A 57,394-nucleotide genomic window follows, 5' to 3' on the forward strand; every position below is an offset into this window, starting at 1 on the left:
TTCCAGAGGCCCGGGTCCTCGAAACCGAGCGCCCAGAGGGAGGTGTTGCGCACCCCGTACTTGCGTACCGCCGCCAGCTGCACGGAGGCGCCCCGCGCGTCCTGGTACCAGACGGCCCTGGGCTCGTCCCCGTCCCGGTACGTGAAGTGCGGGGTGCCCGACGCCTGGTCGAGCGCATAGGGCGCGCCCACCTTGCGGCGCAGCGCCTCGGCCTGCTTCCAGGTCACGTGCCGGGCTGAGCGGCTGCCGTCGGCCGGCCAGTCCCAGCCGTAGCCGGGCAGCGCCATCTCGATCTTTCCCGGGGGAACGACGGCGGTCGCCCGGCGCAGGATCTCGCCGTACCAGGCCGTACTGGAGAGAGGGCCGGGCGGGCCGCCCGACCAGTGCAGGTCGTACGCCATGATGCGCATCCGGTCGGCGGCCCGGCCGATCGCGGCGTAGTCCCAGATCCGGCCCGTGGCGGCCGTCTGCGGTGAGACGGTGACGACGCACTGCTTCCGCGCGGTGTGCAGTTTCGCGCAGAGGCCGGTGACGAAGGCAGCGTAGGCGGACCGCACTTTCCGGTACTCCGGAGTGGCGGTGGTGGTGATGGTCTCGTAGTCGAGGTCGATGCCGTCATAGCCGTGGCTCCGCGCGAGCCGGACCAGGGCCGCGGTGTGCGCGGCGCGCAGTGCGGGTGTGGTGAGGATCCTCGCCAGTTCGCCCGGCTTCATGGTGTCCATGTCCATGACCGTGGGGACGACGTCGATCCCGGCCCGGTGCAGTCCGGTGATGATGCGTGCGTCGCCCGCGCCGGGATGTCCTTCGATGCGGTCCGCGGCTGCGGCCTTGTACCAGAAGGGGCTGACGGTGTGCAGCTGACCGGCGTGGCGGAGGGCGTCCTGATAGGCGTTCTCCTGGTCCCAGTAAGGGAGCCAGGCCGAGGCGGTCCGGTGGGCCGCCCCGGTGTCCGGGGTGTCGCGCGGGCCGGATGCGACGGCACTTGCGGGGAGCGCCGTGGCCAGGGCGCAGACGAGGGCCGCCAGCGAAAGGGCCTTGCGGGATGTGCGCGCAGTGATCATGGGCAGAGAGTGGCGGCCGTTGCCGGGTCCCGCCCTGCGGGATGCTCCGTCCAGGTTCTAACGTGACCCGGATGACGACATATCAGGGTGACCACACCGACCTGCCCGGCAGCACGGGCCCGACCGCCACAACTGACGCCGAACCAAGCGGCATCGGACCCGTCAGGACCTCGTACGCCCCCGCCCACGACGGCGATCCCGACCCCGGCGAGATCGTCTGGACCTGGGTGCCGTACGAGGAGAACGACGGCCGCGGCAAGGACCGCCCGGTCCTGGTGGTGGCGAGGGAGGAGGCGGACACCCTGCTCGCCGTCCGTCTCTCCAGCAAGCCGCACGACCGGGACCGGGAGTGGCTGGCGATCGGCGCCGGACCGTGGGACCGCGAGGGGCGCGAGTCCTGGGTCGATCTGGACCGGGTGCTGCGGGTGCACGAGGGCGGGATGCGGCGCGAGGCCTGTGCGCTCGACCGGCCGCGGTTCGACGCCGTCGTGCAGCGGCTCAGGGAGCGCTACGGCTGGAGCTGACCGGCACCGGTCAGCCGTTCTGGGCCGTGCCGTCCGGCGCCATGACGACTGACCGGCGCAGGTCGTGACAGGGGCGCCCCGGGTGGCCGAGCGGCACCCGGCGGACGGAGCCGGGCCGTGATGGTCCCGGGAACTCCCGGGCAACAGTGTTTCCGGCCGCCCGGGGCGCTCTTGTGCGGACCGTCGGCAGTGGCTTAGGTGGAACGGACCGTTTTCCGGAAGGCACCGGACAACGGCTGAAGGTATCTTCGCCACGAGGAGCCGATCATGACCATGCCGCTGCTGACCGAAGTCGATGCGGAGCACCTGCTCCGATGTATCTGCTTCAAGACAGGACCGCCCCGTACCGTCGGGGTCGAGCTCGAATGGCTCGTCCACGACCTGCACCGCCCCGATTCGCCGGTGTCCGAGGACCGGATCCGGCGGGCACAGACGGTGGTGCGCGCCCTGCCGCTCGTCTCGGCGCTCACCTTCGAGCCCGGCGGGCAGCTGGAGCTCAGCTCGCAGCCCGCCGCATCACTGACCGAGTGCGTCGACTCGGTCTCCGCCGACCTGACCGCGGTGCGCGGCGCGCTGCGTGGCGAGGGGCTGGTACTCACCGGTCTCGGCCAGGACCCCTGGCACCCGCCGCGCCGGCTGCTGCGTGAACCGCGCTACGACGCGATGGAGACGTATCTGGACCGGCACGGGACCGCCGGCCGGTCCATGATGTGCGGTTCGGCCTCCATCCAGGTCTGCCTGGACGCGGGGCACGCCGAGCCGGGGCCGCTGGGCTACGGCAGGCGCTGGAAGCTGGCGCATCTGCTGGGCGCGGTGCTGGTGGCCGCGTTCGCCAACTCGCCGCACCGCCAGCGCCGTACCACCGGCTGGCTCTCCACCCGGCAGTCCCAGTGGGCCGACATCGACCCGGTGCGGTCGCTGGCGCCGGACGACGGACTGGAGCCGCGGGAGGCCTGGGCCGCGCACGTCCTGGACGCACCGGTGATGTGCATCCGGGCCGACGTGGGGCCCTGGCCGGTGCCGGACGGCCTCTCGTTCCGGCAGTGGCTGCGTACCGGCCTGCCCAGGCCGCCGACCCGGGAGGATCTGGACTACCACCTGACCACGCTGTTCCCTCCGGTGCGGCCGCGCGGCCATCTCGAACTGCGCATGATCGACGCGCAGGCGGGCGAGGACGGCTGGACGGTGCCGCTCGCGGTGACCGCCGCGCTCTTCGACGACCCGGCCGCCGCCGAGACCGTGTACCGCGCCGTCAAACCCCTCGCGGAGACGGCGGGCCGGGCGCGCGCGCCGCGCAACCCGCTCTGGGAGGCGGCGGCCAGGACCGGCCTCGCCGACCCCGAGCTGCGCGCCGCCGCGGTGCTCTGCTTCGCCGCCGCGCAGGAGGCGCTGCCCCGGCTCGGCGCCGCCACCGCGGTGCAGGACGCGGTCGCCGCCTTCACCGAACGCTATGTCGCACGGGGCAGGTGCCCCGCCGACGATCTGCTGGATCCCGACCACGGGAAGGATCTCCGCCCATGACCGCCGACCCCACCGCTGTGCGCCGCAGCGCGCTCGACGCGCTCACCGCGGCGCGCAGCCGTACCAGCGCTCTGACGGACTGCGTCGAGGACAGCGAACTCATCGCGCAGCACTCGCCGTTGATGTCCCCGCTCGTCTGGGATCTGGCTCATATCTCCAACCAGGAGGAGCAGTGGCTCCTGCGGGCGGTCGCGGGCCGCGAGGCGATGCGCCCCGAGATCGACTCGGTCTACGACGCCTTCGAGCACCCGAGGGCGACCCGCCCCACGCTTCCGCTGCTCCAGCCCGCCGAGGCGCGGCGCTACGCGTCGGAGGTACGGGGCCGGGTCGTCGACGTACTGGAGAGCGCCCCGCTGCACGGACGGCCGCTGGTCGACGCCGGGTTCGCCTTCGGCATGATCGCCCAGCACGAGCAGCAGCACGACGAGACGATGCTCATCACCCATCAGCTGCGCAGCGGCCCCGCCGCACTGACCGCCCCCGCGCCGCCGCGTGCCGACAGCACCGGTCTTGCGGACGAAATCCTCGTTCCCGGCGGCCCGTTCACCATGGGTACATCGGACGAGCCGTGGGCGCTGGACAACGAACGGCCCGCGCACCAGCGGCTGGTGCCGGCCTTCCACATCGACACCACCCCGGTGACCAACGGCGCGTTCCTGCGGTTCATCGAGGACGGCGGGTACCGCGACGAACGCTGGTGGACGGAGCAGGGGTGGGACCTGGTACGCGGCCATGAGCTGGCCGCCCCGCTGTTCTGGCGCAGGGAGGGCGGCCAGTGGCTGCGCCGCCGCTTCGGCGCCGTGGAGCCCGTCGCTCCCGACGAGCCGGTGCTCCATGTGAGCTGGTACGAGGCGGACGCCTATGCCCGCTGGGCGGGGCGGCGGCTGCCGTCCGAGGCCGAGTGGGAGAAGGCCGCACGCCACGACCCGGCGACCGGCCTTTCGTACCGCTACCCCTGGGGTGACGAGGACCCCACCCCCGAGCGGGCGAACCTGGGCCAGCGCCACCTCGGCCCGGCGGCGGCGGGCAGTTATCCGGACGGTGAATCGCCGCTCGGGGTACGGCAGTTGATCGGCGATGTGTGGGAGTGGACGGCCAGCGACTTCCTGCCCTATCCGGGGTTTGTCGCCTTCCCCTACCGCGAGTACTCGGAGGTGTTCTTCGGCCCGGACCACAAGGTGCTGCGCGGCGGCGCGTTCTCCGTCGGCGAAGTGGCCTGCCGGGCGACCTTCCGCAACTGGGATCTGCCGGTGCGCCGTCAGATCTTCGCCGGGTTCCGGACCGCGAGGGATGCCTGATGTGCCGTCATATCGCCTGTCTGGGGCCGTCGGAGCCGCTGGGTGAGGTGCTGGTGCGGCCTCGGCACGCGCTGGTCCGCCAGTCCTGGGAGCCGCGCAGGCAGCGCCACGGGACGGTCAACGCCGACGGGTTCGGGGTGGGCTGGTACGCCGATGACGACCCGGTGCCCGCGCGCTACCGGCGCGCCGGACCGATCTGGGCCGACCTCTCCTTCGCCGATCTCGCCCGGGTCGTACGCAGCGGGGCGGTGCTGGCAGCGGTCCGCGACGCCACCGAGGCGGGCGCCGACGGGGAGGCCGCGGCGGCGCCGTTCGCCGCGGGTCCCTGGCTGTTCAGCCACAACGGCGCGCTCACAGGCTGGCCCGTGAGCGCGGCACCGCTCGCCGCCACGCTCCCGCCGGCCGAGCTGCTCGGGATGGCGGCGCGCTGCGACTCCGCGCTGATCTGGGCGCTCGTCCTGCACCGGCTGCGGGAGGGCGATCCGCTCGGCCAGGCGCTGGCCGACAGCGTCACCGACCTCGCGGCGGCCGCGCCCGGCTCACGGCTCAATCTGCTGCTCACCGACGGCACCGCCATCGCCGCCACAGCCTGGGGCGACACACTCTGGTACCTCACGGAGCCCGGCACGACCGCCTCCACCGCCTCCACCACCACCGGCAGCACCGGCAGCACCGGCAGCACCGGCGCCGACGCCGGCCGCACAGTCGTCGCTTCGGAGCCGTACGACGACGGTCCGGGCTGGCGCGAGGTCCCCGACCGCACCCTGCTCGTGGCGACCCGTACCGATGTCCAGCTGACCCCACTCAAGGAGCCCACGGCGTGAGTCCGTTCCAGCTGACCCGCACCCTGCCCGAGGACGCGACGGACGCCGCCCTGCGCGCGGACGTGCTCCAGGGCCTGACCCGTACGCCCAAGACACTGCCGCCCAAGTGGTTCTACGACGCGCGGGGCAGTGAGCTGTTCGAGGAGATCACCGCGCTGCCCGAGTACTACCCGACCCGGGCGGAGCGGGAGATCCTGCTCGCCCGTGCGGGCGACATCGCGGAGGCCACCGGCGCCCGCACCCTGATCGAGCTGGGTTCGGGGTCATCGGAGAAGACCCGGCATCTGCTCGACGCGCTGCCCGCGCTGGAGGCGTACATCCCGGTGGACGTGAGCGGGAGCGCGCTCACCGCGGCGGCGGAGGCGCTGCTCGCCGAGCGGCCGGGGCTCGCCGTGCACGCGCTGATCGCGGACTTCACCCGTGAGCTGGCACTGCCGGCCGCCCCGGGGCCCCGGCTCGTCGTCTTCCTGGGCGGCACCATCGGGAATCTGCTGCCGCCCGAGCGCGCCGCGTTCCTGCGATCCGTACGGAATCTGCTCGATCCGGGCGACCACCTGCTGCTCGGTACGGACCTGGTCAAGGCGGAAAGCGTGCTGGTCCCGGCGTACGACGACACGGCCGGTGTCACCGCCGCCTTCAACAAGAACGTACTGAGCGTCATCGACCGGGAGTTGGGGGCCGACTTCGATCCGGACGCCTTCGACCATCTCGCGGTCTGGGACAGCGAGAACGAGTGGATCGAGATGCGGCTGCGGGCCCGCGGGGCGTTCACCGTGAAGATCCCGGAGCTGGATCTGGCGGTGCCGTTCGCGGCGGGCGAGGAGATGCGGACGGAGGTGTCCGCCAAGTTCCGCCAGGAGGGGGTGCGAACCGAACTGGGCGCGGCGGGCCTGGCATTGGACCACTGGTGGACGGATTCCGGCGGGCGGTTCGCGCTGTCGCTCAGCGGTCCACCAGCTCGTCCGTGAGGAGTTTCGACGCCTTCTTCGCGGCTGTTCCGGCGTCCTGCCCTGTGAGCACGTCTGTCATATAGGGCTTGATCGGGTTGTCCGCCTCGACCGCCGCCCAGCGCGGCGAGTTCGGGGTGGCCCGGCCGCGTGCTGCGCCCGCGGCCATCGCGGCGGTCCCCTCCTCGCCCTTGACCACGCCGGCGAGCTTGGCCTTGTTGGGGACATAGCTCATGGTCCGGGCCAGCTCGGTCTGCCACTTGCGGCCGGCCAGGGCTTCGACGACTCCGACCGCCGCGTCACCGTGGGGTGCCTTGTCGGGAATGATCAGGTCGGAGCCGCCGGTGAACACCGCCGACGGCCTGGCCGCCGTCTTCCCGGGGATCGGGAAGAAGCCGAGCTTGCCCTTGAGCGCCGGATTGCTCTTCAGGATGGTCTGCGCGGTGCCGGGCACCGCGATGATCTGCGCGACATCGCCGCCCGCGAACACGTCGGCCTGCTGCGGATGGGCCTCGTCCGCGTTCTTGGGCCCGTTCCCGAGGCCCTGGAGCTCCTTGTAGAAGTCCATGCCCCTGATCGCGGCCGGACTGTCCAGGGCCCCGGTGAAATTACCGCCGGCCTCCTCGGCCAGTTCACCGCCCTCGTCCCAGATGAAGCCGGAGAGGGTGTACCAGTCCTGTCCGGCCAGGTAGATCCCCTGCCGGCCGCCGTGGTCGAGCACCTCGGTGTCCTTGATCCACTGCGCGCGGGTCTTCGGCGGTTCGGAGATCCCGGCGTTCCGGAACAGGTCCTTGTTGTAGATGACGACGCGGTTGGCCGCGTACCAGGGGATGCCGTACTGGGCGCCGTCGATGCTTCCGGGGTCGGCGAGACCGGGCAGCCAGTCCGAACTGCCGAGGTCTCGGGCCGATTCGAGGGTGAGGTCGCGCAGCCCGCCGCTCTCCGCGTACATCGCGACCTGGGTGTTGCCGACCTCGATCAGGTCCGGGCCGTGGCCGGACCGCAGGGCCGCCGTGACCTTGGCGCCGATTCCGCCCCACTCCTGGATCCGGACAGCCAGCTTGACGTCCTTGTGCTCACTCTCGTACTCCCTGGTGAAGCGCTGGACGAAGCCGTCGGACGCGCTGCCCTTCATCAGCCACACCGTGACGGTGGTGGTGCTGTCCCCCATGCCCGGCAGCCGGCCGCAGCCGGTGAGCGCGGTGGCGGTGAGTGCGGTGGCGAGCAGGACGGCGCGGCTCAGGCCGGGACGGTTCTTCACGGAGGTCACCTCTGTCGTAAGGACACGGCAGTTCATGACCCGACGTGGGGGAAGCGCGGACGGCTTGAACGGGTTGGCTGGATTTTGGTACAGACCAATCCTCGCGGTCAAGGCCCGGGGCGCCCGCACTTGCGATGACCGCCGGGGTACAGCGGCCCGTCAGCCCCGCGGCCCGGTCGGCGGCGCGCGGAGTACGGCTCCGTACGGCACCGTGGAGGGAGGCGACGAAAGGAGCGGGTCATGTCGGACCACACCTACCGGGTGACGGAGATCGTCGGTACCTCGCACGAGGGCGTGGACCAGGCCATCCGCAACGGTCTGGGGCGCGCGGCCGGCACGCTCAGGGGCCTCGACTGGTTCGAGGTCACCGAGGTGCGCGGGCAGATCGTGGACGGCCAGGTCGAGCACTACCAGGTCGGCCTGAAGGTCGGCTTCCGGCTGGAGGACGAGGGGTGACCCGGCGCACTCCCCCGCCCGGCGGAAGAGGCTGGGGAATGCGCGCCCGGCACGGACGTTGAACCCGTTGTGAGTTCTGCGATCTCCTCGACCCCGTTCTCCGTACTGGACCGCTCCCGTACCCGCGAAGGGCGTGACGGCCCGGAGGCCCTGCGCGACACCGTGCGCTTCGCGCAACAGGCCGAGGCGCTGGGCTACCACCGGTTCTGGGTCTCGGAGCACCACAGCGTGCCCGGCGTCGCGGGCTCCGCACCCACCGTCCTCGCCGCCGCCGTCGCGGCCGCCACCTCGACGATCCGGGTGGGCACCGGCGGGGTGATGCTGCCCAACCACCGGCCGCTCGTCGTCGCGGAGCAGTTCGGTGTGCTCGAAGCGCTCTTCCCGGGCCGGATCGACATGGGCCTGGGCCGGTCCGTCGGGTTCACCGACGGCATCCGCCGGGCACTGGGGCACGGCAGGCAGGACGCCGAGGACTTCGCCGCCCAGCTGGCGGAGCTGCTGGGCTACTTCTCCGGCGACCAGACCGCGCACCCCCAGGTCCACGCCCGTCCGGCGGAGGGGCTGCGGCTGCCGGCCTTCGTCCTGGCGACCGGCGCGGGAGCACAGGTGGCGGCCGGGGCGGGACTGCCGCTGGTGATCGCCGCCGTTCGCGGCGAGGACGAGATGCTGCGCGCCGTCGACGGCTACCGCGACGCGTTCCGGCCTTCGGCCTGGGGCGAGCGCCCGTACGTCGTGCTCTCGGGCACCGTCGCCGTTGCCCCCACCACCGAGGAGGCACGCCGGATCCTGCTGCCCGAGGCCTGGTCCACGGCCTACTCGCGCACCCATGGCATCTTCCCGCCGCTCGCCCCCGCCGAGCGGATCACCGGTCTGCGGATGACCGAACGGGAGCGGGCCCTTTTCGACGAGGCCCGGCGCGGCCAGCTGCACGGCACCGAGGACGAGGTGGCGGACGGTCTGGAGAAGCTGCTGAGCCGCAGCGGCGCCGACGAGTTCCTGGTCACGACCAGTACGTACGACCGTACGGCGCTGCTCGACTCCTACCGGCGGCTGGCGCGGATCACCGGCTGACACACCGGGCCGCGGCCGCTGTCCCCGCACTACCCGGCGACCGTCCGGCCGCCCTCCAGCAGGGTCTTCAGTGCCGAGAGGATGAGGACCCAGCCGCCGCTGACGCCCTCCAGCATCTTGCTCGCGGGGCTGTCGAAGCCGTCGTGCGTGATGGTCAGCTTGACCCCGGCCGACGGCACTTCGGCGGGCTCGATGTCGAAGGTGACCCTGGATCGCTCCTTGCTCGCCTCCGCGAACTCCTCGTCCGACACGTCGTCGGACATCTCCCGGTGCATGGACTGGAACGTGTGCCAGGTGTACGAGAGCCGCTTGCCCGGTTCGGCCTCGATGACCCGCTGGCCGAGGTCCTCGAAATCCCCGTCGGGACCCATCTTCCACTCGACCACCGATCCCGGCTCCCAGTCCGAGCGTGGCCCCCAGCCGTCCATGTACTGCTTGATGAACTCCCAGTCGGTCAGGGCCTCGTAGAGCTTCTCGGGGGTGGTGCGGATATAGGTGACGTAGACGAATTCCGGCTTGTCCATGGCTGGTCCTTCCAAGGTCTGTCTGAGCTCCGAGAGCGCCGTCAGCCGCCCGCGTTCGTACCGGCCGATCCAGCGGTCGGCCATCTCCTGGATGGGCACGGGGTTGAGGTAGTGCAGCTTCTGCCTGCCATGTCTGACGGCCGTCACCAGATGGGCCCCGGCCAGCAGCGCGAGGTGTTTGCTCACCGCCTGCCGGCTCATCTCCAGGCCCTCGCTCAGCTCCCGCAGGCTCTGCCCGTTCCGGGCGTTGAGCCGGTCGAGCAGCCGCCTCCGGTTCGGATCGGCCAGTGCCCGGAACGCCTCATCCATGCCCACACCCGAAGTATAGGCAACCATATGGTTGCCTATCAACCGGAGGTTCCCCGTCCGGGTGCCGCTCCCGGCTCTGCTACGGTTTCCGCATGTCAGTGATCCGTTGGTATCAGCGCTATGAGCCGGCTCCGGGTGGAGCCGGAGGTCACGTGCGCTGACCGACCGATCACCCGGAGCCAGCAAGGCAGAGACGCATCGTCTCTGCCTTTCGTCGTACAGGCGGGCTGGTACCGGGCGGGCGTGCACCGCACGCACAGGGCCTCCCGCCGCAGCAGAACGGGAAGCCCTCATGAACACCTCCACCACCGAAGCGTCCGACACCGGCGACCTGCGGGTCACCGGCTTCCAGCGCCTCGTCGCACCGTCGGCCCTGCGGGACGAACTCCCCCTGGACGCCGAGCGCGTGGCGCTGGTCCGCGACAGCAGGGAGGCGGTGCGGTCCGTACTCGCCGGGGAGGACGACAGACTCCTCCTCGTCGTCGGCCCCTGCTCCGTCCACGACCCGGCGGCAGCACTGGAGTACGCCCGGCGGCTGGCGGCGGCCGCCGCGCCGCTGAGCGGTGAGCTCTGCGTCGTCATGCGCGTCTACTTCGAGAAGCCGAGGACGACGCTCGGCTGGAAGGGGCTCATCAACGACCCCGGCCTGGACGGCACACACGACGTGGAGCGGGGACTTCGCACAGCCCGCCAGGTGCTGGTCGACGTGCTCGGCACCGGGCTCCCGGTCGGCTGCGAGTTCCTGGAGCCGACCGGCCCGCAGTACATCGCTGACGCGGTGACCTGGGGCGCGATCGGCGCACGGACACCGGAGAGCCAGGTGCACCGCCAGCTCGCCTCCGGGGTGTCGATGCCGGTCGGATTCAAGAACGCGACGGACGGCGACGTCCAGGCCGCGGTCGACGGCTGCCGGGCAGCGGCAGGGAGCCATGTCTTCTTCGGGATCGACGGCGAAGGCCACGGCTCGGTCGTCTCGACGTCCGGCAACCCCGACTGCCATGTGATTCTGCGCGGTGGCCGCGGCGGGCCCAACTACGGCCCGCAGGACATCAGCGACGCCCTCGCACTGCTGGACAAGGCGGGGATGCCGGGCCGTCTGGTCATCGACGCCAGCCACGCCAACAGCGGCAAGGACCCGGTGCGCCAGGCGGAGGTCGTACGGGAGGTCGCCGACCGGGTGGCATCCGGCGAGGAGGGCATCGCGGGGCTGATGGTGGAGAGCTTCCTGCTGGAGGGCCGTCAGGAGCCGGGCCCGCTCAGCACGCTGACGTACGGCCGGAGCGTGACCGACGCCTGCGTGGGCTGGGAGGAGACCGAGCGCCTGATCGGCGAGCTGGCGGCGGCCGTCGTACGGCGGCGCGGTCGCTCACCGCGGCAGGCCGGGTAACGATGTGAGGGACACCGCTGCCCCTCGGCTCTGAGGGCGAGACCCCGCAGCCAGCAGAGCCGCCAGAGACAACAGGGGGATCCCCGCATGACCGGCAGCCAGGCCGCGCCCCCGCCGCAACCCGCGCGCCCCACGGCGCGCTGGCGGGCCTGGCTGCTGGAAGGGCTGGTCGAGCAGTCGGCCCGGCACCCCGGCCCGCACGGCACACCGCCCGCCGAGAACAAGGGGCATGCCTGGTGGCGGGTGATGTGCCTCACCGGTGTGGACTACTTCTCCACGCTCGGCTACCAGCCGGGCATCGCCGCACTGGCCGCCGGTCTGCTCTCGCCGCTCGCCACCCTGGTGCTGCTCGCCCTGACACTCGGCGGCGCGCTCCCCGTGTACCGGCGGGTGGCCCGCGAGAGCCCGCACGGCGAGGGCTCGATCGCCATGCTGGAACGGCTGCTGCCGTGGTGGGCGGGGAAGCTCTTCGTCCTCGTGCTGCTCGGCTTCGCGGCGACCGACTTCATGATCACCATCACTCTGTCGGCCGCAGACGCCTCCGCGCATGTGGTGGAGAACCCGTTCGCACCGCACTGGCTCCAGGGCGCCAATCTCTGGATCACCCTGGCGCTGGTCTCCGGTCTCGGCGCGATCTTCCTCAAGGGCTTCCGGGAGGCCATCGGTATCGCGGTCGTCCTCGTGGGGATCTATCTGGGGCTCAACCTGGTCGTACTCGCCAACTCGGTGTGGAACGTGGCCACCCACCCCGTGGACGTGAGCGACTGGTGGCAGGCGGCGAGGGCCGCGCACTCCTCGCCGCTCGCGATGATCGGTGTGGCGCTGCTGGTCTTTCCCAAGCTGGCACTCGGCATGTCCGGTTTCGAGACCGGGGTCGCCGTCATGCCGCAGGTCAGGGGCGACGCGACGGACACGTACGCGAAGCCCGCCGGACGGATCCGGGACACCCGCAGGCTGCTCACCACCGCCGCGCTGATCATGAGCGGGTTCCTGCTGGTCTCCAGCCTGGCCACCACCATCCTCATCCCCGCCCCCGAGTTCAAGGCCGGCGGCAAGGCCAACGGGCGGGCCCTCGCCTATCTGGCGCACGAGCATCTGGGCCAGGTCTTCGGGACGGTGTACGACATCTCCACGATCGCGATCCTGTGGTTCGCCGGCGCGTCGGCGCTCGCCGGGCTGCTCAACCTCGTACCGCGCTATCTGCCGCGCTACGGGATGGCGCCCGAGTGGGCGCGCGCCGTGCGGCCGCTCGTCCTCATCTTCGTGGCGATCGCCTTCTTCGTCACCTGGCAGTTCGACGCGAACGTCGACAAGCAGAGCGGCGCCTACGCCACCGGGGTGCTGGTCCTGATGCTGTCCGCGTCCTTCGCTTCGACGGTCGCGGTCCTGCACCGGGGCCGCCGGCGCGCCGCCGCCGGCTTCGGTCTCATCACGGCGGTCTTCGCATACACCCTGGTCACCAATGTGATCGAGCGCCCCGACGGGCTGAAGATCGCCTCCCTGTTCATCGTCGCCATTCTGCTGACCTCGTTCGCGTCCCGGGTGCACCGCGCCTTCGAACTGCGCGCGGCCGACGTCACGTTCGACGACACCGCCGCCCGGCTGGTGGACGCGGCCGCACGGCTCGGGCCGCTGCGCGTCATCGCCAACGAGCCGCACGAGCGCGATGCGGCGGAGTACCGCGCGAAGGAGGGCAGCCAGCGCGAGGAGACCCACATCCCCGAGGGGAGCCCGGTCCTCTTCCTCGAAGTCACCGTGCAGGACTCCTCCGACTTCACGGTGAGCATGCCGGTGACCGGCGGCGAACGGTACGGGGTGCGCATCCTGCGCGTCGTCGGGCCCGGGGTGCCCAACACCATCGCCGCCGTACTCCTCCAGCTCAGGGACCGCACCGGCCGGGTACCGCACGCCTACTTCAACTGGACCGAGGGCAGCCCGGTCGGCCATCTGCTGCGCTTCCTGGTCTTCGGCCACGGCGAGGTGGCCCCGGTGACCCGTGAGGTCCTGCGCCGGGCGGAGCCCGATCCGGCCCGGCGGCCCCGCGTCCACGTCGGCTGACCCGGCGCACCGGGCACCGTCCGGCCGGACCTCGCCGGGTGACCGCGCCCGTACGCGCACCCGCATCCGCGCCCGCGCGTCAGCATCGCGTCAGTACCGGGCAGCCGCGCGTCAAGTGTCCGTCAGCGGCACACCGGCCGCCTCCCCCTGCGGGCATAGCGTCATCGATGCAGCCACGGCCCGACCCGGCCGGGGCACCGACCGTCTTCTTCCTCCAGGAGAGCCGCCATGTCCACGAGCACCCACGCCGACGCCACCGAACCTCCCGAACAGCCCCCGGCCGGGCCTCTCTTCGTTCCCGTCCGGCCGGGACCCGCAGGCTGCTCGGCCCGTGTCTTCCGCACCCCGCCCGGCGCGCGCACCGCGGTCGGCTTCACATCGGAGGCGCGGCTGCGGAACACGCTCGGCCGGGACCAGGCGTGGATCAGGCTCTCCGAATCGGCACTGCGCGCCCTGGTCGGGCCGCTGGGCGTCGCCGTGCTCACCGTCGACCCGCAGTTCTCCGCGCCCACCGCGACCCGCTCCGGCCGCGTCGAGCGGCGCACCGGTGTCCCGGCCGGCACCGGAACAGCCGCCGTCACCACCCGCCTCGATCTGCTGATCGGCTGAGGGGGAACCATGTCCGTTCCTGTCGCTGTATCCGCCACCGCCGCCTCCGCTCCGTCCTCGGCCGCCCCGGAGACCGCTGCCACCGATCCCGCCGAGGCCGGTGCGCTGTCCGTCTGGCCGGCCTCCGCCCGCCCGCTCCCCGACGGCGATGTCACCGTCGGCGGGGTCTCCCTCGCCGAGGCCGCCGAGGAGTTCGGCACGCCCGTCTACCTGCTGGACGAGGCCGAGGTCCGGGAGCGCTGCCGGGCCTACCGGGCCGCCTTCCCCGACGACGAAGTCGTCTACGCGGCCAAGGCGTTCCTGTGCCGGGCCGTCGCCCGCTGGGTCCACGAGGAGGGTCTGGGGCTCGACGTCTGCTCGGCGGGCGAGCTGGAACTCGCCGTCGGCGCCGGCTTCCCGCCCGAACGGATCGTGATGCACGGCAACGCGAAGAGCCCCAAGGACCTCAGTGCGGCGGTCCGGCTCGGCGTCGGAGTGATCGTGGTCGACAGCGCGTCGGAGATCGCCCGGCTCGCCGCGGCCGTGCCGCCCGGCCCGCCCCGGGCGGTCATGGTGCGGGTCGTCCCGGGTGTGTCGGCCGGCGGGCACGCGGCGGTCCGCACCGGCACGGACGACCAGAAGTTCGGCCTCTCCCTCACCGACGGGTCCGCCGCGCACGCCGTGACCAAGATCCTCGGCCAGCCGGGACTCGACCTCGTCGGGCTGCACTGCCACATCGGCTCCCAGATCACGTCGGCCAAGCCCTATGCCGCCGCCGTCCGGCGGATGGTGGGGCTGCTGGCCCGGGTACGGGACCAGCACGGTGTGACCCTGCGCCGGCTGGACATCGGCGGTGGTCATGCCATCGCCTACCGTCCGGGCGATCAGAGCCTCGGTCCGGACGCGCTGGCCTCCCGGGTCCGCGCGGAGCTGGCCGACGGCTGCGCACGGGCCGGGCTGCCGGTACCGCGGCTGACCCTGGAGCCGGGCCGGGCCATCACCGGGCCCGCCGGAGTGGTCCTCTACCGGGTGCTGTCGGTCAAACGGACCGGGAAGCGCACCTTCGTCGCCGTGGACGGCGGAATGAGCGACAACCCGAGGCCCGCGCTGTACGGAGCCGGGTACGCGCCCCGGCTCGTGGGCCGCCGCTCCGCCGCAGGGCCCGCCGAGGCCACCGTCGTGGGGCGGCACTGCGAGGCGGGCGATGTCGTGGCGGACCGGGTGCCGCTGCCCGCCGACGTACGGCCGGGCGATCTGCTGGCGGTACCGGCCGCGGGGGCGTACCACCTGTCCATGGCATCCGGCTACAACCTGATCGGCCGCCCGCCGGTGGTCGCGGTGCGGGACGGGGCCGCCCGGGTGCTCGTACGCCGGGAGTCGCTGGACGACGTACGGCGCCGGGATGTCGGCCTGTGACGGCGGCCGCGCAGGGCAACCGCCACCCGGGTTCTCCGGTACCGCGGCACTAGAATTCCGGTATGCAAAGCCCTCATGACCCGTATGTCCGTGTCCGTGATGCCCGCGAGCACAATCTGCGCGGCGTCGATGTGGACATCCCCCGTGACTCCCTGGTGGTGTTCACGGGGGTCTCGGGCTCGGGCAAGTCCTCGCTGGCCTTCGGGACGGTCTACGCGGAGGCCCAGCGGCGGTACTTCGAGTCGGTCGCCCCGTACGCCAGGCGGCTCATCCACCAGGTGGGGGCGCCGAAGGTGGGCTCGATCAGCGGTCTGCCGCCCGCGGTCTCGCTCGAACAGCGCAGATCGGCGCCCACCTCCCGGTCGTCGGTCGGTACGGTCACCACGCTCTCGAACTCGCTGCGGATGCTCTTCTCGCGTGCGGGCGACTATCCGGCGGGGGCCGGGCGGCTCGATTCCGACGCGTTCTCGCCGAACACCGCGGCCGGCGCCTGTCCGGAGTGCCACGGCCTGGGACGGGTGCACCGGACCGGCGAGGCACTGCTGGTGCCGGACCCCTCACTCTCCATCAGGGAAGGTGCCATCGCGGCGTGGCCCGGGGCCTGGCAGGGCAAGAACCTCCGCGATGTACTCGACGCACTCGGGTACGACGTGGACCGGCCGTGGCGCGAACTGGAGCAGCAGGACCGCGACTGGATCCTCTTCACCGACGAGCAGCCGGTGGTGACCGTGCACCCGGTGCGGGACGCGGGGCGCATCCACCGCCCGTACCAGGGCACGTACATGAGCGCGCAGCGGTATGTGCTGCACACCTTCGCGGACTCGAAGAGCCAGTCGCTGCGCGCCAGGGCCGAGCGCTTCCTGACGAGCGCCCCGTGCCCGTTGTGCGGGGGCCGCCGGCTGCGCCCCGAGTCGCTCGCGGTCACCTTCGCGGGCCGTACGATCGCCGAACTCGCCGCGCTCCCGCTGTCCGGTCTGGCCGGGGTGCTGGCCGGCGAGCACGACAGCGAGACGGCGAAGGTGCTGACCGCCGATCTGCTGGCGCGCATCGCGGTCGTCACCGAACTGGGCCTGGGGTACCTGAGCCTGGACCGGAGCACCCCGAGCCTTTCCTCGGGTGAACTGCAACGGCTGCGGCTGGCAACGCAGTTGCGGTCCGGCCTCTTCGGTGTCGTGTACGTGCTGGACGAGCCGTCGGCGGGGCTGCACCCCGCGGACACCGAGGCGTTGCTGGTGGTTCTCGACCGGCTCAGGGAGACGGGCAACTCCGTCTTCGTGGTCGAGCACGAGCTGGATGTCGTACGCCGTGCGGACTGGCTGGTCGATGTGGGACCGGACGCGGGTGAGCACGGGGGCAGGGTGCTGCACAGCGGGCCGCCCGGACTCCTCGCGGACGTGGCCGATTCGGTGACCCGGCGCTATCTCTTCGACGAGTCCCCGGCTCCGGTGCGCTCGGCGCGGGAACCCTCCGGGCTGCTGGAGATCGGCCCGGTGACCCGGCACAATCTCGACGCCCTGCGGGCCACGGTCCCGCTCGGTGTGCTCACCGCGGTGACCGGCGTATCGGGCTCCGGGAAATCCACCCTGGTCGGTGAGATCACCGAGGAACTTCCGGGTGTGAAGAGGCTGGTGACGGTGGACCAGAAACCGATCGGCCGTACTCCCCGGTCCAACCTCGCCACGTACACCGGGCTCTTCGACACCGTACGGAAGCTGTTCAGCGCCACCGACGAGGCGCGGGCCCGCGGATACCGGGCGGGCCGGTTCTCCTTCAATGTGCCGGGCGGGCGGTGCGAGACCTGCCAGGGCGAGGGGTTCGTCTCCGTCGAGCTGCTGTTCCTGCCCAGTACCTACACGCCGTGCCCGGACTGCCACGGCGCGCGCTACAACCCGGAGACGCTGGAGATCAGGCACCGGGGGCTCTCCATCGCCGATGTGCTCGATCTGACGGTGGAGGCCGCCGCCGAGTTCTTCGCCGGTACGCCGGCCGCCGCACGCAGTCTGCGGACGCTGCTCGACGTGGGGCTCGGCTATCTGCGGCTGGGGCAGCCCGCGACCGAGCTGTCGGGCGGTGAGGCGCAGCGCATCAAGCTGGCGAGCGAGCTCCAGCGGGCCCGCGGGGCGCATACCCTGTACGTCCTGGACGAGCCGACCACCGGGCTGCACCCGGCCGATGTCGAGGTGCTGATGCGGCAGTTGCACGGTCTGGTGGACGCGGGCCACACAGTGGTGGTGGTCGAGCACGACATGGCGGTGGTGGCCGGCGCCGACTGGGTGATCGACCTCGGGCCCGGCGGGGGCGGTGACGGCGGGCGGATCGTCGCAGCGGGCCGGCCGGCCGAGGTGGCTGCCGCGCCCGGCAGCCGGACCGCGCCGTATCTGACGCGAGCGCTGCGCGGGGTGTGACGGGACACCGTACGCCCTGTCACACCCCGCGCAGCGGCCCCGGAACGAGCAGAGCCGGCGGGATCAGCGGCTGACCTTGCGAGTGGCGCGCAGCCACTCCTTGTTCATCGCGGTGATCGACGGCAGCGGGATGCCCTTGGGGCAGGCGGTGGCGCACTCCCCGGTGAGCGTGCAGCCGCCGAACCCCTCGTCGTCCATCTGCGCGACCATGTCGAGGACCCGCGTCTCACGCTCGGGAGCCCCCTGCGGAAGCACGTTGAGGTGGTTGACCTTCGCCGATGTGAACAGCATCGCGGAGCCGTTGGGGCAGGCCGCCACACAGGCACCGCAGCCGATGCACTCGGCGTGCTCGAAGGCGAAGTCGGCGTCCGGCTTCGGTACGGGCGTGGCGTGCGCCTCGGGCGCCGCGCCGGTCGGGACGCTGACGTATCCGCCGGACTGGATGATCCGGTCGAAGGCCGAGCGGTCCACGACCAGGTCCTTGACGACCGGGAACGCCGAGGCGCGCCACGGTTCGACGTCGATGGTGTCGCCGTCCCGGAAGGAGCGCATGTGGAGCTGGCAGGTGGTGGTGCGCTCCGGGCCGTGGGCGTCACCGTTGATGACCAGGCTGCACGCGCCGCAGATGCCCTCGCGGCAGTCGTGGTCGAAGGCGACGGGCTGGTCGCCCTTGAGCGTGAGTTCCTCGTTGAGGGTGTCGAGCATCTCCAGGAACGACATGTCCGGTGAGATGTCGTCGACTTCGTAGGTCGTCATGGCGCCGGGGGCGGCCGCGTTCTGCTGGCGCCAGACGCGCAGGGTGAGCTTCATGCGTAGCTCCGCTGAGTGGGGTGGACGTACTCGAAGACCAGGTCTTCCTTGTGCAGGACGGGGGCGTCGCCGGTGGCGGTGAACTCCCAGGCGGCGGCGTACGAGAACTCCTCGTCGCGCCGCGCGGCCTCCCCGTCCGGGGTCTGCGACTCCTCGCGGAAGTGGCCTCCGCAGGATTCCTCGCGGTGCAGCGCGTCGAGGCACATGAGCTCGGCGAGCTCCAGGTAGTCCACGACGCGGTTGGCGCGCTCCAGCGACTGGTTGAACTCCTCGCCGGTGCCCGGCACCTTGATGCGGCGCCAGAACTCCTCGCGGATCTCCGGCAGCCGGTCGAGCGCCTTGCGCAGGCCGTCCGCCGTACGGGCCATCCCGCAGAGCTCCCACATCAGTTCACCGATCTCCCGGTGGAAGGAGTCGGGGGTGCGGTCGCCGTCGACCGAGAGCAGCAGGTTGAGCCGGTCCTCGGTCTCGGCGACGGCCTCGGCGACCGCCGGGTGGTCGGCGGTGACCTCCTCGTGGTGCGGGTTGCGGGCGAGATAGTCGTTGATGGTGGACGGCAGGACGAAGTAGCCGTCGGCGAGCCCCTGCATCAGTGCGGAGGCGCCGAGCCGGTTGGCGCCGTGGTCGGAGAAGTTGGCCTCACCGACCGCGAACAGGCCGGGGATGGTGGTCTGGAGGTCGTAGTCGACCCAGAGGCCGCCCATCGTGTAGTGCACGGCCGGGTAGATGCGCATCGGTGTCTCGTACGGGTTCTCCGCCGTGATCTGCGCGTACATGTCGAAGAGGTTGCCGTACTTCTCCTCGACCGCCCTGCGGCCCATGCGCCTGATCGCGTCGGCGAAGTCCAGGTAGACGCCCTGGCCGCCGGGGCCGACGCCACGTCCCTCGTCGCAGACGTTCTTCGCGGCGCGCGACGCGATGTCGCGCGGTACGAGGTTCCCGAACGAGGGGTAGGTGCGCTCCAGGTAGTAGTCGCGCTCGTCCTCGGGGATCTCGTTGGCGGGGCGGTCGTCGCCCTTCGCCTTCGGTACCCAGATCCGGCCGTCGTTGCGCAGCGACTCGCTCATGAGGGTCAGCTTCGACTGGTGTTCGCCGGTGCGCGGGATGCAGGTGGGATGGATCTGGGTGAAGCAGGGGTTGGCGAACCAGGCGCCGCGCCGGTGGGCGCGCCAGGCCGCGGTGGCGTTGGAGTTCATGGCGTTCGTCGAGAGGTAGAAGACGTTGCCGTAGCCCCCGCTGGCCAGCACCACCGCGTCCGCGAAGTAGCTGGAGATCTTCCCGGTGATCAGGTCGCGGGCGACGATCCCGCGGGCCTTGCCGTCGACGACGATCAGATCGAGCATCTCGGTGCGCGGGTGCATCTCGACGGTGCCCGCCGCGATCTGCCGGGACAGCGCCTGGTAGGCGCCGAGGAGCAGCTGCTGCCCGGTCTGGCCGCGGGCGTAGAAGGTACGGGAGACCTGGACGCCGCCGAAGGAGCGGGTGTCCAGGAGTCCGCCGTACTCACGGGCGAACGGCACGCCCTGGGCGACGCACTGGTCGATGATCTCCACCGAGATCTGGGCGAGCCGGTGGACGTTGGACTCGCGGGACCTGAAGTCGCCGCCCTTGACGGTGTCGTAGAAGAGCCGGTGCACGGAGTCGCCGTCGTTGCGGTAGTTCTTGGCGGCGTTGATCCCGCCCTGCGCGGCGATGGAGTGGGCGCGGCGCGGCGAGTCCTGGTAGCAGAACTGCACGACGTGGTAGCCCTGTTCGGCGAGAGTGGCACCCGCGGAGCCGCCCGCGAGCCCGGTGCCGACGACGATGACGGTGTGCTTGCGGCGGTTGGCGGGGTTGACCAGCTTGGCCTCGAAGCGGCGGGTGTCCCAGCGTTCGGCGACGGGCCCCTGCGGGGCTTTGGTGTCGGCGGCCGGGGTGCCGGTCGTGTACTGCGTGTAGTCGGTCATGTCAGCTCACGACTCCGGTCATGACGGCGACGGGTACCGAGATGAAGCCCACCGTCAGCACCAGCGCGAGGATGTTGGCGATGGCCTTGAGCACCCGGTCGCGGGTGGCTTTCCCGGCGCCGAGGGTCTGTGCCGCGCTCCAGAAGCCGTGCCTGATGTGCAGGCCGAGCGCGAGCATCGCGACGATGTAGATGACGTCGCCGTACCAGGTGTGGAACGTCGCCACGACGTTCTCGTACGGGTGCCCGGGCTGGGCGTTGTTGTTGACGGTGAGGGTGGTGAAGTCCAGCAGGTGCCACACGATGAACAGCACGATGATGATGCCGCCCCAGCGCATGGTGCGGGTGGCGTAGCTGGACCGCGGGCGCTTGTGTGCGTACGCGACCGGGCGGGCCCGCAGGTCGCGGCGGCTGAGCTGGTAGGCGCAGACCGCGTGCAGCACCACAGCGACGACGAGCACGACGCGGATGATCCAGAGCGCCCACTCGTAGTGCAGGAAGGGCTCGCCGATGGTGCGCAGCCAGTGCGCGTAGCTGTTGAACTGCCCGGAGCCGAAGAAGATCTTGAGGTTCCCCAGCATATGGACGACCAGGTACAGCAGCATGATCAGACCGCTCACGGCCATGATCGTCTTCTTGCCCACGGTCGATCCCCAGACCGATCGCGCCATGGACGGCCGTTGGTCCGTCTTTGTTGCCAGTGCCATGTCAGAAGACGTTACGGCTCCGGATGGCCAGAGGTCCAAGACATGATGCGGCTCATCTCCATAGGCACTGGCTATCGTGGTCGGCTACCGTGGGAGACATGCAGCTCCAGCAGCTCGGCTACTTCGTCGCCGTCGCCGAGACCCGCCACTTCACCCGTGCCGCCGAGGAGCTGCATGTCGCCCAGCCCTCGCTCTCCCAGCAGATCAGGGCGCTGGAGAAGGAGCTGGGCGCCGAGCTGTTCAGCAGGGCCCGGGGGAACATCACCCTCACCGACGCCGGCGAGACGCTGCTGCCGCTCGCCCGGCGGATCCTCGCCGACGCCGAGACGGCCCGCCACGAGGTGCAGGAACTGGCCCAGCTGAGGCGCGGCCGGGTGCGGCTGGGCGCGACGCCGAGCCTCTGCACCGGCCTGCTCCCCGATGTCCTGCGCACCTTCCACGACCAGCACCCCGGCATCCAGCTGATGATCGAGGAAGGCGGCTCGCACGACCTCGTACGGGAGCTGGCGCGCGGCACGCTCGACCTCGCGCTGGTCGTCCTCCCGCTGCCCACGCCCTCGCCGGCGCTCACCACCGTCGAACTGCTCCAGGAGGACCTGGTCGTCGTCTCGTCGCCCGCGGCCACCGCACCGCGCTCACCGCTGCGGGTCGCCGATCTGGAGGGCGAGCCGATGGTGATGTTCCGGCACGGCTACGACCTGCGGGACCTCACGCTGTCGGCCTGCCGGGCCAAGGGGTTCGAGCCGTACTTCACCGTCGAGGGCGGCGAGATGGACGCCGTGCTCGGCTTCGTACGGGCCGGACTCGGCATCGCGGTCGTGCCCAGCATGATCGCGGCACGGGCCGGTCACGGGCTGCGGGTCACCCCGCTGGCCCGCCCCGGACTGCGCCGTACGATCGCGCTGGCCCACCGCAGCGATGTGGCGCCGCCGCGTGCCGCCCGGGTCCTCCAGGACATCCTGCTGAGCGGCGCAGGGCCGGCCGGCCTGGACCGGTGAGCTCCGGCCGGGCCGGACCGGTTGAGCCGACCCCGGCCGGCCGGGCCGGATCAGTGAGCCGCGCCCGGCCGCGTCACACCGCGTCGGCCAGCGACAGCGTGTGGATCCGGTCGGGTGCGCCGGGCCGTGCGTAGTACCAGCCCTGGGCCGTGTCGCAGCCCAGCTCCTTCAGCTGGTCGGCCTGCGCGCCGGTCTCCACGCCCTCGACGGTGACCGCCAGCTTCAGGCTGTGCGCCAGCGCGACGATCCCCTCGACGATCCTGAGGTCGACCGGGTCGGCCGGATGCTGCTGCATCGACTGCGTGAACGACCGGTCCAGCTTCAGCACGCTCACCGGCAGCCTGCGCAGATTGGCGAGGTTGGAGTAGCCGGTGCCGAAGTCGTCGAGCGCGATGTCCACGCCCATGTCGGCCAGTTGCCGCAACGGCTTCAGCAGGTCGTCGTCGGCGCCGATCAGCGCCGACTCGGTGACCTCCAGGCAGAGCGCGCCCGGATCGAGGCCGGTGCGCTCCAGGACCGCCACCGTGTCGGCGACGAGCCCCGGGTGGTAGAGCTGGGTGGGCGAGAGGTTGACGTTGATCCGCAGTGGCCCGCCGTCGCTGTGCGCGGGGTGCAGCTGCTGCCAGCCCCTCGCCTGCCGTACGGACTCCTCCAGCACCCAGCGGCCGAGCGGCACGATCAGTCCGGTGTGCTCGGCGAGCGAGATGAACCGGTCGGGCCCGAGTATCCCGTGCTGCGGATGCGACCAGCGCACCAGCGCCTCCGCCCCGTGCACGGTGCCGTCGCCGAGGTGCACCAGCGGCTGGTACTCGATGAAGAACTCGCCGCGTTCCAGAGCCGCGGGCAGCGCGGTGGTGAGTCCGTGCCGGGTGATGGCGCGGGCGTCCGCCTCGGCGTCGGCCAGCTGGAAACGGTTGCCGCCCGCGGCCTTCGCCCGGTACATCGTGATGTCGGCGCTGCGCAGCACCTCGGCCGCGCTCTGTGTCCCGGACAGCCCCTCGACCACCCCGATACTCCCCCGGACGGTCAGCTCCCGGCCGTCGATCCGGATGGGGGCCGCCAGCACCGACAGGATGCGTACGGCCAGTTCCTCGACCTCGTCGGCGGACTCGTACCCCGTGGTGAGCGCGACGAATTCGTCACCGCCCAGCCGGGCCACCATCTCGCCGGACGCCGTCGCACAGCTCTGCAGCCGGTCGGCGACCTCGACCAGCATCCGGTCGCCCGCCGAGTGCCCGAGGCTGTCGTTGATCGCCTTGAAGCCGTCGAGGTCCAGATAGCAGAGGCCGAAGCGCATCCGGTCGGGTGCGGTGACCGCCTTGTCCAGCCGCTCGAAGAAGAGGGTGCGGTTGGGCAGTCCGGTCAGCGCGTCGTGCGTCGCCTCGTACCGCAGCCGCAGATTGAGCAGCCGCCGCTCGGTGGTGTCCTCGATGAGCGCCAGCTGGTACTGCGGCTTGCCCTCCGCGTCCCGCAGCAGCGACACCGTGAGGTTGGTCCACAGGACGGTGCCGTCGTTGCGGTAGTACGGCTTCTCGACCCGGTAGTGCTCACGGTCGCCGCGCACCAGCTCGGCGTGGAGCCGCCAGACCTGCGGGGCGTCGTCGGGGTGCACCCACTCGTTGACCTTGCGGCTGCGCACATGGTGGTCGACCCCGCCGAACATCCGCAGCAGGGCCGCGTTGATCTCCAGGATGTTGCCGTCCAGGTCGGCGATGCCGATACCGACCGCCGCGTCCTCGAACACCGCGCGGAAACGCGTCTCGGTGACGTGCAGCGCCTTCTCGGCGGCGCTGCGCGCGGAGAGCGCCGAGCGGGCGATGGCCTCCTGCTCCGCGAGGGTGCGTTCGCGCAGCGCCTGGGCGAACCCGGCGGCCAGGGAGTGCTGGAGGCGGGCACAGCGGTTGCGGATCTCCTCGGCGGTCAGGTCGGGGCCCGTGTCGAGCGCGCCGCAGTAGAGCACCAGATACGAGTCGACCACCCCGAGAGTCCGGCTGAGGGCGTCGGGGTCGGTGCAGTGGGCGGCCACCAGATCGCCGCCGACCCGGTGGGCGGGCGCCGGGTCGAAGGGCCAGGCGTGCAGCGCCTCGCTGAGGCCACGCGCGAGCGGCAGCAGATGCTGCTCGAACTCGGGCCTGGTCAGCGAGGTGGCGGTGGACGGGAAGATGGCCCGGCTCCAGATGGTCGCGAAGCGGCCGATTCTGTCCTCGGGACTGTCCTGGTCGGCCGGGGACGCCGACTTCTGCCTCGGCAGGTTCACGGCCTGAGTCCCACTCCCACGACACCCGCGAAGGCGTACGGGTCCTCCTGGTCGACCGGGGTCTCCGGCCGCCACTCCGGCATGGCGACCAGTCCGGGCTGTACGAGTTCGTACCCGTCGAAGAACCGGGCGACCTCCTCGCCCGAGCGCATCACCAGCGGGTTGCGGATGCTGCGGTAGACGCCGACCGCACCGCCCGCCTGCTCCTGCGGGAGCGTCATCCGCTCGTACGACGCGTGGGTGAGGATCAGCAGGCTGCCGGGCGCGAGGGCGTCGCGCAGGGTGGCGACCGCCGTGTACGGGTCGTCGGCCTCCTCGATGAAGTGGAGTACGGCCACCAGCAGCAGCGCCACCGGGCGGTCGAGGTCGAGCAGGGCCTCGACCTCGGGGCAGTTCAGGATGTCCTGGGGCTTGCGCAGGTCGGCGGCGGCCACCGCGGTCAGGTCGTTGCCTTCGAGCACGGCCTTGCTGTGGGCGACGGCGACCGGGTCGTGGTCGATGTACACCACCCGGGAACCGGGATCGACGGACTGGGCGACCTCGTGCACATTTCCGAAGGTCGGTATGCCGGAGCCGATGTCGAGGAACTGGGTGATTCCCCGTTCCACGGCGAACCGCACCGCCCGGCGCATGAAGGCCCGGTTCGCCTGCATCACCTTGGGAAGTCCAGGCATGAACTCCATGGCTTTGCGGGCGGCCTCGCGGTCCACCTCGAAATTGTGCGAACCGCCCAAGTAGTAGTCGTAGATCCGCGACACGCTCGGCACCGAAAGATCGATGCCCTGCGGGGCCCAGGCAGGACGCTCCATCAATGTCTCCAACAGGTCGGCACGACGGTCGGCCATTGTCCATGGCCACTGTGACTGTGGGGGCCGAATCTACTGACCACCTGGCAAGAGAGCGAGCAAAAACGGAAATTGGCGGTCCGTTATTGGTCACATGCTGCTGGCAAGTGCTCCCGGCCTGCCGCCGCGCGCTCCGTGCGAGCGTGGCGGAGCCCATCGTAAGCACCCTCCTCCGCGGCAATTCCCGCGGGTGACACGTGAGATGGCCGACTCAAACACAAAGGCGCAGATATCCCCCCTTCCGGCGAATCGGCGACAACGCCGGAGTGCTGACGTGCCGGGCGGATCATGCTGCTCGGCATGTACCGATCGCCGCGGACACTCGTTCCGCTCACCGGCCGGCTGCTGGCGGTGGCGGGCCTCCTCTGGTTGCCGCTGATACCCGTGCCCGCAGTGTCTTCCGACTGCTCCTACGCCTCCATCTCCCAGTCGGGTCAAGCCGTTTCGGGGAGAGCGGTCGCCATCGGCGGCAGCAGCAGCTGCACGGCTGAGCACACCCACAAGCCGAAGCCCCCGCCGCCGCGGCCGAAACCGCCTCCCCCGCCGCCTCCGCCACCTCCGCCTCCGCCGCCACGGCCGGTGTACCACCCGCCGCCCGTCCAGCACCGCGCGCCGGCCCCGGTACCACCGCCGGCCCCCGCGCCACGGCCCGCACCACCGAAGCCTTCGGTACGCCCGCGACCGCCGGCGCCGAAGCCCGTGGCCCTCCCGGATTACAAGGCCCCCGTGCGGAAGAAGCCGCACACCGGGCCGCCCATCGTCACGCTGATGCTTCTGGTGACGGCTCCCGCCGTCTTCGCCGTGGCCGTGCTGCGCCCGCGCTCCTCCCGCTGATCCGCCCGCTCACCGACGGAGACACCCGTGTCGGAATGGCTTGTTCTCACTCTCGCGATGGCGGCCGCCTGTGCCGTCGTCCTGACCATCACCCTGCTCAGCAACCGCCGGATCCCCGAGGACGACGACCCGTCGGAGACCCCCGACGTCATCGAGTACATGACGATGATGATCGGCGTGATCTACGCGATCGTGCTGGGCCTGGCCATCGCAGGCGTCTGGGAGGGCCTCGGCGCCGCCCAGGAATCCGTCCGTACGGAGGCCCAGGCCCTGCACGAGGTCGACGCCCGCTCGGCCGTCTATCCGCCCGCTGTCCATCAGCGCATCCACAACGACGTGGAGACCTATGTCAGTTACGTTCTGGACACCGAGTGGAAGCACATGGGCGAGCACGGCGACCTCACCGACCGGGGTGCGCAACTCCTCAACCAGGTACGCCGGGACGTCACCGACTACAAGCCCGCGAACGATCACGAGGGGGAGGCCTACCAGCCACTGGTCGACCAGGTGGCCGCGGCCGACGACGCCCGCAGTTCACGGGCGCAGAGCGCGCAGGCGACGATGCCGGGGGTCGTCTGGTTCGGTCTCATCACCGGTGCGGTGATCACCGTCGGGCTGATCTTCACCCTGCAGATCCGGCGCTCCCCGAAGGAGCTGCTGCTCGCCGGGCTCTTCAGCGCGCTGATCGCCTTCCTGCTCTTCCTGATCTGGGACTTCGACGCGCCATTCGGCCGGGGCGTCATCTCCGCCACGGCCGGTCCATTCCTCGACCTCTTCCCGCACGCCTCGAAATAGCCCCGGAAGCCCCAGGGGCCTCGGGAGCTTCGGGAGCCCCGGAAAGGTCGAAAATAGGAGCCCGAACGCCGGAGCGATAACCTCTCGGCGTGACAGATCAGCAGCCTCACCAGTTCGAACGCGGTACAGACGGTCCCAAGGTGATCGTGGTCGGGATCGACGGATCGGAGCCGTCGCTCCGGGCCGCCTCGTACGCCGCGGGACTCGCCCGGCGGCAGAACGCCCTGCTCGCCATCGTGTACGTGCAGCCGGTGCTCTCCGCCGGGGTGTCCCTCGGGGCCCCGGTCGGAGAGACCACCGGGGAGATCGCCGAGGCACTGGTCGCCGAGATCCGGACCGCGACCGAGCGGGTCAAGGAGATATTCGCCGTGCGCTGGGAGTTCCACACCTTCCGCGGCGATCCGTACAACGGTCTGGTCACCGCGGCCGACGAGCTCAAGGCGGACGCCGTGGTGGTCGGGGCCTCCGAGTCGGCCGGCCACCGGATCATCGGATCGGTGGCCGTCCGGCTGGTCAAGGCCGGCCGCTGGCCGGTCACCGTCGTCCCGTAACCGGCTTCCTCCAAGGTCGCGCAGAACCCGCGCAGGGCACAGCCCGGTGAGCCCGGCGCGCACGCCGACCGTTCACCGTGCCGTTCGTCGCACCGTTCAACCGCTCGCCGCAGAGCCGTGCCCGGCCGCTGTCCCTCCCCGCCGTGCTGCGCTCGTATACGGAGGTGACCTCCACACAGACGCGCCGCGGAACGGACGAGCGGGATCTCCTCGAACTCCAGCGCAGCCACGGCGGTGCGCTGCTGCAGTTCCTGCTGCGTCTGACGTACGGAGACCGGCAGCGCGCCGAGGACCTGGTGCAGGAGACCCTGGTGCGTGCCTGGCAGCACCCCGAGGCCTTCGAGGGTCCGTACGAGTCGATACGGCCCTGGCTGTTCACGGTGGGCAGGCGGCTGGCCATCGATGCCCGCAGATCCCGGCTGGCGCGCCCGGCCGAGGTGAGCGACCGGCTGCTGGAATCCGCCGCCACGCACGGCGATCCCGCCGAGCGGTCGGCCGCCGCCCTCGATGTCCGTGAGGCGGTACGGACCCTGAGCCCGGAACACCGGGAGGTGCTGGTGCAGATCTACTTCCGCGGGCTGAGTGTGCACGAGGCCGCTTCGGCGCTCGGGATTCCGGCGGGGACCGTCAAGTCCCGTGCGTACTACGCCCTGCGCGCCCTGGGCCGCAGCCTGCCCGGCTATCCGGACGGGGTCCGCTGAGCCGCCGGGAAGCCGGGCCCGCCGGAAGCCGGTCCTCCCTGTCCACAGGGCGCCGTCCGGTGAATCCTGGGTTTATGGCCACGTGGGGCTCCCGGCACGGGTTCAATGCTCCGTGGAGCGTCTGACGGCGCGCCTGCCGACGAGTCGGAGAACTGCCCGGCCGAGAGACGAAAGAGGCGAGACGGGATGCGTCCCGAGAGCACCAACGGGACCAGTGGTGGCGAACTACTGGTCCCGATGGACTGGATGTACGCCGAGTACATCGCGGATGAACTGCTGCGGACCGGCGATCTCATGCCGCCGACGACGATCGAGTACCAGGCGGGACGGGACGCGCTGGCGCTGACCGTCTTCCTCTCCGACGGCCCGGTCGGCGGCGCGCGGGTGGTGGCGCGGCTCGACGAATGGCTGTCACTCACCGCGTACGACGCCCGCTGGCGGGAGTGGGTGTGCCGCCGCATCGGGGAGCTGGTGGATGCGGGCGGGCAGGGGCCCGACCTGCCGCTGGCTCTGGCGGCCTGGCGGTGGCTGGAGGACACCGAGCTGTTCGCGGCCGATCTCGACGCGGTCACACCGGGAGCGGTGCCGGGCCGGGACGACGAGCCCCGGGTGTGGACCCCGGCCTGGCAGCTGGGGCTGCCGCTGGGCCATCTGGCGATCCATCTGTTCTGAGGCGCGTTCCTCACCCGCCGGGCCGCCAGCCGGGTGTCGGGACGGCCGCGCGCAGGGCGCGGGTGTAGTCGTCCGCGGGGGCGTCCAGTACCTGCGCGCAGCTGCCCTGCTCCACGACCCGGCCGCGCCGCAGCACCAGCGCGCTGTCGCACAACTGCCTGACCACCGCGAGGTCGTGGGAGATCAGCAGATAGACGATCCCGGTCTCGGCCCGGATGTCGGCGAGCAGATTGAGGATCTGCGCCTGGATGGAGACATCGAGCGCGGAGACCGCCTCGTCCAGGATCAGTACCCGCGGCTCGGCCGCGAGAGCGCGGGCGATGGCCGTCCGCTGGCGTTGACCACCCGACAACTCCTTGGGTTTGGCGTTGGATTGACGGGCTGTCAGTCCGACCTGGTCCACCAGCTCATCCACCCGGGCGGCACGTTGGGGCTCCGTCAGGTCCGTTTGGTGGCGCAGCACCTCCTCGACCGCGGACCGTACGCTCTGCGTGGGGTCCAGAGAGGTGTAGGGGTCCTGGAAGACGATCTGCGCCTCCCGTGCCCTGCGGCGGCGTTCGGCGGCGCCACGGCCCGGCCGGGAACGGTCGCGTCCCAGGACGGTGATGGTCCCGCTGGTGGGGCGTTCCAGGCCCACCAGCATCCGGGCGATGGTGGTCTTGCCGGACCCGGACTCCCCCACGATGCCGAGCGAACCGCCGGCCGGCACGGTGAAGTCGACGTCCGCGACAGCGGTGTGGCGGGTCTGGCCGCCGTTGCCGTCCGGCACTTTGAAGACCTTGCCCAGGCCGTGAACGGAGACCGCGTCGGCCGCGGCCCGGTCGGGCTGGTGCTGTACGGCGCTGGTCATGCGCTCGCCTCCTCGGCGCAGATCTCGGCGACCCGGTGGCAGCGCACCAGACCGTCCTGGAAGGGCAGCAGCTCCGGGCGGCTGCGCCGGCAGATGTCCTGGGCATGCGCGCAGCGGTCGGCGAACGCGCAGCCCGGACCCGTTTCGAACGCCGAGACCGGGCGTCCCGGAATGGCGTCCAGCCGCTCCATCCGGGCATCGATGGACGGCCGCGAGCCCAGCAGTCCCAGCGTGTACGGGTGCGAGGCGCGGTGGTGCAGTTCGTCGGCGGCGCGGATCTCCACGATCCGGCCCGCGTACATCACCGCGACGCGCCCGCAGACCGCGAGTGCCAGGTCCAGGTCGTGGGTGATGAAGACCATGCCGATGCCGCGTTCACGGCGCAGCCGGTCCAGGATGCCCACGACTTCCGCCTGGATGGTGACGTCCAGCGCTGTGGTGGGTTCGTCGGCGAGGATCAGCCGGGGCTCGGCCAGCAGCACCGAAGCGATCATCACGCGTTGCAGCATGCCGCCGGACAGTTCGTGCGGGTACTGCCGCAGCCGCCGGGCCGGGTCGTCGATTCCGACCTCGGCCAGTACCGCCTCGGCGCGCGCCCGGGCGTCCTTCCGGCTGACGCCGCGGTTGCGGACCAGGGCTTCGGTGAGGAAGGAGCCGACGCGCCGGATCGGGTTGATGTGGGCTCGCGGGTCCTGGAACACCATGCCGACGCGGTTGTCCCGGTAGCGGCGCAGCTCAGCGGCGTCCATCGCGCCGACGTCCTGGCCTTCGAAGCGCAGGACGCCTTCGGCGCGGGCCCCGGCCGGCAGCAGCCGGGTGACGGCACGCACCGTCATCGACTTGCCCGAGCCGGATTCGCCGACCAGACCCAGTGCTTCGCCCGGGGCGAGGGTGAGGTCGATGCCGTCGAGGACCGGCCGCAGGGTGTCCTGCGCGGCGAGATGGACACTGAGGCCGGCGATTTCCAGCAGTGGTGGGGATGGTGTCGTGTCGGTCATGACAGGGCTCCGGTGGTTCGGGCAGTGCGGCGGGGTGTGCGGCGGCGCAGATACGGCTGGGGGCGCTCCCCGCTGATCCGGCTGCCGAGCACGGTGAGCGCCAGTACGCACAGCACGATCAGCACCCCGGGAGCGATGACGGTGAGCCAGTAGCCCTTGGCCAGGGCGTCGCTGTCGCTGACCATGACGCCCCAGTCGGATCCAGGGGCCTGCACGGCGAGGCCCAGATACGACAGCGACGCCAGGTCCAGCAGGGCGTAGCCGAAGGCGATGGCGGCCTGGCCGAGCACCACCGGGGTGATGTTGCGCAGGATGTGACGGACCGTGATGCGCAGCGTCCCGAACCCCTGGACGGCCAGCGCGTCCACATAGGGGCTGACACGCTGCTGGCGGGCGGCGGCGCGCACGATCCGGCCGAGGAAGGGGATGTAGGCGATGGAGAGCGCGGCGACCGCCGGTGTGAGCCCGGGTCCGAACAGCGCCACGGCGAGCACCGCGAGCAGCAGCCCCGGCAGGGCGTACACCAGGTCGAAGACACGGGCGATGACGGCGTCCACCGCTCCGCCGTACCAGGATCCGGCCAGTGCCAGCGGGATGCCGATCAGCAGCGAGACCGCCACCACGAGTGCGGGCCCGAGCAGGCTGGTGCGCGAGCCGTAGACGAGCCGGGAGGCGATGTCACGTCCGAGGCCGTCGGCGCCCAGCAGATGCGCGCCGGACGGAGCGGCGTAGGAGTCCAGGAGACTCTGGGTGTTGGGGTCGGTGGGCGCCAGCAGCGGCGCCGCGACCGCGAGTACCAGGACGAGCAGCAGGAAGGCGGCAGCCGCGATCCCGGAGACGCCGAGGGCGGCGCGGGCCCTGCGCGACCAGCCGGCCGCGGGGGCGGACCGTACGGTATCGGCTGGGCTGCCGGCGGTCTCTTCGACGGAGCCGGTGGAATCGGTGAGCGCGGTCATGCGGTCCTCCCCGCGGTGCGCAGGCGTGGGTCGATCAGGGCTTGGACCAGGTCGCTGACGGCGTTGCACACGACGAACGCGCCGACCAGCAGCAGCGCGACGGCCTGCACCACGGGGAAGTCCTTCTGCGCCACCGACTGGATGGTGAGCTGTCCGATGCCGGGCACCGCGAAGGCGGACTCCACCACGAGCGTGGAGGCGAACAGACCGGAGGTGAGCAGCCCGACGGCGGTGATCACCGGCGGCAGGGCATTGCGGAACACGTGGTCGCGCAGCACCACCCGCCGCGGCAGGCCCCGTACCAGCGCGGTCTGTACGTGCTCGCGGTCCAGCTGTTCGCGCAGGGCGTTGCGGGTGATCCGGGCCAGGAAGCCGGCCGAGATCAGGGCGAGCGCACAGGACGGCAGCACCAGGCCGTGCAGGGTCCCGCTCAGCCCGCTGCTGGTTCCCGACGCCGGGAACCAGCCCAGGCGTACCGCGAACACCGAGATCAGCAGGGTGGAGGCGACAAACGGCGGTACGGTCACCGACACCGAGGTGATGGCGTTGACGGCGCCGTCCACCCGTCCGGGCCACAGTGCGGCGGCCGTTCCGAGTGTCAGCCCGAGCAGCACCACCAGCACGATGCTCAGACCGACCAGCAGCACGGTGGTGCCGAGTCCGGCGCCCACCCGGTCGCTGACGGGCTGTCCGGTGACCATGGAGCGGCCGAGGTCGCCGTGCAGCAGCCCGGTGAGCCAGTCCCAGTAGCGCACCAACAGAGGCTGGTCGAGGTGGAGTTGGTGGCGGACCGCGGCCCGCGCCTCCGCAGAGGGCGCGCGGCTCCCGAACAGGACGTTCTCCGGGCTGCCCGGAGCGAGGTAGAGGCTGCCGAAGACCAGCATGCTGGAGAGCAGCAGTGTGGTGACCATCCCGCCCAGGCGGTACAGCAGCAGGCGCCCCATCAGGGCGCACCGATGGCCGCGGCCCAGGCGGAGGCCATGTAGGAGAAGGTCAGCGGCGCGCCGGTGACCGCCTTGTTCTGGAACAGCACGGCGCGCGGCGCGACGATAGGGATCCACGGCAGATCGCGCGCCAGCACCTTCTGCGCGGTGAGCACATGGGCCGCACGCGCCTGCGGATTGACGGCGCCCTGGGCTTGCAGCAGGGCCTGCTTCACGGTGGGGTCGGAGTAGCCGTTGAAGTTCTGTGCGCCGGTATCGGTGGCGTAGCTGGCGTACATCGTGGCGGCCTCGGGGAACTCCAGGTAGTTGACCGTCAGGAACGAGTCATAGGCGGAGCGGGCCTTGCGGTCGGTGAACAGCTGTCCGTACTGCTGATCCGGCAGTCCGGTGATCTTCACGTTCAGGCCGATGGCCTTGCCGGTCTCCTGCAGTACCTGGGCAAGCTGGGCCTGGCTGGGGGTCCCGGCTGCGTAGCCGATGGTGATCTTCTTGCCGGTGGCCTTCGCCTGCTTGACCAGCGCGGTGGCGGCAGCCACGTCGGGAGCCTTGGCCAGGCTGTTGTATCCGGCGGAGTAGGTGGCCTTCGCGGGGCTGCCCTGCCAGAATCCGGGGCCCGCCACCGCGTACAGCGGGTCGGCTGCGCCATTGAACAAGGTGGTGGCAATGGCCTTGCGGTCGATGGCCATGGACAGCGCCTGCCGCACCCGCCGGTCGGCCAGGCCGCCGGTGAACCGGGTGACGATCAGGTCGATGTTCTGGGTCGTGGATCCCTTGGCGCCGACGTAGAGCTTTCCGCCGGCTGTCCTGCTCAGCTTGCCGATGGCGGAGGCGGGCAGGTCGAAGCCGCCCTGGAGGCTGCCCGATGCGAGCGCGTTGGCCAGCGCGGACGGGTCGGTGAGGAACTTGAAGGTGATGCTGTCGGCCTTGCCGGCCCGACTCGGGTCCCAGTACCGGGAATTGCGCTTGAGGACCATGGTGTTGGTGCCGTCGAAGGACCCGACGGTGTACGGACCGGCGCAGACCACGCCGGTGCCGGGGCTGCCGAAGTGCTGCCCGGCCTTGACCGCGAACTCCTTCTCCACGACAGCGGCGGCCAGTACCCCCAGGTCGTGCACGAACAGGTAGTCGGGCCGGCTGAAGGTGATCGTGACCTGGGCGGCGCCGGTGGCCTTGATCGCGCTGACGTCGGCGTAGCTGTCGGAGAAATTGCTGGCCACCTTGGGGTCCTGGTTGCGCGCCAGGCTGAAGGCGACGTCCTCGGCGGTGACCGGATGGCCGTCGCTGAAGACGGCGCGCGGGTCCAGGTCGAGTACCAGGTGGGTGGCGTCGGGCTGCTTCCAGGACTTGGCGATGCCCGGTCGCAGGCTGTAGTCGGGCGCGGTGCGCAGCACCGGCTCGCAGACATTGCCCAGGATGGTCTCCTCCGGGTAGTCGGCGGTCTTGAGCGGGTCCTCGGAGTACGGGGCGTGGTAGTCCCCGGACCAGGTGAGGTTGCCGATCCTGCCCTTGCCGGGGGCGGTGGTGACCTGCGTGCCGCTGAAGTTGCTGCGGGAGCCGGAGGTGTCGGCGTGTGTGCCGGATCCGCCGCAGGCGGTGGCGAGCAGCGCGAGGGCCGCGACCGGGACGGCGGCGCGCAGCCGGCCGCGTCTGGTCGGGCGTGCCTTCATAGGTGCCTTCATCTGCATGGTGGTGCCTCTCCGTAGGACGGCGAAGGGGAGGGAGGGTTACTGAAGGACGGTGAGGTCAGGACGCGGTGAGGTCAGGAAGTGGCGTGCACGAGAACGCCTTCGACGTAGGTGCGGTCCACCCCGGTGCGGCCGATGTCCCGGGCGGGCCCCGCGAAGGGGTCGCGGTCCAGCACGACCAGATCGGCGTACTTGCCGGTCTGTACCGAACCGGTCTCCGCGTCCAGGTGGTTCACCCGCGCGCTGCCCGCGGTGTACGCCGCGATGGCGGCGCCCAGGTCGATCCGCTCCTCGGGGCCGAAGACCCGTTCGCCGTCCTCGGGCCCGCACCGGTTGACGGCCACATGGGCTCCGAGCATCACGTCCGGGGTGCTCACCGACCAGTCGCTGCCCGCCGCGAGCATCGCCCCGGCGCGCAGCAGTGAGCCGAACGGATACTGCCAGCCGGACCGGCGGTCGCCCAGGAAGGGGATGGTGAGTTCGTCCATCTGCGGTTCGTGCATCGCCCACAGGGGCTGGATGTTGGCGGTCGCGCCCAGCGCCCGGAAGCGCGGGATGTCGTCGGGGTGGACCACTTGCAGGTGCGCGAGATGGTGCCGGTTCCCCCGCCGGCCGTTGCGCCGCTGCGCTTCCTCGACGGCGTCCAGGGCGCTGCGCACGGCGCGGTCGCCCAGCGCGTGGAAGTGCACCTGGAATCCGGCCGCGTCCAACTCGCTGACGTACTCGGCGAGTTTGCCCGGGTCGATGAAGTCGATCCCGGACTCGCCGCTGGAGCAGCCGCAGCCGTCCAGATAGGGCTCCAGCATCGCGGCGGTGTGGTTCTCGGCGACACCGTCGAGCATGATCTTCACGCTCCCCGCCCGGAACCGTCCGCGCCCCTCCCCCGCGCCGGCCGCCTGCTCCCGTCGGTCGGCGAAGCCCGCGAGCTGTTCGAGTCCGCCGTCCCGGTCCCACCACTGGGCGCCGCGGACACGGGCGGTGAGCGTTCCCCGGCCGGCGGCGACGAGGTAGGCGCCGTACACATCGCCGGGACCGAAGCCGCTGCCGACGGCGGCGTCCTGCCAGCCGGTGATGCCGAAGCCGTGCAGATGGCGCTGCCCTTCGAGCAGGCCTTCGTAGAACTCCTCGTCCGTGATGGCCGGGATGTGACGGGTCACCAGGTCGGCGGCCCCCTCCTGGAGCATCCCGGTGGGGACGCCGTCGCTGTCCCGCTCGATGCGGCCGTCCGCCGGGTCCGGTGTGTCGCGGTCGATGCCGGCGATCTCCAGGGCGCGGGAGTTGGCCCACAGGCCGTGTCCGTCCCGGTTGGGCAGGGCGACCGGGCGCTCCGGGACGACGGCGTCCAGCATGGAGCGGTGCGGAGTGCCGCCCGGGAACGCCTCCATGCTCCAGCCGCCGCCGGTGATCCACTCGCGCTGCGGATACGCGGCGGCGTAGGCGGCTACGGCGTCGACGTAGGCATCCGCTTCCTCCAGGTCGTACAGGGCGCAACTGCGCAGACCGGCCCCGGCGAGGACCGGATGGACATGCGAGTCCTGGAATCCCGGCAGGAGCAACTTCCCTGCCAGGTCGACGACTTCGGTGTTCGCTCCGATGAGATGCCGGACGTCGTGGTCGTGGCCGACGACCACGATCCGGCCGTCACGGACGGCGACGGAGCCGGCCCAGGAGCGGGCCGGATCGACGGTGTAGACGGGGCCGCCGGTGAAGACCAGGTCGGCGAAGTGGTGATCGCGGGGCACGGGGCCTCCGTAGTGGGAAGTGGCACTGCCGGATGATCGAGCAGCAAAGCCGATGTCAATCTCACTGTCAACGGCGTTGACAACGATGCTCGGTTACGATCGGATCAACCCGGCCGCCTATGGGGCCGACCGACGGATGGAGCGCAGATGGGTCAGGCCAAACCGACCGCGGTAGCAGGCCGCACACGCAGGGCGGCCCTCACCAGGGAGTCGATCCTGGAGGCTGCGCTGCACGTGTGCTCACCCGAAGGCGGTGCGGTCCTGACCTTCAACCGGCTCGGCAAAGAGCTCGGCGCCGACCCCACCGCCGTCTACCGGCACTTCCGCGACAAGGACGAACTCGTACTGGCGCTCAGCGAAGTGCTGGTCCGGGAGTCGGAGGAACTCGCCGCCGCCGACGCGCCCGGCCGTGAGGACTGGCGCGGCTGGCTCACCGCCACCGCCCGCGCCTTGCGCACCGTCTACCTGCGCCGCCCGGTCCTCGCGGTACTCGCCGCCGGACGCACCACGGCCGGACCGGCGGAGACCGAGAGCGTCGAGGAGATCATCGGAGTACTCCACCAGGCCGGACTGCCCGTGATCGAGGCGGCCGAGTGCTACCGGATGGCCGTGGACCTGACGCTGGCGTTCATCCACACCAACGCCTCGTTCCTCGTCCTCGACGCCGACACCCAGGCCAAGGACGACACCGCCTGGGCCGTCAAGTACGGCCTGCTGCCGGCCGACCGTTTCCCGCTGCTCCAGCAGAGCGCGGCCCGCCTCACCGAACTCTTCCGCAAGGACGAGGAAGTCTTCGAGATGGTCCTGTCGACCTTCCTCGACGGCGTGGCACTGCGCATCGAACGCGCCAGGGGGTGACCCGGGCGCCACGAGCCGCCGGTCCACCACCCGTCCCGTGGCCCTGTGGCGCGGGGATCACGAACCGTGCACGCCCGCACGGTATTTCGGGATGCGCAGAGTCACCTTCATCCCCGCGCCGCGCGCCGTCTCGATCACCAGGCCGTACGCGTCCCCGTACACCTGGCGCAGCCGTTCGTCCACGTTCAGCAGTCCGACGCCGGAAGAGGTCCCGTCCTCACCGCGAAGAATCCGGCGCAGCCGGTCCGGCTCCATGCCGACGCCGTTGTCCTCGACCACCACCTCGGCCTCGGCCCCCGCGTCGAGCGCACTGATGGTGACGCGGCTCTGTCCCGCCTCCCCCTCGATCCCGTGTTTGACGGCGTTCTCGACGAGTGGCTGGAGACAGAGGAACGGCAGCGCCACGGGCAGGACCTCCGGCGCGACCTGGAGCGTGACACCGAGCCGGTCGCCGAAGCGGGCCCGCACCAGGGCCAGGTACTGGTCGATGGAGTGCAGCTCCTCGGCGAGCGTGGTGAAGTCGCCGTGGCTGCGGAAGGAGTAGCGGGTGAAGTCGGCGAACTCCAGGAGCAGTTCGCGTGCCCGCTCGGGGTCGGTGCGGACGAACGAGGCGATGGCCGCGAGGGAGTTGAAGATGAAGTGCGGGGAGATCTGCGCCCGCAGCGCCTTGATCTCTGCCTCGATCAACTGGGTGCGGGAGCGGTCGAGTTCGGCGAGTTCCAGCTGTACGGAGGCCCAGCGGGCCACCTCCCCCGCCGCCCGGGCGAGCACCGCCGACTCGCGCGGTGCGTAGGCGACGAGCGCGCCGAGCACCCCGCCGTCGACGGTCAGCGGGACGGCCACCGCCCAGCGCAGCGGGCAGTCCAGATCGTCGCAGGCACTGCTGAACGCCTGGTCCCTGCCGGTCTCCAGGAGGGCGCCCAACTGCTCCATGACGGGGGCGCGGTGGTGGTCACCGATGCCGTCCCAGGCGAGGACGCGCTCGCCGTCGGTGAGGCAGAGCGCGTCGGTGCCGAGCAGGGAGCGCAGCCGGCGTGCGGCCTTGCGGGCGCTCTCCCCGGTGAGCCCGGCCCGCAGCGGCGGGGCGGCGAGCGACGCGGCGTGCAGCGTCTCGAACGTCGCGTGCTCGACGGGCGTTCCGACGCCGCTGCCGCGTGCGGGGCGGGTGCGCCGGCCGAGCAGGAACCCGCCGGCCACCAGCAGCGGTCCGAGCACGATCAGCGCGGCGAGTGCGGCCCCGCTCACCGGCCGCCGCCCCGGGCCGCGGCCAGCGCCTCCGGCAGATGGAAGCGGGCCATGGCGGCGCTGGTGCCCGGCGGGATACGGCCAGGGGTGGCCAGCGACACCAGGATCATCGCGAGGAAGCCCACCGGTACGGACCATACGGCGGGCCAGGCGAGCAGGGTGTGCGCCCAGCCCGGCGGCACGCCCCCGCCCATCGTGACCGAGACGGCGATCAGCGCGGAGCCCCCGCCGAGCAGCAGTCCCGCGACGGCGCCGGGCGGGGTGAGGCGGCGCCACCAGATGCCCAGGACCAGCAGCGGGCAGAAGGACGAGGCGGACACGGCGAAGGCCATCCCGACGGCGTCGGCGACCGGTACGCCACTGACCAGCAGGGCGGCGCCGAGCGGTACGCCCATGGCCAGCAGCGTCGCGAGGCGGAAGTGCCGTACCCCGCGGGCCCCCTGGGTGAGGACACCGGCGACCGCCATGGTCAGTCCCGAGGCCGTGGAGAGGAACGCGGCGAAGGCCCCGCCCGCGACGAGCGCACCGAGCAGGGCGCCGCCGGTGCCGCCGATCACCCGGCCCGGCAGCAGAAGCACGGCCGCGTCGGCGTCACCGCCGAGGGACAGCTCCGATGCGTACAGCCGTCCCAGCGCCCCGTACACCGGCGGGAGCAGATAGAAGGCGCCGATCAGTGCGAGGACCACGACGGTGGTGCGGCGGGCGGTGCGGCCGTCCGGGCTGGTGTAGAAGCGGACGACGACATGGGGCAGGCCCATGGTGCCGAGGAAGGTCGCGATGATCAGTCCGTAGGTCGCGTACAGCGGGTGTCCTGCCCGGTCGAAGCCTGCGGCGACGGCCAGTTGGGGTCCGACGGACGGCACCCGCGGGCGTCCGTCGCCCTGCCAGGCGAGGACCAGGAAGAGCGCGGGGACCAGCAGCGCGGTGAGTTTGAGCCAGTACTGGAACGCCTGGACGAAGGTAATGCTCCGCATTCCGCCCGCGGCGACCGAGAGCACGACGACCGCGGCGACGATCACCGGGCCCAGCCAGCCGGGCGCACCGGTGAGGATCTCCAGGGTGAGCCCGGCGCCCTGGAGCTGGGGCACCAGATAGAGCCACCCCGCGCCGGTGACGAGGACCCCGACCAGGCCGCGGACCTGCCGTGACTCAAGCCGTCCTTCGGCGAAGTCGGGCAGGGTGTAGGCGCCGGAGCGGCGCAGCGGTGCGGCGATGAGCACCAGCAGGACCAGATATCCGGCGGTGTAGCCGACCGGGTACCAGAGCATGTCGGGGCCGTGGACGAGGACGAGTCCGGCGATCCCCAGGAACGAGGCGGCGGAGAGGTACTCTCCGCTGATCGCCGCGGCGTTGAGCCGTGGGCCCACGGTGCGGGACGCCACGTAGAAGTCGGACGTCGTACGGGAGATCCGCAGGCCGAAGCCTCCGACGAGGACGGTGGCGAGGACGACGACGGCCACCGCCACCACGGCGTACGTGCGGCTCACCGCGCGGGGCGGCCTTCCACGAGACGGGCGAAGTCCTGTTCGTTGCGTTCGGCGCGGCGCACGTACCACCAGGCGACGGCCACCAGCAACGGGTAGGCGCAGAGGCCCAGGACGACCCAGACGGCCAGGTCGCTGCGGAGTGCGGTGAAGGCGAGCGGCAGGGTGCCGGCGAGGAGCGCGACGAGCGTGAAGGCACCGAGTCCGGCGCGGAGCTGACCGCGCATCAGGGAGCGTACGTAGGCGTCGCCCAGCGCGGTCTGTTCGTCGATCTCGGACTGCGTCCGGTGGCGGGGCAGCGGCCGCACCCGCCGGGGCTCGCCCGTCACCGTCTCGCGTCGGGGTGGCGGCTCTGCGGACATGGCGCGGAGTGTACGCAGCGCGGCGAGCCGCCGGGAGGGAAACGGCGAAGGACCACTCGTGCGGGGTTCAGCGGCCGGGGCGCCGCATGAGCCGGTCGCGCAGCGCCCTGGCATGGCGTCTGCTCACCTGGAGTTCGGCCGTACCGATCCGGACGCTCATGGAGCCCGCGTCCAGGCGCAGTTCGTCGATGCGGTCCAGCGCGACGAGATGGCTGCGGTGGATCCGGACGAAGCCGCGTGAGCGCCACCGCTCCTCCAGGGCGGAGAGCGGAACGCGGACGAGATGGCTGCCGTCGGCGGTGTGCAGCCGTGCGTAGTCCCCGTGGGCCTCGGCATAGGTGATGTCGGCGACGGCCACGAAGCGGACGACACCGCCACGTTCGACCGGGATCTGGTCGGCGGCGGCGTCCAGTACGGGGGCCGCGCGGTCGGTGACGAGTTCGGCGACCCGGCGCACGGCCTCGGCGAGGCGCTCTCTGCGCACCGGTTTCAGCACGTAGTCGACAGCCTGGAGGTCGAAGGCCTGGAGGGCGAACCCCTCGTGCGCGGTGACGAAGACGATCAGCGGGGGCCGGGTGAACCCCGCGAGCAGCCGGGCGATGTCGAGGCCGGTGAGCCCGGCCATGTGGATGTCGAGGAAGACGACGTCGACGGCCGGCGCCTCGTCGGCCCCCGGGCCGAGCGCGTCACCGATACGGCGCAGTGCCTCGGTGGCGTTCAGCGCGCCGTCCGCGCTGTGGACACGTGGGTCGCTGCGGAGCAGGTAGAGAAGCTCTTCGAGGGCGGGCTCCTCGTCGTCCACGGCCAGTACGCGCAGCATGGCCCGGAGTGTACGGCCCGGTATGTACGGGGCCCGGTGTGTACGGCCCGGGTGTGCGCCTCAGATGCCGTAGATCCGTGCGGCGGTGGCTCCGAGTACCTGGGCACGCTCCGATTCGCTGAGCCGGCCGGTCAACCGGTGTGTGGTGTCGACGACTTCGCCGTAGGAAGCGCCGAGGGTGCAGACCGGCCAGTCCGAGCCGAACATCAGCCGGTCGGGGCCGAAGGCTTCGAGCACCGTGTCGGCGTACGGGCGGAGTCCGTCCGCCGTCCAGTCCGCGCCCGCTTCGGTGACCATGCCGGAGAGCTTGCAGACGGTGTTGGGGCGGGCCGCCAGGGCGCGTATGTCGGATGCCCAGGGCTGGAGTGCGCCGTCGGCGATGGGCGGCTTGCCCAAGTGGTCGAGTACGAAGCGGAGTTCGGGGACCTGCGCGGCGACCGCTGCGGCGACGGGCAGCTGGTGGTCGAGGACGATCAGGTCGTAGGCGAGACCGGCCGCCGCGACGGCGGCGAGACCGCGCCGGACGTCGGGGCGCAGCAGCCAGCCGGGGTCCGGTTCGCCCTGCACCTGGTGGCGGATGCCGACCAGGCTCTCCCCGCCGGGCAGTTCACGCATCGCGGCGAGCGTGTCCGCGATCCCGGGGTCGGTGAGATCGGTCCAGCCGACGACTCCGGCGACCAGGTCGCTCTGCCCGGCCAGGGCCAGGAACTCGGGGGTCTCGTCGGCGACGGTGACGGTCTGGACGAGGACGGTGGCCGCCACGCCGGCGGCCCGGGCCTGCGGTGCGAGGTCACCGAGTGTGAAGTTCCGGCGCAGCGGGGCGAGTTCCGGTCCGGTGATCCAGTCCTGGTCCCGTACGCCGAGGTCCCACACATGGTGGTGCGCGTCGATGATCCGCATCGGCTCTCAGCCCTCCCACAGTGCGGCGAGGTCGTCCCAGAGTGCCTCCGGTATGCCGAGCCGCAGCATCTCGGCCGCGTCGCGCACCTCGGCGGCCGAGCGGGTGCCGACGAGCACACTCGCCACCGCCGGGTGGCGCCGGGGAAACTGGAGGGCGGCGGCGCGCAGAGGTATCCCGTACCGTCCGCAGACGTCCTTCATCCGCAGCGCCCGGTCGAGGACGCCGGCCGGCGCCGCCCCGTAGTCGTACGGGGCGTCCGGCCTGGGGTCGGCCAGCAGGCCGGAGTTGAAGACACCTCCGACGACGACGCTCCGGCCGCGCGCCTGCGCCTCGGGCAGCAGAGTGTCGAGGGCGGACCGGTCGAGCAGGGTGCAGCGCCCGGCGCAGAGCACCACGTCGGCATCGGTGTCGCGGAGGAAGCGGGTGAGCATCGCCGTCTGGTTCATCCCGGCACCGATCGCGCCGAGCATCCCCTCCGAGCGCAGCTTTTCCAGCATGGGGTAGGCGTGCCGGAAGGCGTCTTCGGCGTGGTCGTCCGGGTCGTGCAGATAGGCGATGTCGATCCGGTCGGTGCCGAGCCGGGTCAGGCTGTCCTCGATGCTGCGCCGCACCCCGTCCGCGCTGAAGTCCCAGACCCGGTGATGGGTGGCGGGGACGGCGAACCCGTTTCCGATGTCGTCGCCCTGACCCGGCCCCGGCTCCAGCAGTCGTCCGACCTTGGTCGACAGCACATACTCGGCGCGGGGCCGGTCGCGCAGCGCACCGCCGAGCCGGCGCTCGGAGAGGCCCAGCCCGTAGTGCGGAGCGGTGTCGAAGTAACGGATCCCCGCTTCCCAGGCAGCATCCACTGCCTCGTCGGCCTCCGCCGGGTCCACCGGGGTGAAGAGATTGCCGATCCCGGCTGCCCCGAAGGACAGTTCGGTGATGTCGACCGTGCTGTTTCCGATCTTGTTGCGCCGCATGACACGAATATTCATCGGATCACTTCAGGGCGTCAACACCCTTGCATGATCTCTCGTCCGTCACTTTCAGCAGTTCGGCCAGTTCGTCCGAGAAACACTGGGCGAGCAGTCCCGCGTCCGGAACCGCCTTGCCGTCCGCCACCAGGCCGACATGGACCCGCCCGCCGTAGGCGGAGAGCGCGACGGCGAGGGACTGCCCGTGCGCGAGCGGCGCCAGTGGGTAGAGCTCCCGGAGCGGGCAGCCGCCGAGCGACAGCGTGGAGCGCGGCAGCGGCACGCTGGTCACCAGGACGTCGAAGAGCATCCGCGCCGCGCTCCCGGCCAGTTGGGCTCCCACCCGGTGAGCCAGCGGGGGGAGCCGGTCCGCCAGTACGGCCACCGCACCGGCGCCGCGCGCGGGCCCCGCCGCCTTGTTGCGGTCCATGGCGGCCCGGACCCGGCCGAGCCTGCGCCACGCGTCGGGTTCCGAGACCGGCAGCCCGAGCAGATACGCGGACAGTTTGTTCGCCGAGCCGGGCGGGGAGCCGGGGCGGCGCCGGGACACCGGGACCAGGGCCCGCGGATCGGCTCCGGGCAGCCGCTCACCGCGCTCCAGCATCCACCGGCGCAGCCCGCCCGCGACCACCGCGAGCAGCACGTCGTTGGCGGTGCCGCCCGCCTCCCTGCGCACCCGCAGCACGTCGTCCTGGTCGAGCACGGCGGTGGCGAGCCGCCGGGTGCCGCTGGAGCTGGCGGCCAGTGCGGATCCGGCCCACAGGTCGATGCGGCTGGCCCGCATGACGGAGGCACCGATCCCCACGGCCCGGCCCAGCTCCTCGATCCGCTCCCGGGCGAATCCCGCGAACTGACCGGGCCCCGGCAGCCATGAGCGCGGCGGCACCGGACGCGCCCTCCTGCCGTCGGCGCCGTGACCGCCCGCGATCTGGTCGAAGATCCCGGCCCCGATCGCCACGGCCCGCATCCCGTCGGCGAGCGCGTGGTGCAGTTTGACCAGGACGGCGAAGGGGTCGCCGGAGCGTCCGGTCAGGACGTACATCTCCCAGGGCGGGCGCCCGCGTTCCAGCGGCCGTTCCATCAGCTCGCCCGCGAGCCGGTTGGCCCCGGTGGCGAAGTCGCCGTCGGGCAGGACGGCGTGCCGCACATGACGGCGTACGTCGAAGTGCCTGTCCTCGGACCATGCCGCGCCGCCGAGCGGCAGCAGTACCGGGCGTACGCACATCCGCAGCCGGGGGATCGCGGCGGCGCGCTCCGCCAGCAGGTCCATGACCTCCTGCGGGCCGGGCCCCGGGGCGGGACCGGGCCCGAAGACCGCGAGCGCCCCGAGATGCATGGGGTGCTCGGCGGATTCGAGGTGCCAGAACGCGAGATCAAGCGGGGCCAGCAGCTCGGAGCTCAACAGAACCTCGATGTCGTCGGGAGCCGGTGCCGCGATGTCATGGACAGACATCCGGGAAGCAGCAGTCAAGCTCCATGGGTCAGTTACGGTCAAGTACGATCTCGATACTGACAGTTACCGTTGGGTATCCTTCACATCGACGTCCTCTCCGGCACCGCGAATTCACTCCAGACGCACTTGCCGCCGCCCCGCGACTCGACCCCCCACCGGTCCGCGAGCCGGTCCACCAGCAGCAGGCCCCGTCCGGACACCCCCGTCTCCCCCGCGTCCAGGCGGCGCGGCAGCGCGCTGGAGCAGTCGTCGACCTCGACCCGCAGCCGTCGGTGCGGCCGGGCGAGCACTCTGAGGGTGATCACCGCCTCGCCCTCCGTATGCGTCAGGGCGTTGGTCATCAGCTCGTCGGCTGCCAGCTCGATGTCGTCGGCGCGCTCCGCCGCACCCCAGGCACGTACCGCCGCACGGACCATGCGGCGTGCGGCGGTGAGCGCGTCGGGGTCGGACTGCGCCACGTGCTGCTGAAGCCTGCCACCGCTCTGCGGGGCGTCCAGCCCCTGTCTGCGCAGCAGGAGCAGCGCGACATCGTCGGGGCCACTCCACTCGTGGGCCACCTCGCACAGCTGGTCGGCGAGGAGTTGCAGGTCCCGGGGACCGCGCTCGACCACCGTGGCGAGCCGCCGCATCCCGTCGTCCAGGTCGGCGCCCGGCTCCTCGACCAGCCCGTCGGTGAAGAGCAGCAGGGTGTGGCCCGGATCCAGTTCCAGGGTGGTGACCGGGTAGTCGAGCCGGGCGAACTCCGCCGAGAGCCCCAGCGGCAGCCCGCCGTCCACCGGCACCCGGCGACAGGTGCCGTCGGGCGCCCGCAGCAGCGGATCGACATGCCCGGCGCGGACCAGCTGGACCACTCCGGTCGCCAGATCGACCTCCGCGTACAGACAGGTGGCGAAGCGGTCGGTGTCCAGCTCGTGCAGGAAGTCGGAGGCCCTCGCGATCACGGTCGCCGGGCTGTGCCCCTCGGCGGCGTACGCCCGCAGCACGATGCGCAGCTGGCCCATGACGGCGGCCGCGTGGGTGTCGTGACCCTGCACATCCCCGATGATCATGCCGAATCTGCCGCTGGGCAGCGGGATCACGTCGTACCAGTCGCCGCCGATGTCACGGCCCATCCCGGCGGAGCGGTAGCGGACCGCGACCTGGCCGCCGGTGACCTCGGGTATGCGGCGCGGCAGCATGGCCTGCTGGAGCCCCTGGGCCAGGTCGTGCTCCTGCTCGTAGAGCACGGCCCGCTGGAGGCTCTGCCCGATGGAGCTGCCGAGCGCGATCAGCAGGTCGCGTTCGTCCGCGCTGAAGCCGACCTTGTCGCGGTAGAGCAGGCCGATCGCGCCGATCGGTCTGGCCTGCGCGATCAGGGGAAGATAGGCGGCCGACGTGATGCCGAGGCCCTTGATGTGGGGCCACAGCCCCGGGTACGAGACGGCGAAGTCGTGCGCCGACTCGATGAAACGGGGCGCGAAGGTCCGGATCACCTCACCCATCGGGTACTGCTCGTCCACCCGGGTGTAGCGGGTGCCGGGCACGAAGCTCCCCTCGGGCCCGTCCGCGACCAGCCGGATCCGCCCGCCGTCGACGAGCCCCACCACCAGGCTGGTCGCGCCGAGGTATTCGAGTCCCTGAGCGTCGTTGAGCACATCGATGACGTCCTGGACGGTACGGGCATGGGCCAGGGCCGCGGTGGTGCCCTCGACGACGCTGGTTCTCCGGCGCCCCTCGTCGTCCAGGGCGATACGGACCGAGGCGTCCGCGAGTTCCTGGGCCGCGTGCCTGACGATGCCGATGATCCGGTGCGGCCGGCCCGAGACGTCACGCCGGACGGCGCCCTGCGTATGGGTCCACCGCAGCGAACCGTCGCGGCGGCGGATGCGGAAGTACGCGCCGTAGAAGGTGGCCCCGCTCTTGAGTGCCTGGGACACCATGGCGTCCAGCCGGGTCGACTCATCGGGCGGCACCCGGCGGGCCAGCGTCGCCGGACGGCCGTCGTACTCGTCGGCGTAGAGGTCGAACACGTCAAGGGCGGCCTGATCGAGGTGCATCAGCCCGGTGTCGAGATCCCAGTCGAAGCCGCCCATGCGGTTGAGGGCAAGACTCAGATCGGGGTGGGCGGGCCAGTCCGCCGGTAGGGACAGGGCGCCCTCTGCCCGTTCAACCATGCGATCACTCTGTCATGGTTTGTCCAATTCTTCGAGAGGTCTCACCACCTCAGAAGGGAATGGTTGTTCTATTTTCGGCGGGTCGGGAAGGGCGAAAAGGGAAAGGCCCGCCGGGGTCGGAACCCCGGCGGGCCCCGGTGCGGCTACCTGCTCTGCTCGACCTTGAAGACCCAGGCGTACTCGCCGGCGGAGCGCGCACCCGCGGGTACGTCGATCACCAGCTTGTCCCCGCTCGTACGCCAGGTGAGCGGCCGCCGGTAACCGAGCATGGTCACCCGGTCCCCGCTGCGGATCGGCACCGGCGCCTCGACGGTCAGCGTGGCGCCCGGCCGGACCAGCGAGTGGATGTAGAACGCCTTGCCGGGCCGGACCGTGAAGCGCAGATCGTCACCGAGCTGGGGCATCCGCGCCCAGTAGGTGCTGCCGTGGATGGCCTCGCCATTGACCTCCAGCCATTTGCCGGTCTGCCGCAGCCTGTTCTGCATGATCTCCGGAATGGTGCCGTCCGCGCGCGGCCCGATGTCGAGGAGGAAGTTGCCGTTCTTGCTCGATGTGTCGATGAGCGTGTGCACGATCTCCTCCGCCGACATGTACATGCTGTCGGGGGTGGCCTGGTTGTAGCCGTAGCTGTAGGGATCGAGCCCCCGGCTGGCCTCCCACTTGTCGGTGACGATCGAGTCGTACGTCGCGTACTCGGGGGTCGTGAAGTCGTGCGGCCCGATGCCGGACCGGTTGTTGACGGCGACCCCGATCGGCCGGGCCCGGTCCTTGGCGCTGTTGTAGTACTCGGCCATCACCCGGTGGCTGTCGTTCGGCCCGCCGATGTCGCACCAGAGCACCTCGGGGTCGTATCCGTGGATCAGCTCCAGCATCTGCGGGGCCTGGTAGTCCTTGATGTAGTCCTTGCCCGCCGTGTAGCCGGTGTACGGGACGGGCTCCAGGGTGTACGGATTGCGCGGCGGATAGAGCTGCCCGCTCCAGGGGTTGTCCGGGTTGAACCACTCGGGCATCGAGAAGTACAGCCCCCGGTGCAGCTCCGGCGCGTACCGGCGGGAGGCGTCGAACAGCTCCTTGACCAGGTCGCGCTTCGGCCCCATCTTCACGGCGTTGCGGTCGGAGACCTTGGTGTCCCACAGCGCGAAGCCTTCATGGTGCTTGGAGGTGAGGACGTGGTACTGCGCTCCGGCGTCCCGGAACAGCTCGACCCAGGAGCGCGGATCGAACTTCTCCGCTGTGAACCTCGGGATGAAGTCGTCGTAGTTGAAGTTCTCGCCGTAGACATCGCGGTGGTGGGCGTACGTGGGGTTGTTCGGGTCCTGCATCTGGTTCCAGTACCACTCGGCGTACTGCTTGCCGACCGGCGCCCAGGCGGGCACCGAGTAGACACCCCAGTGGATGAAGATCCCGAACTTGGCGTCCTGGAACCAGTACGGCGCCTGGTGAGTGGAGAGCGAGGCGTCGGTGGCCTCGAACTCCGGCACACCGAGGGTGAGCCTGCTCGCCGCCGTGGCCGCGTCGGAGCCGCGGCCGTGCGCCACGATGCGGCCGTCGCGCGCGGTGCCCGGCTTGACCCCGGGCTTGCTGCGGATACCGATCCGGACCCTCGCCTGGTCGCCGGGGGCGAGCCGCGGGACGCGGGCGGGATCGACCGTACGGGCGCCCTGCACATCGACGGAGAGGGTGAGGGCGTCGGAGCCGAGCACGGCGACCGTGCCCGCGTTGACGACGGTGGCCTCGATGCTCTGGGCGCCCGAGTCGAGCAGGCTGGTGGTGGAGTGGGCGTCACGTACGGCCAGCGCGCGGCCCTCCGCCGCCGGCTGCAGCGAGAGGGCGAAGACGTGCAGTGACGCCTTGTTGGCCTCGGCCGGATTCGTCTTCGGCAGGGTGATCCCCACCAGTTCCCGGGCGGCGTCCACTGCCAGTTCGGAGACCCCGATGACGACCTGATGCTGATCCTTCGCGCCGGACGAGGTGTAGCGGTAGGGGGCGGAGAGCGGACCGCTGCCGGTGTACCAGTCGGGTCCGCCGAGACCCGCGGTGCCGGTGGAGCCGTCCGCGTAGTGCAGGGTCGCCTGACCTGACGCCTCCCCGTAACTGCACGCGACGAGGAACGCCCCGGACAGATAGCGCCCCCGGGGCAGGTCCAGCCGCTGCCCGAGGGCGACGGCGTTGTTCTTGGCCCCTGCGGTCGCGGCCGGGAAATCGAATGCGATGCCGTTCAACTGCACGGCGCCGGAAGGCAGTTCCTCGCCGGGGAAGGTGTAGCCGGAGCCGTCGAAGTCGCCGCCGCGGGCGTCCGCGGTGTCGATGCCGTCGTTGTCGAACCACTGGTCGAGCGGTACGGGGACCGCGGCCGGAACCTGCCCCCAGCCGCCTTTCGTTGGTGCGCCGGGAACCGCCGTTCCCGTACCGGGGGTCCGGGCCCCCTGCGTGCCGGTGTCCGCGTCGGCCGTGGCCGGGGCGAGCAGGGCGGCGCCGACTGCCGCCCCCGCCGTCATTCCGAGTACATGGCGTCTTGGAAGTTCGGTCATAAGGTCCGATGATTGGAGCATGACGAGTGCCTGTCAATACACTTCACAGCACAGAAAGCGGCGTGGAGAAATAATCCTCCACCAGACATCGGATGCCTGACGATTTCAGCTGGCCGGCGAAAGCCCTGTCCGCACCACGCGAACGGCCCGCTCCGGATGCGGAGCGGGCCGTTGGGGCGTGCGTGCAGCGGTCAGTCGATCCCCTGCAGGATGTGGGGCTCGGCGAGGTCGTCCTCGTAGCCCGCAAGCCTGATCGGGGCCGACCTGGCCCAGACGTCGAGATTGAGGAGCTTCTCGGGCCGGACAGTCCCGGTACGTTCCGCCGGGCGCTGCTCGCGCTTCGTGATGGTCTCTGATGTCACCGCGCACTCCTTTGTGTCGCGTAACCGCATGGACGGGGGCAGCTCGGACGCGGTGGCGCCGGTTTTCGGGCGGGACCGCGGCCGTGGTGCGTACCTGTCCCAGGACGGGACGAGAGATTTGGTGGAACCCCATCGACTGTCCGTCCGCATCAGAGTAACCAAATGAGCGGGGTTCCGCTCGATAGGGGCGACAGTCGGATGGCCAAGTTTTCTTTGCCTTCCGTTCAGAGGGACTTCCATCCGGCCATGATCTGCTCGAATCCGCCCGACGGCACTCCGGGAGGACGGACCGGTGGCGTCGGACGGAGCGGCGGAGCTGGAGGTCCTACCAGTTCGCGGGCGCGTAGTCCTTGAGGAAGACGCTGTGCAGGTCTTCGCCCGCCTCGCCGCGCACGATGGGGTCGTAGACCCGGGCCGCACCGTCGATCAGGTCCAGCGGAGCGTGGAAGCCCTCGTCCGCGAGGCGCATCTTGTCCGGGTGCGGGCGCTCGTCGGTGATCCAGCCGGTGTCCACCGCGGTCATCAGAATGCCGTCCGATTCGAACATCTCCTGGCCGCTGGTGCGGGTCAGCATGTTCAGCGCGGCCTTGGCCATGTTGGTGTGCGGGTGGCCGGCTCCCTTGTAGCCGCGACTGAAGACGCCCTCCATCGCGGACACGTTGACCACATAGGTACGGTCGGCCGCCGCTGCCGCCATCGCCGGGCGCAGCCGGCTGATCAGGATGAACGGCGCGGTGGAGTTGCAGAGCTGGACCTCCAGGAGCTCGACCGCGTCGACCTCCTCGACGGTCTGGATCCAGCTGTTGGTGTCGTGCAGATCCGGCACGAGTCCACCCGCGTCGATCGCGGTGCCCGCCTCGATCCGGGCAGGCGAAGCGGAGCCGGTGACCAGCGCGAGCTCGGCCACGTCCTGGGCGCTCAGCCCACCGGGCCTGGCGCTGGGCAGCGAGACCTGCGCCCCGCTGCCGAACGCGCCGATGACCTGCGAGGAGGGCAGCTCGCCCGCGGGCAGGGGCGCGGCCTCGGCGGCGATCAGCTCGCTGTACGCCTGCGGGGAACGGCGCACGGTCTGCGCGGCGTTGTTGATCAGGATGTCGAGCGGGCCTTCGGCGGCGACCGAGTCGGCCAGGGCCACGACCTGGGCCGGGTCACGCAGATCTATGCCGACGACCTTCAGACGGTGGATCCACTCGTCGCTGTCGGGCATCGCCTTGAAGCGGCGGACCGCGTCCTTCGGGAAACGCGTGGTGATGGTGGTGTGGGCGCCGTCGCGCAGCAGCCGCAGCGCGATGTACATGCCGATCTTGGCCCGGCCGCCGGTGAGCAGGGCCCGCCGTCCCGTGAGGTCGGTACGGGCGTCGCGGCGCGCGCGGTTCTCGGCGGCGCAGTCGCGGCAGAGCTGGTGGTAGAAGACGTCGACCTCGACGTAGCGGGTCTTGCAGATGTAGCAGGAGCGGGGGCGCTGGAGTACGCCCGCAATCTCACCCTGGGCGCTCGACGAGGGCAGCACTCCCTGCGTCTCGTCGTCGATGCGCTCGGCGGAGCCGGTGGCGGTGGCCTCGGTGACGGCCTTGTCATGGGCGGTCTTGGCGGCGCGGCGCTCCTGCCTGCGGCGCTGCTTCACCGTGCGGTAGACACCGGCGGTGGCACGGCGTACCGCGACGGCGTCCGGGTGGTCGACGTCGATCTTCTCCAGCTCGTCGAGCACGCTGAGGCAGAGAGCCAGCCGCTCCGGATCAATGCCGGGGCCGAATGCCTGGCTGTCCTCTGTCACCGTCATCGTCGTTCCTCTGTGTTCCCCAGCCCGAGGTCAGCAGAGCCCCAGGTCAGCAGTCGGCCATCGACCAACTTACGAAGATATACGCAGCCGGGCGGGATACCAAAAACGGCGGCCGCACACCCGGTCGGCCCCGCGGGCCACACGCCAGTGCCTCCTGCCCGGCGAAGGCCGGATGTGGCCTGACACGTTCGGCCCAACACCGCGTTTTATCCCACTTGTTGGGCGTTTTGCGGCGTAATGTCCCACTCGCGTCAATGAGTGTCATTGCGCTTCACGAACCAGGAGACCCTCTTGTCCACAACCGCTGTCCTCCGTACCCTCCGCGGCCGGAACGTCATCGCGGGCGCAGGCGCGCTGACCACCGCCGTGGCCCTCGGAGCAACGCTGATGGCCGCCGCCCCGGCCCAGGCCGATCCGCACGGCCCGTACGGCACGGTCACCGCCCGCACCGGCCTGATCGAGCGCCAGTACCCGAGCACGGACTCGTCCGTGCGGGGATCGCTGCACTTCCGCCAGACGGTTGCCCTGAAGTGCAAGGTCCGCGCCCAGAACATCGAGGGCAACACCGTCTGGTACCTGCTCCGTGACCGCCAGGTGTGGGTCTCGGCGCGCTACATGGACAACCACGGCTTCGTGAAGTACTGCAAGGACGTCGACCGCAGCAGCCGCGAGATGCTCAACTCGGTGCCGAAGGGCGCCATGGGCTGATCAGCCCCATCGGCTGAGCGCGCCGGGATGCTCGTCACCCCGGCGTGCTCAGCGCCCCGGGGTGAAGTACCCGGTGGGACTGGTACCGAGCGCGCGGCGGAACATCGCGGTGAACGCGCTCGGTGTCGCATAGCCCAGTGCGCCGGACACGGATGTGACCGGCACTCCCCTGGCGAGAAGTGTCACCGCGTGAATGAGCCTGGCCTGCTGAACCCAGCGGGCCAGGCTCATTCCGGTTGCGGCCGGGAATCTGCGCTGCAGGGTCCGCGGGCTCAGATGCGCGAAGGCCGCGGCCTCCTTCGTCCCCCAGGCCGCTCCGGGCTCCCGTACGACCGCAGCGCAGAGCGACGACAGAGCGTCGTCCGCGGGGGCGGGCAGATGCAGTGCGGGGACCGGGTGCGGGGTCAGCTGGAGGAGGAGCAGCTCCATGACCTTGCCGTCGCGGCTCTCCGGGTCGTACTCCACGGGCAGCCGCGCGGCCTCCTCGATCAGTTCGCGCAGCAGCGGCGAGACCGAGACGACGGTCGGCTCCCGCGGCAGGTCCGGCTGCGGCTCGACGTACAGGGTGCGCATGGCGACCGCCCCGGCGCAGCTCATCTCGTGGGTGAGGCCGGCCGGCACCCAGACCCCGCGAGTGGCCGGGACGACCCAGGCCCCGTGGCCGGTGACCACGGTGATGGCCCCGGTCGTGCCGTAGATCAGCTGGGCCCGCCGGTGGTGGTGCGGAGGGATGTGGTGGCCGTCGGGCAGGTCCCTGGCCATCGCCGCCAGCGGTCTGGGAACCGACTGGTAGTCGTCGCGCTGCTCGCTCTTCCCGTACATTGGCGCATTCTCGATAGACATTGGCGTAGCAGAGAAAGTCTGCCACTGTTTGCCCGCCCTAACGTCGACCTATGTGATCGAATCCAACGTTTCCGCAGGCCAGAGCCGTGCGAACGGTGGCGGGACCCGGCGGCTCACCCTGCTGCTCACCGCCACCAGCGCTGTCACGGCTGCCAATGTCTATCTCAGCCAGCCGCTCATGGGAGCGGCGGCCGCCTCGCTCCGCGCCGGGCCCGACGCCCTCGCGGCCGTTCCGACAGCCACCCAGCTCGGCTATGCGGCAGGCATCCTGCTGCTCGTGCCGGCCGGGGACAGCCATGACCGGCGACGGCTGATCCTCGGACTCGGTACGGCGTCGGCCGTCGCGCTCGCGGGGTGCGCGCTCGCCCCTTCGGTGGGCTGGCTCGTCGTCGCCGGGTTCGCCGTCGGTCTGCTCTCGCCCGTCCCGCAGTTGGTCACTCCGCTCGCCGTGGCCCTGGCGGGCGACGGGCGGACCGGGCCGGGGGCCGGACGGATCGTCGGCACCGTACAGGGCGGCCTGCTGATGGGCGTGCTCGCGTCCCGCGCCTACTCGGGTTCCCTGGCCGAACTGGCGGGCTGGCGCGCCGTGTTCGGATGCTCCTGCCTGCTGACCCTGCTGCTGGTGCTCGTGCTGCGCGGGACCCTGCCGTACGTCCCGGCCGCCAGCAGCGCAGCCTCGTACCGGGCCACCCTGTCCTCACTGCCGCGGCTGTTCCTGGCCCACCCGCTGGTCCGCCGGATCACCGTGTCGGGGGCGCTGGTCGGGATCGCGTTCGGCGCCTTCTGGACCACGCTGACCTTTCTGCTGGAGCAGCACTACCGCGTCGGTCCGACCGGCATCGGGCTTTTCGGTCTCGTCGCGGCGGCCAGTGCTCTGCTCTCGCCGTTCGCCGGGCGGCTGGCCGACCGGATCGGCCGGCGCGGCGCGCTGGCGGCGCTGATCGGGCTGGTCGTCGCGGGGTGGCTGGTCCTGCTGCCCGGCGGCACCCGGTTCTGGTGGCTGGTGGCCGGGGTGATCGTGCTCGATGTGGGGGTCTGGGGCGGTCAGGCCGTCAGCCAGACCGTGCTGTTCACCCTGGACCCGCGTATCCACAGCCGTCTCAACACCCTCTACTTCACCTTCCGTTTCCTGGGAATCGCACTCGGCTCACTGGTGGGTTCGCTGGCGTGGGCGGGCGGCGGCTGGCCCGCCGTGGTGGGCACCGGGGTGGTCGCAGCCGTGGCCGGTCTTGTGGTGGGCGTCCTGCCCGCACGCGACGGGGACCGCCCGCCCCCCAGCACCGGAGCGGGCGCTACGGGAGCGGGCGGTCCTGATCAGCCGGTCAGCGAACGGCGGGCGGGGCGGCGGAGGCGTCGGTACCCCAGTCGGACGGCTTGGCTCCGACGCTGAAGGAGAGGGTGCGGCCCGAGCGGATCTCGTCGGTGGTGAGATACGTCTTGGCGTGGGCCGCGCCGTCCACGGCCGCCGACTGGATGTACCGGTCGGTGTCCGAGGCTCCCGGCGCCTTCACCGTGAAGCCGCCGTGCGGGTAGTAGCGGCGGTCCAGCTTCAGATCGACGCGCTGGAAGGCGGGCGTCGACAGGCCCCAGGTGTCGGTGCCCGGCTGGACCGGGAAGACACCGATGGAGGACAGGACGTTCCAAGCGGACATGGTGCCCAGGTCGTCGTTGCCCGTCATACCGGTCGGGGTGTCGGTGAAGAGGGTCAGCGCGGCGTGCACCACATCGGTCGTCTTCCACGGCTGGCCGGTGGAGAGATAGGTGTACGGGGCGATCAGGTCGGGCTCGTTCTGCGGGTTGTACTTGTCCGCGTTGTAGTAGTCGTACGGGCCGTTGACCCACACGTCGGTGGCCGTCTTCGCCGGGTCGGCGAGGAGCTGGTCGTAGGCGAAGAAGGAGTCGAGGCGCTTGTTGGCCGCGTCCTTGCCGCCGATCAGACCGACCATGCCGGACAGGTCCTGCGGGACCATCCACTGGTACTGCCAGGCCGTGCCCTCGTGGAAGCCCTCGCCCTGCGCCGGGTCGGCCGGACCGGTGAAGTTGCCGTTCTCGTCGCGGGCGCGGAAGAAGCCGGTCGAGGGGTCGAAGATGTTGCGGTAGCTCTGGGCGCGGGCCGCGTAGCGCTTGGCGTCCGCCTGATGGCCGAGGTCGCCCGCCATCTGACCGAGCATGGCGTCGGACAGCGCGTACTCCAGGGTGGCCGACGCACCGTGGTCGAAGTCCGAGTCGCCGGGCTTCACATGGGGACGGTCCTTGATGTACGGCGCGAAACCGTCCTTCAGATACTGCACGTTGGCCTCACGGCCGACCGCCGGGGAGTCCGCGGGCGGGGTCCCGTCGGCGTTCTTCTTGAGCGCGCGGTAGGCCTGCTCCTCGTACCCCTTGAGCAGCCCCTGCCGGTAGGCGTTGGTGAGGAAGGGGGTGACCGGGTCACCGGTCATGATGTTCGTCTCGACCGTGCCGTAGCCCCACTTGGGCAGCCAGCCGCTCTGCTCGTCGATCTTCAGTACGGAGATCGCCATGTTCCGTTCCTCGCGCGGCGCGAGGAGGGAGAGCAGCTGGGTCTGGGTGCGGTAGGTGTCCCACAACGACCAGTTCTGGTAGTAGTCGAATCCCTTGGCGCGGTGGATCTTCTGGTCCCAGCCCGTGTAGCGGCCGTCGGTGTCGCTGCCGATGTTGGGCGCGAGGAACGACCGGTAGAGCGAGGAGTAGAAGGTCCGGCGCTGGGTGTCGCTGCCGCCCTGCGCCTGGACGTCGTCGAGCCGGTCCTCCCAGCTCGCCTGCGCGGCGCGGTGGACCCGGTCGAAGCTCTTGCCGCCCTCGGCGCGCAGATTGCGGGCCGCGCCTGTGGCGTCGACGTAGCTGATGGCCGTGGTGGCCTCGACCGTACGGTCCTTGGACGTGTCGAAGCGCACCCAGGCGCCGTTGCCGCCGGTCCCGGTGGACTTCCGTGAGCCCTGGGTGACGGTGCCGTCCTTCCAGGTGCCCGATGTGGTGAAGGGGCGGTCGAAGTGCGTGACCGTGTAGAGGGTGTACGGCTTGGTGTCCTGGCAGAAACCGCTGCCTGTGATGGTGGTGCGGATGGTGCGGGAGTCGAGCACTTCGACGGAGGTGGAGACCGTCTTGTGCAGCGACTGGCCCGCGTTCAGCAGGACGTTGGCCTTGTCGGTGGCGGGGAAGGTGTAGCGCTGCACCCCGGTGCGCTTGGTGGCGGTGAGTTCGGCGGTGATGCCGGAGTCGAGGCCGACCTTGTAGTAGCCGGGGCTCGCCTTCTCGGTGTCGTGGCTGAACTTCGCCGCGTACTTGGCGTAGTCGGTCTCGGTGACGTCACCGGTGGTCGGCAGGGTCGGCAGATCGCCGCCGAGGCCGCAGCCCACCCCCGAGATGTGCACGCTGGAGAAGCCGCGGATCTCGTTCTGGGCGTGGTCGTAGCCGGTGTTGTGCCCGGTGTCCGGCGAGAGCTGCACCATTCCGAAGGGCACCGCGGCACCCGGGTAGGTGTTCCCCTCGTTCTCCGTGCCGATGAACGGGTTGACCAGATCGGTCAGTTGGCTGCCGTGAGGAGCTCCCGCTGCCTCGGCCGTCGGCGCGGCGAGGGCCCCGCCGATCAGCGCGGCGGCGGCCACGGCCGTCCCTGCGCCGCGCAGCCGTTGTGTCCAGTACATGGGTGGGGACCTCCACGGGGAAGAAGGGCGGGCTGTGTGTACGGGGCTGTGGGGGTATGGGCTGTGGGGGGCTTTCGGGGATGGCGGGCGCGAGGTCAGGAGGCGCCGAGCGGGACGAGGGGCGCGTCGTCGTAATGCCGGCCGGGAACGGCGAGGGCAAGGGCAAGGGCAAGGGCAACATAACGGGCGGACCCGTCCGCGGTCGGCGCGCTGTCCTGGCCGTGGCGGGAGAGTTCACCCGCCGGCCGGTAGGCGAAGCGGCGTGGGCTCAGCTCGTACGGATGATGGGACAAGCCGCTCCGCCCCCCTTTGGACAACGTTGTCAGAACGCGATCATTGTTGATTCCTGTCGCGCTCGCGTCAAGGGTTCCGACCGCTCAAGAGTTCCGACCGCAATGCTCCGGGTGCACCGGGCTGTGCGCGGTCCGGTGCACCCGGACCGGTCAGGAGGCCGGGCACCCTGCCGGAACCGCCTGTGACGCGTCGTGGATCAGCGCCTGCTGGGCGGCCCTGACCCGCTTCACATCGGGCTTGACGATCTTCCGGTCGTAGGTCATCAGTCCGTTCAACTCGCCCTCCACATCGGAGATCTGGGTGTAGACGGCGCCGTTGCTGCCCTGGCAGGCGAGCTTGCGCACCTCGTCCAGTTTGGCGAGGTAGTCGTCGGTGTACGTGGCCGGGTCGACCGCGACGTACGACTGCTGCACCGCCCAGGCGTGCCCGGGGACGGCCAGTCCGAGTCCGCCGTACTCACCGCTGACCAGCGCGCGTCTCCCGTCGGGCGCCGGCAGGGCCGGGCTCGGGTAGCCGTGCTCGTCGATGATGTCGCCGGTGCCGCCGTCGGTTCCCAGGTTGATGCCCGACATGCTGTTGACCAGCCGCGTCGGGTCCCATGCCTTGGCCTGGTCGGCGATGCGCGCCATGTCGTACTGGCCCCAGCCCTCGTTGAAGGTCACCCACATGACGACCGACGGATGGCTGCTGTGCTGGTCGATCATCTGCTTCATCTCGTGCTTGTACTCGGTGCGCGCGGCCGGGGACGGGTTGGTGCCCGCCTCCATGGCCGGCATGTCCTGCCAGACCATCAGACCGAGCTTGTCCGCCCAGTAGAACCAGCGGTCGGGTTCGACCTTGATGTGCTTGCGGACCGCGTTGAAGCCCATCGCCTTGTGCATCTTGAGGTCGTACGCGAGGGCCTGGTCGGTGGGCGCGGTGTACAGGCCGTCCGGCCAGAAGCCCTGGTCGAGGGTGGCCATCATGAAGACGGGCTTGCCGTTGAGTACGGTGCGCGGGGTGCCGTTCACCTTCTCGACGGCGATGGAGCGCATCCCGA

General features: G+C 71.1%; 49 protein-coding genes (2 of these 49 only partly in view). 20 read left to right on the forward strand and 29 right to left on the reverse strand.

Features of this window, described 5'->3' with window-relative positions; genetic code table 11:
• Positions 1–1,061, reverse strand: the 5' portion of a protein-coding gene (locus tag OG385_RS00240) for a glycosyl hydrolase family 18 protein (RefSeq protein ID WP_266850665.1). 19 nt of this gene lie to the left of the window's left edge; only the first 1,061 of its 1,080 coding nucleotides appear in the window; the start codon lies at positions 1,059–1,061; the stop codon falls past the left edge of the window.
• 71 nt (positions 1,062–1,132) lie between these two features.
• On the opposite strand from OG385_RS00240, the gene OG385_RS00245 reads away from it, so the two are divergent.
• From OG385_RS00245 to egtD, 5 genes are all read left to right on the forward strand, one after another.
• Positions 1,133–1,585: a type II toxin-antitoxin system PemK/MazF family toxin gene (locus OG385_RS00245; protein WP_266850667.1), complete on the forward strand. Its 453-nt coding sequence runs from the start codon at positions 1,133–1,135 to the stop codon at positions 1,583–1,585.
• Between the two features lie 267 nt (positions 1,586–1,852).
• The gene (gene egtA, locus OG385_RS00250; protein ID WP_266850669.1) at positions 1,853–3,106 is read left to right on the forward strand and encodes an ergothioneine biosynthesis glutamate--cysteine ligase EgtA; all 1,254 of its coding nucleotides are present in this window, start codon (positions 1,853–1,855) and stop codon (positions 3,104–3,106) included.
• Positions 3,103–4,404, forward strand: a complete 1,302-nt coding sequence (gene egtB, locus OG385_RS00255; protein ID WP_266850671.1) for an ergothioneine biosynthesis protein EgtB — start codon at positions 3,103–3,105, stop codon at positions 4,402–4,404. The genes egtA and egtB overlap by 4 nt, the downstream gene beginning before the upstream one ends.
• Entirely contained in the window at positions 4,404–5,228 is an 825-nt protein-coding gene (gene egtC, locus OG385_RS00260; RefSeq protein ID WP_266850673.1) for an ergothioneine biosynthesis protein EgtC, read from the forward strand. Before egtB ends, egtC begins: the two co-directional genes overlap by 1 nt.
• Positions 5,225–6,196 (forward strand): L-histidine N(alpha)-methyltransferase, encoded by a 972-nt coding sequence (gene egtD, locus OG385_RS00265; protein WP_266850675.1) that lies wholly within the window; start codon positions 5,225–5,227, stop codon positions 6,194–6,196. The genes egtC and egtD overlap by 4 nt, the downstream gene beginning before the upstream one ends.
• Here the strand turns inward: egtD and OG385_RS00270 are convergent.
• Complete coding sequence (locus OG385_RS00270) at positions 6,171–7,346, reverse strand: extracellular solute-binding protein (RefSeq protein WP_266860515.1); 1,176 nt, start codon at positions 7,344–7,346, stop codon at positions 6,171–6,173. The genes egtD and OG385_RS00270 overlap by 26 nt on opposite strands.
• A 330-nt stretch (positions 7,347–7,676) precedes the next feature.
• On the opposite strand from OG385_RS00270, the gene OG385_RS00275 reads away from it, so the two are divergent.
• Together OG385_RS00275 and OG385_RS00280 are read left to right on the forward strand one after the other, a co-directional pair.
• Positions 7,677–7,892 carry a dodecin gene (locus OG385_RS00275; protein ID WP_266850677.1) on the forward strand — a complete coding sequence of 72 codons (216 nt, stop codon included), beginning with the start codon at positions 7,677–7,679 and terminating at the stop codon, positions 7,890–7,892.
• Positions 7,893–7,961: 69 nt separating this feature from the next.
• Positions 7,962–8,963, forward strand: coding sequence for an MsnO8 family LLM class oxidoreductase (locus OG385_RS00280; RefSeq protein WP_266850679.1), 1,002 nt, complete (start codon positions 7,962–7,964; stop codon positions 8,961–8,963).
• 29 nt (positions 8,964–8,992) lie between these two features.
• Here OG385_RS00280 and OG385_RS00285 read toward each other — a convergent pair whose 3' ends face one another.
• Positions 8,993–9,796 carry a metalloregulator ArsR/SmtB family transcription factor gene (locus OG385_RS00285; protein WP_266860517.1) on the reverse strand — a complete coding sequence of 268 codons (804 nt, stop codon included), beginning with the start codon at positions 9,794–9,796 and terminating at the stop codon, positions 8,993–8,995.
• Positions 9,797–10,088: 292 nt separating this feature from the next.
• On the opposite strand from OG385_RS00285, the gene OG385_RS00290 reads away from it, so the two are divergent.
• From OG385_RS00290 to OG385_RS00310, 5 genes are all read left to right on the forward strand, one after another.
• On the forward strand, positions 10,089–11,183 hold the full coding sequence (locus OG385_RS00290) for a 3-deoxy-7-phosphoheptulonate synthase (protein WP_266850681.1): 1,095 nt from the start codon (positions 10,089–10,091) through the stop codon (positions 11,181–11,183).
• A gap of 87 nt (positions 11,184–11,270) precedes the next feature.
• Positions 11,271–13,241 (forward strand): amino acid transporter, encoded by a 1,971-nt coding sequence (locus OG385_RS00295; protein WP_266850683.1) that lies wholly within the window; start codon positions 11,271–11,273, stop codon positions 13,239–13,241.
• 228 nt (positions 13,242–13,469) lie between these two features.
• Entirely contained in the window at positions 13,470–13,850 is a 381-nt protein-coding gene (locus tag OG385_RS00300) for an SAV_915 family protein (RefSeq protein WP_266850685.1), read from the forward strand.
• Between the two features lie 9 nt (positions 13,851–13,859).
• On the forward strand, positions 13,860–15,245 hold the full coding sequence (gene lysA / locus OG385_RS00305; RefSeq protein ID WP_266850686.1) for a diaminopimelate decarboxylase: 1,386 nt from the start codon (positions 13,860–13,862) through the stop codon (positions 15,243–15,245).
• Between the two features lie 62 nt (positions 15,246–15,307).
• Complete coding sequence (locus OG385_RS00310; protein ID WP_266850688.1) at positions 15,308–17,650, forward strand: excinuclease ABC subunit UvrA; 2,343 nt, start codon at positions 15,308–15,310, stop codon at positions 17,648–17,650.
• A 63-nt stretch (positions 17,651–17,713) separates the two neighbouring features.
• Here OG385_RS00310 and OG385_RS00315 read toward each other — a convergent pair whose 3' ends face one another.
• From OG385_RS00315 to OG385_RS00325, 3 genes are read right to left on the reverse strand one after another with little or no spacing between them, the layout of a single operon-like run.
• The gene (locus OG385_RS00315) at positions 17,714–18,460 is read right to left on the reverse strand and encodes a succinate dehydrogenase/fumarate reductase iron-sulfur subunit (RefSeq protein WP_266850690.1); all 747 of its coding nucleotides are present in this window, start codon (positions 18,458–18,460) and stop codon (positions 17,714–17,716) included.
• The gene (locus OG385_RS00320; protein ID WP_266850692.1) at positions 18,457–20,406 is read right to left on the reverse strand and encodes a fumarate reductase/succinate dehydrogenase flavoprotein subunit; all 1,950 of its coding nucleotides are present in this window, start codon (positions 20,404–20,406) and stop codon (positions 18,457–18,459) included. The genes OG385_RS00315 and OG385_RS00320 overlap by 4 nt, the downstream gene beginning before the upstream one ends.
• Position 20,407: 1 nt before the next feature.
• A complete protein-coding gene (locus tag OG385_RS00325) occupies positions 20,408–21,112 on the reverse strand; it encodes a succinate dehydrogenase cytochrome b subunit (RefSeq protein ID WP_266850693.1) in 705 nt (234 codons plus the stop codon).
• A gap of 98 nt (positions 21,113–21,210) precedes the next feature.
• Between OG385_RS00325 and OG385_RS00330 the strand changes: the two genes are divergently transcribed.
• A complete protein-coding gene (locus tag OG385_RS00330) occupies positions 21,211–22,110 on the forward strand; it encodes a LysR family transcriptional regulator (protein ID WP_266850695.1) in 900 nt (299 codons plus the stop codon).
• Between the two features lie 73 nt (positions 22,111–22,183).
• Here OG385_RS00330 and OG385_RS00335 read toward each other — a convergent pair whose 3' ends face one another.
• Complete coding sequence (locus OG385_RS00335) at positions 22,184–24,367, reverse strand: bifunctional diguanylate cyclase/phosphodiesterase (RefSeq protein ID WP_266850697.1); 2,184 nt, start codon at positions 24,365–24,367, stop codon at positions 22,184–22,186.
• A complete protein-coding gene (locus OG385_RS00340; protein ID WP_266850699.1) occupies positions 24,364–25,176 on the reverse strand; it encodes an SAM-dependent methyltransferase in 813 nt (270 codons plus the stop codon). Before OG385_RS00340 ends, OG385_RS00335 begins: the two co-directional genes overlap by 4 nt.
• Before the next feature lie 897 nt (positions 25,177–26,073).
• Between OG385_RS00340 and OG385_RS00345 the strand changes: the two genes are divergently transcribed.
• The 4 genes from OG385_RS00345 to OG385_RS00360 all read left to right on the forward strand — a co-directional run bounded on the left by OG385_RS00345 (position 26,074) and on the right by OG385_RS00360 (position 28,765).
• Positions 26,074–26,841, forward strand: a complete 768-nt coding sequence (locus tag OG385_RS00345) for a DUF4239 domain-containing protein (RefSeq protein WP_266850701.1) — start codon at positions 26,074–26,076, stop codon at positions 26,839–26,841.
• Positions 26,842–26,930: 89 nt separating this feature from the next.
• Positions 26,931–27,392 (forward strand): universal stress protein, encoded by a 462-nt coding sequence (locus OG385_RS00350; RefSeq protein WP_266850703.1) that lies wholly within the window; start codon positions 26,931–26,933, stop codon positions 27,390–27,392.
• A 164-nt stretch (positions 27,393–27,556) separates the two neighbouring features.
• Positions 27,557–28,093, forward strand: a complete 537-nt coding sequence (locus tag OG385_RS00355; RefSeq protein ID WP_266860519.1) for a sigma-70 family RNA polymerase sigma factor — start codon at positions 27,557–27,559, stop codon at positions 28,091–28,093.
• Positions 28,094–28,279: 186 nt separating this feature from the next.
• Positions 28,280–28,765: a hypothetical protein gene (locus tag OG385_RS00360; protein ID WP_266850705.1), complete on the forward strand. Its 486-nt coding sequence runs from the start codon at positions 28,280–28,282 to the stop codon at positions 28,763–28,765.
• A 10-nt stretch (positions 28,766–28,775) separates the two neighbouring features.
• On the opposite strand, the gene OG385_RS00365 is transcribed toward OG385_RS00360, so the two are convergent.
• The 6 genes from OG385_RS00365 to OG385_RS00390 form a co-directional block, all read right to left on the reverse strand.
• Complete coding sequence (locus OG385_RS00365; RefSeq protein WP_266850707.1) at positions 28,776–29,615, reverse strand: ABC transporter ATP-binding protein; 840 nt, start codon at positions 29,613–29,615, stop codon at positions 28,776–28,778.
• A complete protein-coding gene (locus tag OG385_RS00370; protein WP_266850709.1) occupies positions 29,612–30,613 on the reverse strand; it encodes an ABC transporter ATP-binding protein in 1,002 nt (333 codons plus the stop codon). Before OG385_RS00370 ends, OG385_RS00365 begins: the two co-directional genes overlap by 4 nt.
• Positions 30,610–31,569 (reverse strand): ABC transporter permease, encoded by a 960-nt coding sequence (locus OG385_RS00375; protein ID WP_266850711.1) that lies wholly within the window; start codon positions 31,567–31,569, stop codon positions 30,610–30,612. The genes OG385_RS00370 and OG385_RS00375 overlap by 4 nt, the downstream gene beginning before the upstream one ends.
• The gene (locus tag OG385_RS00380; RefSeq protein WP_266850713.1) at positions 31,566–32,513 is read right to left on the reverse strand and encodes an ABC transporter permease; all 948 of its coding nucleotides are present in this window, start codon (positions 32,511–32,513) and stop codon (positions 31,566–31,568) included. Before OG385_RS00380 ends, OG385_RS00375 begins: the two co-directional genes overlap by 4 nt.
• Positions 32,513–34,180 (reverse strand): ABC transporter substrate-binding protein, encoded by a 1,668-nt coding sequence (locus OG385_RS00385; protein WP_266850714.1) that lies wholly within the window; start codon positions 34,178–34,180, stop codon positions 32,513–32,515. Before OG385_RS00385 ends, OG385_RS00380 begins: the two co-directional genes overlap by 1 nt.
• Before the next feature lie 92 nt (positions 34,181–34,272).
• A complete protein-coding gene (locus tag OG385_RS00390; RefSeq protein ID WP_266850715.1) occupies positions 34,273–35,940 on the reverse strand; it encodes an amidohydrolase in 1,668 nt (555 codons plus the stop codon).
• A 147-nt stretch (positions 35,941–36,087) separates the two neighbouring features.
• On the opposite strand from OG385_RS00390, the gene OG385_RS00395 reads away from it, so the two are divergent.
• On the forward strand, positions 36,088–36,798 hold the full coding sequence (locus OG385_RS00395; RefSeq protein WP_266850717.1) for a TetR/AcrR family transcriptional regulator: 711 nt from the start codon (positions 36,088–36,090) through the stop codon (positions 36,796–36,798).
• Positions 36,799–36,855: 57 nt separating this feature from the next.
• Here the strand turns inward: OG385_RS00395 and OG385_RS00400 are convergent, their stop codons facing one another.
• The 11 genes from OG385_RS00400 to OG385_RS00450 all read right to left on the reverse strand — a co-directional run bounded on the left by OG385_RS00400 (position 36,856) and on the right by OG385_RS00450 (position 50,845).
• The gene (locus OG385_RS00400; protein ID WP_266850719.1) at positions 36,856–38,043 is read right to left on the reverse strand and encodes a sensor histidine kinase; all 1,188 of its coding nucleotides are present in this window, start codon (positions 38,041–38,043) and stop codon (positions 36,856–36,858) included.
• Positions 38,040–39,530 (reverse strand): cation acetate symporter, encoded by a 1,491-nt coding sequence (locus OG385_RS00405; RefSeq protein WP_266850721.1) that lies wholly within the window; start codon positions 39,528–39,530, stop codon positions 38,040–38,042. The genes OG385_RS00400 and OG385_RS00405 overlap by 4 nt, the downstream gene beginning before the upstream one ends.
• A complete protein-coding gene (locus OG385_RS00410; RefSeq protein ID WP_266850723.1) occupies positions 39,527–39,889 on the reverse strand; it encodes a hypothetical protein in 363 nt (120 codons plus the stop codon). Before OG385_RS00410 ends, OG385_RS00405 begins: the two co-directional genes overlap by 4 nt.
• Positions 39,890–39,956: 67 nt before the next feature.
• The gene (locus tag OG385_RS00415; protein ID WP_266850725.1) at positions 39,957–40,709 is read right to left on the reverse strand and encodes a LytTR family DNA-binding domain-containing protein; all 753 of its coding nucleotides are present in this window, start codon (positions 40,707–40,709) and stop codon (positions 39,957–39,959) included.
• 60 nt (positions 40,710–40,769) lie between these two features.
• Positions 40,770–41,609, reverse strand: a complete 840-nt coding sequence (locus tag OG385_RS00420) for an amidohydrolase (RefSeq protein WP_266850727.1) — start codon at positions 41,607–41,609, stop codon at positions 40,770–40,772.
• A 6-nt stretch (positions 41,610–41,615) separates the two neighbouring features.
• Positions 41,616–42,572 (reverse strand): aldo/keto reductase, encoded by a 957-nt coding sequence (locus OG385_RS00425; protein WP_266860521.1) that lies wholly within the window; start codon positions 42,570–42,572, stop codon positions 41,616–41,618.
• Positions 42,573–42,591: 19 nt separating this feature from the next.
• On the reverse strand, positions 42,592–43,968 hold the full coding sequence (locus tag OG385_RS00430; RefSeq protein ID WP_266860523.1) for a wax ester/triacylglycerol synthase family O-acyltransferase: 1,377 nt from the start codon (positions 43,966–43,968) through the stop codon (positions 42,592–42,594).
• 131 nt (positions 43,969–44,099) lie between these two features.
• A complete protein-coding gene (locus tag OG385_RS00435) occupies positions 44,100–46,172 on the reverse strand; it encodes a SpoIIE family protein phosphatase (protein WP_266850729.1) in 2,073 nt (690 codons plus the stop codon).
• A 143-nt stretch (positions 46,173–46,315) separates the two neighbouring features.
• On the reverse strand, positions 46,316–48,703 hold the full coding sequence (locus OG385_RS00440) for an alpha-L-fucosidase (protein ID WP_266850731.1): 2,388 nt from the start codon (positions 48,701–48,703) through the stop codon (positions 46,316–46,318).
• Positions 48,704–48,894: 191 nt separating this feature from the next.
• Positions 48,895–49,065: a hypothetical protein gene (locus tag OG385_RS00445; protein ID WP_266850733.1), complete on the reverse strand. Its 171-nt coding sequence runs from the start codon at positions 49,063–49,065 to the stop codon at positions 48,895–48,897.
• A gap of 325 nt (positions 49,066–49,390) precedes the next feature.
• Positions 49,391–50,845: an SDR family NAD(P)-dependent oxidoreductase gene (locus OG385_RS00450; protein ID WP_266850735.1), complete on the reverse strand. Its 1,455-nt coding sequence runs from the start codon at positions 50,843–50,845 to the stop codon at positions 49,391–49,393.
• Positions 50,846–51,136: 291 nt separating this feature from the next.
• Between OG385_RS00450 and OG385_RS00455 the strand changes: the two genes are divergently transcribed.
• Positions 51,137–51,553, forward strand: a complete 417-nt coding sequence (locus OG385_RS00455) for an SH3 domain-containing protein (protein ID WP_266850736.1) — start codon at positions 51,137–51,139, stop codon at positions 51,551–51,553.
• Between the two features lie 48 nt (positions 51,554–51,601).
• Here OG385_RS00455 and OG385_RS00460 read toward each other — a convergent pair whose 3' ends face one another.
• A complete protein-coding gene (locus OG385_RS00460) occupies positions 51,602–52,375 on the reverse strand; it encodes a helix-turn-helix domain-containing protein (protein WP_266850737.1) in 774 nt (257 codons plus the stop codon).
• A gap of 73 nt (positions 52,376–52,448) precedes the next feature.
• On the opposite strand from OG385_RS00460, the gene OG385_RS00465 reads away from it, so the two are divergent.
• Positions 52,449–53,786, forward strand: coding sequence for an MFS transporter (locus tag OG385_RS00465; RefSeq protein WP_266850739.1), 1,338 nt, complete (start codon positions 52,449–52,451; stop codon positions 53,784–53,786).
• On the opposite strand, the gene OG385_RS00470 is transcribed toward OG385_RS00465, so the two are convergent.
• From OG385_RS00470 to OG385_RS00480, 3 genes are all read right to left on the reverse strand, one after another.
• Positions 53,719–56,061 carry a GH92 family glycosyl hydrolase gene (locus OG385_RS00470; RefSeq protein WP_266850741.1) on the reverse strand — a complete coding sequence of 781 codons (2,343 nt, stop codon included), beginning with the start codon at positions 56,059–56,061 and terminating at the stop codon, positions 53,719–53,721. The two genes, OG385_RS00465 and OG385_RS00470, sit on opposite strands and share 68 nt — an antisense overlap.
• A gap of 95 nt (positions 56,062–56,156) precedes the next feature.
• Entirely contained in the window at positions 56,157–56,354 is a 198-nt protein-coding gene (locus OG385_RS00475; RefSeq protein ID WP_266850743.1) for a hypothetical protein, read from the reverse strand.
• Between the two features lie 150 nt (positions 56,355–56,504).
• Positions 56,505–57,394, reverse strand: partial view of a PA14 domain-containing protein gene (locus OG385_RS00480; protein WP_266850745.1) — the final stretch only. It continues 1,720 nt past the right edge of the window; 890 of the gene's 2,610 nt are visible here — the last part of the coding sequence; the start codon falls outside the window, past its right edge; the stop codon is at positions 56,505–56,507.

Source organism: Streptomyces sp. NBC_01306, assembly GCF_026340465.1.
GTDB lineage: Bacteria > Actinomycetota > Actinomycetes > Streptomycetales > Streptomycetaceae > Streptomyces.

Excerpts from the sequence above, each read along its gene's own strand:
- OG385_RS00325 (WP_266850693.1), bottom strand. The coding sequence starts at position 21,112 with ATGGCACTGGCAACAAAGACGGACCAACGGCCGTCCATGGCGCGATCG.
- egtA (WP_266850669.1), top strand. The coding sequence starts at position 1,853 with ATGACCATGCCGCTGCTGACCGAAGTCGATGCGGAGCACCTGCTCCGA.
- lysA (WP_266850686.1), top strand. The coding sequence starts at position 13,860 with ATGTCCGTTCCTGTCGCTGTATCCGCCACCGCCGCCTCCGCTCCGTCC.
- OG385_RS00370 (WP_266850709.1), bottom strand. The coding sequence starts at position 30,613 with ATGACCGACACGACACCATCCCCACCACTGCTGGAAATCGCCGGCCTC.
- OG385_RS00365 (WP_266850707.1), bottom strand. The coding sequence starts at position 29,615 with ATGACCAGCGCCGTACAGCACCAGCCCGACCGGGCCGCGGCCGACGCG.
- OG385_RS00290 (WP_266850681.1), top strand. The coding sequence starts at position 10,089 with ATGAACACCTCCACCACCGAAGCGTCCGACACCGGCGACCTGCGGGTC.
- OG385_RS00415 (WP_266850725.1), bottom strand. The coding sequence starts at position 40,709 with ATGCTGCGCGTACTGGCCGTGGACGACGAGGAGCCCGCCCTCGAAGAG.
- OG385_RS00410 (WP_266850723.1), bottom strand. The coding sequence starts at position 39,889 with ATGTCCGCAGAGCCGCCACCCCGACGCGAGACGGTGACGGGCGAGCCC.
- OG385_RS00440 (WP_266850731.1), bottom strand. The coding sequence starts at position 48,703 with ATGACCGAACTTCCAAGACGCCATGTACTCGGAATGACGGCGGGGGCG.
- OG385_RS00385 (WP_266850714.1), bottom strand. The coding sequence starts at position 34,180 with ATGAAGGCACGCCCGACCAGACGCGGCCGGCTGCGCGCCGCCGTCCCG.
- OG385_RS00420 (WP_266850727.1), bottom strand. The coding sequence starts at position 41,609 with ATGCGGATCATCGACGCGCACCACCATGTGTGGGACCTCGGCGTACGG.
- OG385_RS00245 (WP_266850667.1), top strand. The coding sequence starts at position 1,133 with ATGACGACATATCAGGGTGACCACACCGACCTGCCCGGCAGCACGGGC.
- OG385_RS00435 (WP_266850729.1), bottom strand. The coding sequence starts at position 46,172 with ATGGTTGAACGGGCAGAGGGCGCCCTGTCCCTACCGGCGGACTGGCCC.
- OG385_RS00315 (WP_266850690.1), bottom strand. The coding sequence starts at position 18,460 with ATGAAGCTCACCCTGCGCGTCTGGCGCCAGCAGAACGCGGCCGCCCCC.
- OG385_RS00340 (WP_266850699.1), bottom strand. The coding sequence starts at position 25,176 with ATGGAGCGTCCTGCCTGGGCCCCGCAGGGCATCGATCTTTCGGTGCCG.
- OG385_RS00425 (WP_266860521.1), bottom strand. The coding sequence starts at position 42,572 with ATGCGGCGCAACAAGATCGGAAACAGCACGGTCGACATCACCGAACTG.
- OG385_RS00300 (WP_266850685.1), top strand. The coding sequence starts at position 13,470 with ATGTCCACGAGCACCCACGCCGACGCCACCGAACCTCCCGAACAGCCC.
- OG385_RS00450 (WP_266850735.1), bottom strand. The coding sequence starts at position 50,845 with ATGACGGTGACAGAGGACAGCCAGGCATTCGGCCCCGGCATTGATCCG.
- OG385_RS00275 (WP_266850677.1), top strand. The coding sequence starts at position 7,677 with ATGTCGGACCACACCTACCGGGTGACGGAGATCGTCGGTACCTCGCAC.
- OG385_RS00375 (WP_266850711.1), bottom strand. The coding sequence starts at position 31,569 with ATGACCGCGCTCACCGATTCCACCGGCTCCGTCGAAGAGACCGCCGGC.
- OG385_RS00470 (WP_266850741.1), bottom strand. The coding sequence starts at position 56,061 with ATGTACTGGACACAACGGCTGCGCGGCGCAGGGACGGCCGTGGCCGCC.
- egtB (WP_266850671.1), top strand. The coding sequence starts at position 3,103 with ATGACCGCCGACCCCACCGCTGTGCGCCGCAGCGCGCTCGACGCGCTC.
- OG385_RS00395 (WP_266850717.1), top strand. The coding sequence starts at position 36,088 with ATGGGTCAGGCCAAACCGACCGCGGTAGCAGGCCGCACACGCAGGGCG.
- egtC (WP_266850673.1), top strand. The coding sequence starts at position 4,404 with ATGTGCCGTCATATCGCCTGTCTGGGGCCGTCGGAGCCGCTGGGTGAG.
- OG385_RS00270 (WP_266860515.1), bottom strand. The coding sequence starts at position 7,346 with ATGGGGGACAGCACCACCACCGTCACGGTGTGGCTGATGAAGGGCAGC.
- OG385_RS00310 (WP_266850688.1), top strand. The coding sequence starts at position 15,308 with ATGCAAAGCCCTCATGACCCGTATGTCCGTGTCCGTGATGCCCGCGAG.
- OG385_RS00320 (WP_266850692.1), bottom strand. The coding sequence starts at position 20,406 with ATGACCGACTACACGCAGTACACGACCGGCACCCCGGCCGCCGACACC.
- OG385_RS00330 (WP_266850695.1), top strand. The coding sequence starts at position 21,211 with ATGCAGCTCCAGCAGCTCGGCTACTTCGTCGCCGTCGCCGAGACCCGC.
- OG385_RS00285 (WP_266860517.1), bottom strand. The coding sequence starts at position 9,796 with ATGGATGAGGCGTTCCGGGCACTGGCCGATCCGAACCGGAGGCGGCTG.
- OG385_RS00295 (WP_266850683.1), top strand. The coding sequence starts at position 11,271 with ATGACCGGCAGCCAGGCCGCGCCCCCGCCGCAACCCGCGCGCCCCACG.
- OG385_RS00460 (WP_266850737.1), bottom strand. The coding sequence starts at position 52,375 with ATGTACGGGAAGAGCGAGCAGCGCGACGACTACCAGTCGGTTCCCAGA.
- OG385_RS00360 (WP_266850705.1), top strand. The coding sequence starts at position 28,280 with ATGCGTCCCGAGAGCACCAACGGGACCAGTGGTGGCGAACTACTGGTC.
- OG385_RS00380 (WP_266850713.1), bottom strand. The coding sequence starts at position 32,513 with ATGGGGCGCCTGCTGCTGTACCGCCTGGGCGGGATGGTCACCACACTG.